This is a genomic window from Paenibacillus sp. FSL R7-0331 (assembly GCF_000758645.1).
Classification (GTDB): Bacteria; Bacillota; Bacilli; order Paenibacillales; family Paenibacillaceae; genus Paenibacillus_AQ; species Paenibacillus_AQ camerounensis.
Window position 1 is genome coordinate 3,059,703 of record NZ_CP009284.1, and the last position, 57,671, is coordinate 3,117,373.

General features: G+C 51.2%; 58 protein-coding genes (2 of these 58 cut by a window edge). 40 read left to right on the plus strand and 18 right to left on the minus strand.

The window, feature by feature from the left end; translation table 11 throughout:
* From rsmB to spoVM, 7 genes are all read left to right on the plus strand, one after another.
* On the plus strand, positions 1–862 hold the 3' portion of the coding sequence (gene rsmB, locus R70331_RS12665; RefSeq protein ID WP_081947845.1) for a 16S rRNA (cytosine(967)-C(5))-methyltransferase RsmB. 614 nt of this gene lie to the left of the window's left edge; 862 of the gene's 1,476 nt are visible here — the last part of the coding sequence; the start codon falls outside the window, past its left edge; its stop codon occupies positions 860–862.
* A gap of 250 nt (positions 863–1,112) precedes the next feature.
* On the plus strand, positions 1,113–2,153 hold the full coding sequence (gene rlmN, locus R70331_RS12670) for a dual-specificity RNA methyltransferase RlmN (protein ID WP_042175930.1): 1,041 nt from the start codon (positions 1,113–1,115) through the stop codon (positions 2,151–2,153).
* 6 nt (positions 2,154–2,159) lie between these two features.
* Positions 2,160–2,936 (plus strand): Stp1/IreP family PP2C-type Ser/Thr phosphatase, encoded by a 777-nt coding sequence (locus R70331_RS12675; protein ID WP_042175932.1) that lies wholly within the window; start codon positions 2,160–2,162, stop codon positions 2,934–2,936.
* Positions 2,933–5,188 carry a Stk1 family PASTA domain-containing Ser/Thr kinase gene (gene pknB / locus R70331_RS12680; protein ID WP_042175935.1) on the plus strand — a complete coding sequence of 752 codons (2,256 nt, stop codon included), beginning with the start codon at positions 2,933–2,935 and terminating at the stop codon, positions 5,186–5,188. The genes R70331_RS12675 and pknB overlap by 4 nt, the downstream gene beginning before the upstream one ends.
* A 122-nt stretch (positions 5,189–5,310) precedes the next feature.
* Complete coding sequence (rsgA, locus tag R70331_RS12685; protein ID WP_042175938.1) at positions 5,311–6,216, plus strand: ribosome small subunit-dependent GTPase A; 906 nt, start codon at positions 5,311–5,313, stop codon at positions 6,214–6,216.
* A 3-nt stretch (positions 6,217–6,219) separates the two neighbouring features.
* On the plus strand, positions 6,220–6,888 hold the full coding sequence (gene rpe / locus R70331_RS12690; protein ID WP_042175940.1) for a ribulose-phosphate 3-epimerase: 669 nt from the start codon (positions 6,220–6,222) through the stop codon (positions 6,886–6,888).
* A gap of 208 nt (positions 6,889–7,096) precedes the next feature.
* Positions 7,097–7,177, plus strand: coding sequence for a stage V sporulation protein SpoVM (gene spoVM, locus R70331_RS12695; RefSeq protein ID WP_020431362.1), 81 nt, complete (start codon positions 7,097–7,099; stop codon positions 7,175–7,177).
* Between the two features lie 106 nt (positions 7,178–7,283).
* On the opposite strand, the gene rpmB is transcribed toward spoVM, so the two are convergent.
* The gene (gene rpmB / locus R70331_RS12700) at positions 7,284–7,472 is read right to left on the minus strand and encodes a 50S ribosomal protein L28 (RefSeq protein WP_042175942.1); all 189 of its coding nucleotides are present in this window, start codon (positions 7,470–7,472) and stop codon (positions 7,284–7,286) included.
* Positions 7,473–7,663: 191 nt separating this feature from the next.
* On the opposite strand from rpmB, the gene R70331_RS12705 reads away from it, so the two are divergent.
* The 4 genes from R70331_RS12705 (at position 7,664) to R70331_RS12720 (ending at position 12,746) form a co-directional block, all read left to right on the plus strand.
* A complete protein-coding gene (locus R70331_RS12705) occupies positions 7,664–9,439 on the plus strand; it encodes a DAK2 domain-containing protein (RefSeq protein WP_042175945.1) in 1,776 nt (591 codons plus the stop codon).
* A gap of 28 nt (positions 9,440–9,467) precedes the next feature.
* A complete protein-coding gene (locus R70331_RS12710; protein WP_042175948.1) occupies positions 9,468–10,328 on the plus strand; it encodes a DegV family protein in 861 nt (286 codons plus the stop codon).
* A 7-nt stretch (positions 10,329–10,335) separates the two neighbouring features.
* Complete coding sequence (gene recG, locus R70331_RS12715) at positions 10,336–12,393, plus strand: ATP-dependent DNA helicase RecG (protein WP_042175950.1); 2,058 nt, start codon at positions 10,336–10,338, stop codon at positions 12,391–12,393.
* 65 nt (positions 12,394–12,458) lie between these two features.
* Positions 12,459–12,746, plus strand: a complete 288-nt coding sequence (locus R70331_RS12720; RefSeq protein WP_042175953.1) for a stage VI sporulation protein F — start codon at positions 12,459–12,461, stop codon at positions 12,744–12,746.
* Positions 12,747–12,848: 102 nt separating this feature from the next.
* Here R70331_RS12720 and R70331_RS12725 read toward each other — a convergent pair whose 3' ends face one another.
* From R70331_RS12725 to R70331_RS12735, 3 genes are all read right to left on the minus strand, one after another.
* Positions 12,849–13,721, minus strand: a complete 873-nt coding sequence (locus tag R70331_RS12725) for a YitT family protein (RefSeq protein ID WP_042175954.1) — start codon at positions 13,719–13,721, stop codon at positions 12,849–12,851.
* 71 nt (positions 13,722–13,792) lie between these two features.
* Positions 13,793–14,176, minus strand: coding sequence for a hypothetical protein (locus R70331_RS12730; protein ID WP_042175957.1), 384 nt, complete (start codon positions 14,174–14,176; stop codon positions 13,793–13,795).
* Between the two features lie 354 nt (positions 14,177–14,530).
* Positions 14,531–15,466 (minus strand): C40 family peptidase, encoded by a 936-nt coding sequence (locus R70331_RS12735; RefSeq protein WP_042175960.1) that lies wholly within the window; start codon positions 15,464–15,466, stop codon positions 14,531–14,533.
* A 336-nt stretch (positions 15,467–15,802) separates the two neighbouring features.
* Between R70331_RS12735 and R70331_RS12740 the strand changes: the two genes are divergently transcribed.
* From R70331_RS12740 to R70331_RS12780, 9 genes are all read left to right on the plus strand, one after another.
* Positions 15,803–16,876, plus strand: coding sequence for an ABC transporter substrate-binding protein (locus tag R70331_RS12740; protein WP_042175962.1), 1,074 nt, complete (start codon positions 15,803–15,805; stop codon positions 16,874–16,876).
* 68 nt (positions 16,877–16,944) lie between these two features.
* A complete protein-coding gene (locus R70331_RS12745; protein ID WP_042175965.1) occupies positions 16,945–17,871 on the plus strand; it encodes an ABC transporter permease in 927 nt (308 codons plus the stop codon).
* Positions 17,858–18,652 carry an ABC transporter ATP-binding protein gene (locus tag R70331_RS12750; protein WP_042175967.1) on the plus strand — a complete coding sequence of 265 codons (795 nt, stop codon included), beginning with the start codon at positions 17,858–17,860 and terminating at the stop codon, positions 18,650–18,652. The genes R70331_RS12745 and R70331_RS12750 overlap by 14 nt, the downstream gene beginning before the upstream one ends.
* 229 nt (positions 18,653–18,881) lie before the next feature.
* A complete protein-coding gene (locus R70331_RS12755) occupies positions 18,882–19,673 on the plus strand; it encodes an SDR family oxidoreductase (RefSeq protein WP_042175970.1) in 792 nt (263 codons plus the stop codon).
* A 234-nt stretch (positions 19,674–19,907) separates the two neighbouring features.
* Positions 19,908–20,630, plus strand: coding sequence for an MgtC/SapB family protein (locus R70331_RS12760; protein ID WP_042175972.1), 723 nt, complete (start codon positions 19,908–19,910; stop codon positions 20,628–20,630).
* An 84-nt stretch (positions 20,631–20,714) separates the two neighbouring features.
* On the plus strand, positions 20,715–21,704 hold the full coding sequence (locus R70331_RS12765) for an aldose 1-epimerase (protein WP_042175974.1): 990 nt from the start codon (positions 20,715–20,717) through the stop codon (positions 21,702–21,704).
* Positions 21,705–21,924: 220 nt separating this feature from the next.
* Positions 21,925–23,730: an LTA synthase family protein gene (locus tag R70331_RS12770; protein ID WP_042175977.1), complete on the plus strand. Its 1,806-nt coding sequence runs from the start codon at positions 21,925–21,927 to the stop codon at positions 23,728–23,730.
* Between the two features lie 105 nt (positions 23,731–23,835).
* Positions 23,836–24,504 carry a TraX family protein gene (locus tag R70331_RS12775; protein ID WP_042175979.1) on the plus strand — a complete coding sequence of 223 codons (669 nt, stop codon included), beginning with the start codon at positions 23,836–23,838 and terminating at the stop codon, positions 24,502–24,504.
* Positions 24,505–24,602: 98 nt separating this feature from the next.
* Entirely contained in the window at positions 24,603–26,120 is a 1,518-nt protein-coding gene (locus tag R70331_RS12780) for a copper amine oxidase N-terminal domain-containing protein (RefSeq protein ID WP_052419041.1), read from the plus strand.
* Positions 26,121–26,190: 70 nt separating this feature from the next.
* Here the strand turns inward: R70331_RS12780 and R70331_RS12785 are convergent, their stop codons facing one another.
* Positions 26,191–26,406, minus strand: coding sequence for a helix-hairpin-helix domain-containing protein (locus R70331_RS12785; RefSeq protein WP_042175981.1), 216 nt, complete (start codon positions 26,404–26,406; stop codon positions 26,191–26,193).
* 30 nt (positions 26,407–26,436) lie between these two features.
* Positions 26,437–27,759 (minus strand): metallophosphoesterase, encoded by a 1,323-nt coding sequence (locus R70331_RS12790; protein WP_197071427.1) that lies wholly within the window; start codon positions 27,757–27,759, stop codon positions 26,437–26,439.
* A gap of 380 nt (positions 27,760–28,139) precedes the next feature.
* Here R70331_RS12790 and R70331_RS12795 point away from each other — a divergent pair, with 380 nt between their 5' ends.
* Both R70331_RS12795 and R70331_RS12800 read left to right on the plus strand, forming a co-directional pair.
* Positions 28,140–28,739 carry a nitroreductase family protein gene (locus tag R70331_RS12795; protein ID WP_042175984.1) on the plus strand — a complete coding sequence of 200 codons (600 nt, stop codon included), beginning with the start codon at positions 28,140–28,142 and terminating at the stop codon, positions 28,737–28,739.
* 91 nt (positions 28,740–28,830) lie between these two features.
* Positions 28,831–29,028: a DUF2188 domain-containing protein gene (locus R70331_RS12800; RefSeq protein ID WP_042175986.1), complete on the plus strand. Its 198-nt coding sequence runs from the start codon at positions 28,831–28,833 to the stop codon at positions 29,026–29,028.
* A gap of 80 nt (positions 29,029–29,108) precedes the next feature.
* Here R70331_RS12800 and R70331_RS12805 read toward each other — a convergent pair whose 3' ends face one another.
* Entirely contained in the window at positions 29,109–30,305 is a 1,197-nt protein-coding gene (locus R70331_RS12805; protein WP_042175988.1) for a peptidylprolyl isomerase, read from the minus strand.
* Positions 30,306–30,549: 244 nt separating this feature from the next.
* Positions 30,550–30,885, minus strand: a complete 336-nt coding sequence (locus R70331_RS12810) for a LytTR family transcriptional regulator DNA-binding domain-containing protein (RefSeq protein WP_039872696.1) — start codon at positions 30,883–30,885, stop codon at positions 30,550–30,552.
* 223 nt (positions 30,886–31,108) lie between these two features.
* On the opposite strand from R70331_RS12810, the gene R70331_RS12815 reads away from it, so the two are divergent.
* The gene (locus R70331_RS12815; RefSeq protein ID WP_042175989.1) at positions 31,109–32,215 is read left to right on the plus strand and encodes a lactonase family protein; all 1,107 of its coding nucleotides are present in this window, start codon (positions 31,109–31,111) and stop codon (positions 32,213–32,215) included.
* A gap of 79 nt (positions 32,216–32,294) precedes the next feature.
* Here R70331_RS12815 and hfq read toward each other — a convergent pair whose 3' ends face one another.
* Complete coding sequence (hfq, locus tag R70331_RS12820; RefSeq protein WP_042175992.1) at positions 32,295–32,516, minus strand: RNA chaperone Hfq; 222 nt, start codon at positions 32,514–32,516, stop codon at positions 32,295–32,297.
* A 109-nt stretch (positions 32,517–32,625) separates the two neighbouring features.
* Here hfq and R70331_RS12825 point away from each other — a divergent pair, with 109 nt between their 5' ends.
* Positions 32,626–33,270, plus strand: coding sequence for a phosphatase PAP2 family protein (locus R70331_RS12825; RefSeq protein WP_042175994.1), 645 nt, complete (start codon positions 32,626–32,628; stop codon positions 33,268–33,270).
* 72 nt (positions 33,271–33,342) lie between these two features.
* On the opposite strand, the gene R70331_RS12830 is transcribed toward R70331_RS12825, so the two are convergent.
* Positions 33,343–33,837 carry a hypothetical protein gene (locus tag R70331_RS12830; protein ID WP_042175995.1) on the minus strand — a complete coding sequence of 165 codons (495 nt, stop codon included), beginning with the start codon at positions 33,835–33,837 and terminating at the stop codon, positions 33,343–33,345.
* Between the two features lie 266 nt (positions 33,838–34,103).
* Here R70331_RS12830 and R70331_RS12835 point away from each other — a divergent pair, with 266 nt between their 5' ends.
* From R70331_RS12835 to R70331_RS12845, 3 genes are all read left to right on the plus strand, one after another.
* Positions 34,104–35,135 carry an FUSC family protein gene (locus R70331_RS12835; protein WP_042175997.1) on the plus strand — a complete coding sequence of 344 codons (1,032 nt, stop codon included), beginning with the start codon at positions 34,104–34,106 and terminating at the stop codon, positions 35,133–35,135.
* 47 nt (positions 35,136–35,182) lie between these two features.
* Complete coding sequence (helD, locus tag R70331_RS12840; RefSeq protein WP_042175999.1) at positions 35,183–37,540, plus strand: RNA polymerase recycling motor HelD; 2,358 nt, start codon at positions 35,183–35,185, stop codon at positions 37,538–37,540.
* Positions 37,541–37,783: 243 nt separating this feature from the next.
* A complete protein-coding gene (locus tag R70331_RS12845; RefSeq protein ID WP_042176002.1) occupies positions 37,784–39,052 on the plus strand; it encodes a bacillibactin exporter BcbE in 1,269 nt (422 codons plus the stop codon).
* 12 nt (positions 39,053–39,064) lie between these two features.
* Here R70331_RS12845 and R70331_RS12850 read toward each other — a convergent pair whose 3' ends face one another.
* The 3 genes from R70331_RS12850 to fsa form a co-directional block, all read right to left on the minus strand.
* Positions 39,065–40,270 (minus strand): MFS transporter, encoded by a 1,206-nt coding sequence (locus tag R70331_RS12850; RefSeq protein ID WP_042176004.1) that lies wholly within the window; start codon positions 40,268–40,270, stop codon positions 39,065–39,067.
* 2 nt (positions 40,271–40,272) lie between these two features.
* Positions 40,273–40,725, minus strand: a complete 453-nt coding sequence (locus R70331_RS12855; RefSeq protein ID WP_042176006.1) for a MarR family winged helix-turn-helix transcriptional regulator — start codon at positions 40,723–40,725, stop codon at positions 40,273–40,275.
* 134 nt (positions 40,726–40,859) lie between these two features.
* Positions 40,860–41,513, minus strand: a complete 654-nt coding sequence (gene fsa, locus R70331_RS12860; protein ID WP_042176008.1) for a fructose-6-phosphate aldolase — start codon at positions 41,511–41,513, stop codon at positions 40,860–40,862.
* A gap of 228 nt (positions 41,514–41,741) precedes the next feature.
* Between fsa and R70331_RS12870 the strand changes: the two genes are divergently transcribed.
* Positions 41,742–42,215, plus strand: coding sequence for a hypothetical protein (locus R70331_RS12870; RefSeq protein WP_156131122.1), 474 nt, complete (start codon positions 41,742–41,744; stop codon positions 42,213–42,215).
* Positions 42,196–42,756: a macro domain-containing protein gene (locus R70331_RS12875; protein WP_042176017.1), complete on the plus strand. Its 561-nt coding sequence runs from the start codon at positions 42,196–42,198 to the stop codon at positions 42,754–42,756. The genes R70331_RS12870 and R70331_RS12875 overlap by 20 nt, the downstream gene beginning before the upstream one ends.
* A 20-nt stretch (positions 42,757–42,776) precedes the next feature.
* Here the strand turns inward: R70331_RS12875 and R70331_RS12880 are convergent, their stop codons facing one another.
* Positions 42,777–42,974, minus strand: a complete 198-nt coding sequence (locus tag R70331_RS12880) for a hypothetical protein (RefSeq protein ID WP_042176020.1) — start codon at positions 42,972–42,974, stop codon at positions 42,777–42,779.
* A gap of 72 nt (positions 42,975–43,046) precedes the next feature.
* On the opposite strand from R70331_RS12880, the gene rpiA reads away from it, so the two are divergent.
* From rpiA to R70331_RS12905, 5 genes are all read left to right on the plus strand, one after another.
* Positions 43,047–43,733: a ribose-5-phosphate isomerase RpiA gene (gene rpiA / locus R70331_RS12885; RefSeq protein ID WP_042176022.1), complete on the plus strand. Its 687-nt coding sequence runs from the start codon at positions 43,047–43,049 to the stop codon at positions 43,731–43,733.
* An 85-nt stretch (positions 43,734–43,818) separates the two neighbouring features.
* Entirely contained in the window at positions 43,819–44,205 is a 387-nt protein-coding gene (locus tag R70331_RS12890) for a VanZ family protein (RefSeq protein WP_231576462.1), read from the plus strand.
* A 16-nt stretch (positions 44,206–44,221) separates the two neighbouring features.
* Positions 44,222–44,662, plus strand: a complete 441-nt coding sequence (locus R70331_RS12895; protein WP_042176024.1) for a GNAT family N-acetyltransferase — start codon at positions 44,222–44,224, stop codon at positions 44,660–44,662.
* A 194-nt stretch (positions 44,663–44,856) separates the two neighbouring features.
* The gene (locus tag R70331_RS12900) at positions 44,857–45,309 is read left to right on the plus strand and encodes a MarR family winged helix-turn-helix transcriptional regulator (protein WP_042176026.1); all 453 of its coding nucleotides are present in this window, start codon (positions 44,857–44,859) and stop codon (positions 45,307–45,309) included.
* Positions 45,306–48,467, plus strand: a complete 3,162-nt coding sequence (locus R70331_RS12905; protein ID WP_042176028.1) for an MMPL family transporter — start codon at positions 45,306–45,308, stop codon at positions 48,465–48,467. Before R70331_RS12900 ends, R70331_RS12905 begins: the two co-directional genes overlap by 4 nt.
* Positions 48,468–48,589: 122 nt before the next feature.
* Here R70331_RS12905 and R70331_RS12910 read toward each other — a convergent pair whose 3' ends face one another.
* Positions 48,590–49,261: a tetratricopeptide repeat protein gene (locus tag R70331_RS12910; RefSeq protein ID WP_042176031.1), complete on the minus strand. Its 672-nt coding sequence runs from the start codon at positions 49,259–49,261 to the stop codon at positions 48,590–48,592.
* Between the two features lie 127 nt (positions 49,262–49,388).
* Here R70331_RS12910 and R70331_RS12915 point away from each other — a divergent pair, with 127 nt between their 5' ends.
* The gene (locus tag R70331_RS12915) at positions 49,389–50,387 is read left to right on the plus strand and encodes an aldo/keto reductase (RefSeq protein WP_042176034.1); all 999 of its coding nucleotides are present in this window, start codon (positions 49,389–49,391) and stop codon (positions 50,385–50,387) included.
* A gap of 432 nt (positions 50,388–50,819) precedes the next feature.
* On the opposite strand, the gene R70331_RS12920 is transcribed toward R70331_RS12915, so the two are convergent.
* The 3 genes from R70331_RS12920 to R70331_RS12930 form a co-directional block, all read right to left on the minus strand.
* Positions 50,820–51,719 (minus strand): manganese catalase family protein, encoded by a 900-nt coding sequence (locus R70331_RS12920; protein WP_042176036.1) that lies wholly within the window; start codon positions 51,717–51,719, stop codon positions 50,820–50,822.
* Between the two features lie 107 nt (positions 51,720–51,826).
* Positions 51,827–52,132 (minus strand): HNH endonuclease, encoded by a 306-nt coding sequence (locus R70331_RS12925; RefSeq protein ID WP_042176038.1) that lies wholly within the window; start codon positions 52,130–52,132, stop codon positions 51,827–51,829.
* A 3-nt stretch (positions 52,133–52,135) separates the two neighbouring features.
* A complete protein-coding gene (locus R70331_RS12930; RefSeq protein WP_042176039.1) occupies positions 52,136–52,348 on the minus strand; it encodes a hypothetical protein in 213 nt (70 codons plus the stop codon).
* A gap of 165 nt (positions 52,349–52,513) precedes the next feature.
* Between R70331_RS12930 and psiE the strand changes: the two genes are divergently transcribed.
* From psiE to R70331_RS12955, 5 genes are all read left to right on the plus strand, one after another.
* Positions 52,514–52,921 (plus strand): phosphate-starvation-inducible protein PsiE, encoded by a 408-nt coding sequence (psiE, locus tag R70331_RS12935; RefSeq protein WP_042176041.1) that lies wholly within the window; start codon positions 52,514–52,516, stop codon positions 52,919–52,921.
* Between the two features lie 100 nt (positions 52,922–53,021).
* Entirely contained in the window at positions 53,022–54,380 is a 1,359-nt protein-coding gene (locus tag R70331_RS12940) for an extracellular solute-binding protein (protein ID WP_042176042.1), read from the plus strand.
* Between the two features lie 115 nt (positions 54,381–54,495).
* On the plus strand, positions 54,496–55,449 hold the full coding sequence (locus R70331_RS12945; protein WP_042176045.1) for a carbohydrate ABC transporter permease: 954 nt from the start codon (positions 54,496–54,498) through the stop codon (positions 55,447–55,449).
* Positions 55,446–56,309 carry a carbohydrate ABC transporter permease gene (locus R70331_RS12950; protein WP_042176047.1) on the plus strand — a complete coding sequence of 288 codons (864 nt, stop codon included), beginning with the start codon at positions 55,446–55,448 and terminating at the stop codon, positions 56,307–56,309. The genes R70331_RS12945 and R70331_RS12950 overlap by 4 nt, the downstream gene beginning before the upstream one ends.
* Positions 56,310–56,462: 153 nt before the next feature.
* Positions 56,463–57,671, plus strand: partial view of a sensor histidine kinase gene (locus R70331_RS12955; RefSeq protein ID WP_042176050.1) — the 5' portion only. It continues 516 nt past the right edge of the window; only the first 1,209 of its 1,725 coding nucleotides appear in the window; the start codon lies at positions 56,463–56,465; the stop codon falls past the right edge of the window.

Below are 57,671 nucleotides of genomic sequence, written 5' to 3' on the forward strand. Positions count from 1 at the left end.
GATTGCTGCTGCTGAGGCGATGTGTTCTGCCAATAATGAACCCCCGGCTGTCAGCGTCCGGGTGAATACGACAATGATCAGCAGAGACAAGCTGCTGGAGCAGATGCTGGAAGCCGGACTGAATGCGTCTCCCTCCAGCCTGAGCCCCTACGGCATTGTCGTCAAGGGAGCAGGCAATCTTGCATTATCCAGCTGGTACAAGGACGGATATCTGTCAGTGCAGGATGAGAGCTCCATGCTGGTTGCCGAAGCTGTTGCTCCGGAGCCTGGCATGAGAGTGCTTGACTGCTGTGCTGCCCCGGGAGGTAAAAGCGCCCATATGGGTGAGCTGATGAAGGATGACGGCTATATCTACGCCAATGATCTGCACGCCCACAAGGCAAGGCTGATCTCGGAGCAGGCTGGCCGTCTTGGCTTGGACTGCATTACAACAGGACATGCGGATGCGCTGAAGCTTGCAGATGAACTGACTGCTGAATCCTTTGACCGCGTGCTGCTGGATGCCCCCTGCTCGGGGCTCGGCGTTATCCGCCGCAAGCCGGATCTGAAGTGGCGTAAGCAGCCTGAGGATGTGGATAGCATTGCCGGTCTGCAGAGTGAACTGCTGCAGGCCGTCTCCGCCCTGGTGAAGCCTGGCGGAGTGCTGGTTTACAGTACTTGCACAACTGAACAGGCTGAGAACAGCGCGATTGTCGCTGCTTTTCTGGAGCGTAATCCGGACTTCGTACCGGTCAGCTTCAGCTCGCCGGTCTGGGAACGGACGAAGGATACGGCACTGGCTGCAGGAGAAGGAATTCAGCTGCTGCCGCAGCATTACGGCAGCGACGGATTTTATATCGCACGGCTGCAGAGACTCTTGTAAATAGCGGATTTCCGGAAGATTGACAGAGGTCCCGCCCGCAGATTCTGGTGCGTGGCGGGCTTTTCTTTTACCGTCTCTGAATTTTGTGTTAAAATAGGAAGAATGAGAAATAATACGCATATTCTCTGGTAGACCGTTCATATCGTCCTTGTAAGGGGCGGTATTCGTTTTGCGTTAAAACCTCAGCTTGTTGACAGCCGTACATTCAAAAGTGTTTTATAATTTTATGAAAGAACAGGTGCTAATTACAATGAAACCTTTAATATATGATTTTACTCTCGAAGAGTTGCAGCAGTGGGCCAAAGACAACGGAGAGCCGGCTTTCCGCGGGGGACAGATTTTTGACTGGCTGTATGTAAAGCGGGTTAATGATTTTGAGGCGATGAGCAATCTGTCCAAGGGGCTGCGCGCCAAACTGGACGAACAGTTCAGAATGAATGCCCTGACCGAAATCACCAAGCTGGAATCCAAAGACGGCACAGTGAAATTCCTGTTTGGACTGCATGACGATCATGCAATCGAAACAGTTATTATGAAACACAACTACGGCAACAGCGTATGTGTAACAACACAGGTAGGCTGCCGGATCGGCTGTACCTTCTGCGCCTCTACACTGGGCGGGCTGAAGCGCGATCTGACTGCGGGTGAAATTGTGGCCCAGGTCGTGCGTTCCCAGCAGATTCTGGATGGCCGCGGTGAACGTGTCAGCAGTATTGTAATCATGGGTACCGGTGAGCCGTTCGAGAATTACGATGCGACCATGAGATTCCTTCGTCTGATGATTCATGAGAAGGGCCTGAACATCGGCCAGCGTCATATCACTGTCTCGACCAGCGGAATTGTGCCTAATATCTATAAGTTTGCCGATGAGGACACCCAGATTAATCTGGCGATATCGATCCATGCGCCTAATGACACACTGCGTTCCAAGCTGATGCCGGTTAACCGCCGTTACCCGTTTGACGATGTGATTGAATCCCTTCGTTACTACCAGGCTAAGACAGGCCGCCGCATCAGTTTTGAATATGCGCTTATCGGAGGGGTCAATGACCAGCCGGAGCATGCCAAGGAGCTGGCCGGTGTCCTCAAGACGATGCTCTGCCATGTGAATCTTATTCCGGTTAACCATGTTCCTGAGCGTAAGTATGTAAGAACTTCCCGCAATGATATCTTTGAATTTCAGCGTATTCTGGCTGACCAGGGCGTGAACGTAACGATCCGCCGTGAGCAGGGCCATGATATTGCGGCCGCATGCGGACAACTGCGTGCCAAACATATGGAGTTGGGGTGAGGATATTTGATCAGAACAGTTCATGCCAGTGATGTCGGACGGGTCCGCAGCGTTAATGAGGACTCGGTCTGGATCGGCGCTACGCGCCACGGTTATACTCTGGGCATCATTGCCGATGGTATGGGGGGGCATTTGGCAGGGGATACGGCAAGTAAGCTTGCGCTAGAGACTATGCGCAGCAAGCTGGACAGCCTGCCTCCTGACCGGAAGGACGGGGAGCTGTGTGAAGCTCTGTCCGACGCGATTATTGAAGCCAACCGTACGGTATTTATTGAGTCTTCCCGTGATGAGAAATACCATAACATGGGGACTACTGTCGTTGCGGCATTGCTTAACGGCCCTGAAGGCTACATCGGCCATATCGGAGACAGCAGAGCCTATTTAATCAAAGATAATGCCGCAATTCAGTTAACCGAGGATCATACACTGGTCAATGAGCTGTTCAAGAATGGTCAGATCAGCCTGGAGGAGCTAGGCAGCCATCCCCGCCGCAATGTACTGATCAGGGCGCTGGGAACCGATGCCGAGGTAAAGGCGGATATGGCTCCGGTCAGTCTTGCTCCCGGAGAGCTGCTGCTGCTGTGCAGCGACGGACTGAGCAATTTTGTCAGCCAGGAGCATCTGGGCAAGGTTGCCGGTATTCATGAGATTCCTTTAGAGGAAAGAGCGGACCGCTTACTTCAGCTGGCTTTGCTTGCCGGTGGCGGTGATAATATCAGCGTCGCTATGCTAGAACATCAAGGAGAGGCCGCTGTGCCCGAGACAAAGGAGTGGAACAGATGATCGGTCACGAATTGGGCGGCCGTTACCAAGTCATCGAACGGGTCGGGGCAGGCGGCATGGCGCTCGTATACAGAGCCCATGATATCCTGCTTAACCGGAACGTCGCCATTAAAGTATTGAGAAACCAGTTTGTGCATGATGAGGAGTTCATCCGCCGTTTCCGGCGAGAGGCGCAGTCAGCCGCTTCCCTATCGCACCCTAACGTAGTCAGCATCTATGATGTGGGCCAGGAAGAAGATGTCCATTATATCGTAATGGAGTATATAGAGGGCAAGAATCTCAACGAGATTATTAAGGAACGGGCACCGCTTCAGGTCGATGAAGCCATTCGGATTGCTTCTCAGATCTGCGATGCGCTGGATCATGCCCATCAGAGCCAGATTATTCACCGTGATATCAAGCCTCATAATATTCTGATCGGGCGTAACGGGCGGGTCAAGGTTACAGATTTCGGGATTGCCCGTGCGGTAACCTCAACTACCATTACCCAGACCGGCTCAGTAGTCGGCTCAGTGCATTATTTTTCACCGGAGCATGCCAAAGGGGTAACAACCGGAGAGAAATCTGACCTGTACTCCCTGGGCATTGTGCTCTACCAGATGTTAACCGGTGTGCTGCCTTTTTTGGGTGAAAGCCCGATCAGCGTAGCGCTTAAGCATCTGCAGGAGGAATTTGAAGAGCCGCGTGTACTGAACCCGCTGATTCCGCAAAGTGTAGAAAATGTAATTCTGCGTTCCATGCGCAAGAATCCGGATGAGCGTTATCAGTCCGCCAAGCAGATGCTCCAGGATCTGGAGACCTGCCTGCTGCCTGAACGGCGCAGCGAGACCAAAGCATCTTTCCATGACGACGATGACGAGGACAGGACACGTATTATACCTGCAATCAAGCCAATCCAGCATACCTTAAGCAGCCGCAGCAGCGGCGGAGGTGATGAACGGATGCGCCGGATCGAGGATGAGGAGGATGTTCCGCCTGTGGCCTCGGGCTCCAAGAAGCGGAAATGGGGTATGCCGGCACTGTGGATCGGCTTAACGCTGCTCCTGCTGATTGCAATGGGCAGTGTGGCCTGGTATGTGAGGTCCCAGCTCGTAGTGCCTGAAGTTACAGTACCTAATGTAACGAATCAGTCCCTTGAAATTGCTACGGCTATGCTGGATGAAATCGGCCTTGTCGTGGAGGAGCCGGTTGTGCAGCAGTACAACCCTAACTATGATGAAAATGTCGTCTGGGAACAGAGTAAGAAGGAAGGCACCGTGGTTAAAGAGGGGACGCATATCATCCTTACAGTAAGCACGGCCAAGCCAACCTCCAATATTCCCAAGCTGACCGGAGGAACCTATGATGATGCCGTAAAAGCACTGATTGCACAAGGTGTGGAGCAAAGCCGGATCAGCCAGGACCCGCGGTTCAGCGAGGAGTTTGCGGAAGGCCAGGTTATCGGCTCTGATCCGGCAGAAGGCAGTGAGTATGATCCGGAAACAGCGTCGATTGTCATATTTGTCAGCAAAGGCAAAGAAAGCAAGCCGATGCCTGATCTGACAGGCAAAACACAAAATGAAGCCAAAGCCATGCTTGAAGACATCGGACTCGTGCTGGACGAGGTCAATGAAGATACGAGCTATTCCGTTGAAGCAGGGAAAATCACCAAACAGTGGCCTTATGAACAGGGTGATCTGGTATCACCGGGAGATAAGATCTCTGTCTCGGTAAGCACCGGATACCCGCCGGAAGCATTGAATTATACGTTTAATGTACCGGTGGCACCGTCCAGTGACGGCAAGCAGACCAAGATCCGCATCGTATATTCTGATGCCCGAAATGAAGGAGAACCCCAGGAATGGGGGACTCGTACTATTGCCAAAAGCCAGGTGCTGTCTGTGAATCTGGTACTAGCCCCTAATAAGGATGGTGCAGTCTCCATCTATCAGGACGGGGAATACATTGAAGCCTTTGAGGTGCGCTATTCGGATGCGAAGAACGGAACGGTACAGCAGCCTGAACCGCCGGCTACACAGACACCGGAGCCGACACCAGTGCCTACACAGGCACCGCCGGAGCCGACTATTGAGCCGGAAATTCTGCCGCCGGATTCCGAGGGCGGAGAGAATGCGGGTGATGTTGACCAGACCGGATTTCTGACGGAAGAAGCGGTCCAGGCTAAGTCTAACGGTAACGGTAATGGTAAAGGCAACGGCAACGGCAACGGCAACGGCAACGGCAATAATAAAGACAAGAGCAAAGTCCATTAACAGAGATAAGCTGCCCCATTCCGTGTACTTATACGGGATGGCGGGTACAGCGGCGCGATGACCCGGCTCGAACCTGAGCTTGGGTCTTTTGCGCAAAATCAGGAGAGGAAGGCTCAACATGTATGCCAGAAGGAATAATTGTTAAAGCACTGAGCGGTTATTATTATGTCAAGCCGCTGCGGGACGGATTCATTGCTACAGAAGAAGAGGCAGTACAGTGCCGTGGACGGGGAATTCTCAAGAAAAAAGGAACATCGCCGCTGGTAGGCGACCGCATTATGTACATTCTGACCGAAAATGGTGAGGGCATGGTTGATGAAGTCCTCCCCCGTGAATCGGAGCTGATCCGTCCGCCGGTTGCCAATGTCAAACTGGCTGTGCTGCTGTTCTCTGTGCGTGAGCCGGATATGAACCTCAATTTACTGGATAAATTTCTGGTACATATCGAGCACTCCGGCCTGGAGCCGCTGATTGTGCTGACCAAGCAGGACCTGGCTGATGATGAAGGCGAGGCTACCGCTCAGGTCAAAGAAATGTATGAGAAGATCGGTTACGAGGTGATGGTTACCAGTTCTCTTAACGGCTCGGGCAGTGAAGAGCTGCGGGCAAGGCTGGCCGGTTCAATCAGTGTGTTCTCCGGACAGTCAGGTGTAGGCAAATCCACCCTGCTCAACCGGCTTGTGCCCAGCCTTGAACTGGAGACGGGTGAAATCAGCATGCGGCTGGGCCGCGGCCGCCATACAACCCGTCATGTTGAGCTGATCGATATCGGGGGCGGGGGCTTTGTAGCGGATACGCCGGGCTTCAGCCAGCTGGATTTTCTTCAGCTCGGGGTAGAGGAGCTGTCGGTCTGCTTCCGTGAATTCGCCTCCTATGCGGAGAACTGTAAATTCCGCGGCTGCAGCCACCTGCACGAGCCGGGCTGCAAGGTTAAGGAGGCCTGGGAGGCAGGAGAGATCGCTGACAGCCGGTATGAGCATTACAAGCTTTTCTTTAATGAGATGAAGGACAAGAAACGGAGGTACTAACTTATGATCTTACTAGCCCCATCCATCTTATCAGCTGATTTCGCTGCGCTTGGCGCTGAGGTTGCCATTGCTGAAGCAAGCGGCGGAGACTGGATACATGTAGATGTAATGGACGGACACTTTGTACCGAATATTACACTCGGCCCTCCGATTGTCAAAGCTGTAAAGGCTCATACATCATTACCGCTTGATGTTCATTTGATGATTGAGAACCCCGAACGTTACATTGCTGATTTTGCCGCTGCGGGCGCAGCTGTAATTACTGTACATGCCGAGGCGTGTGTACATCTTCACCGTGTCATTCATCAGATTAAAGAGCTGGGTCTGATGGCCGGAGTCGCCATTAATCCGGGGACTCCGGCTTCTGCAGTACGTGAGGTTCTGGAGGATGTGGATATGGTACTGGTAATGACGGTGAATCCCGGCTTTGGCGGACAGGCCTTTATTCCGAATACCCTGCGTAAAATCAGGCAGATCCGTGAATGGGCGGCTGAAATCAACCACCATAAACTTCGGATCGAGGTAGACGGCGGGATAGCAGAGAATACGGCCGGACTGGTGGCTGAGGCAGGCGCAGATGTGCTGGTTGCCGGTAACGCTGTATTTGGGCGTACTGACCGTGCAGCCGCCATACAGGCTATCAGAGAAGCTGCAGAAGCAGGTATCCGTTAAAAGGCCTTGGCGAACAGGCATTAAGGGGATTAACGGATTAAGGTTATAGGCCAAGTTGTGGCCGCATAAATATGGTTACATGAGCAGAAATCTCATGTAGCCTTTTTTTGTACTTCAAGGGAGGTCTGCAACTCGACAGGGTTATATGAGGGTTACGAAATCCGGGTAGTCTCCTACCGTACGGCAACAATTGATGGGAGGGTTAATGATGAAATTTTACACGTTTAAACTGCCAAGATTTTTGGGAGGCTTTGTTAAGGCGATCTTGAACACGTTTCAGAAGAGCTGAGTCTATAACAGAACAGAAAACATGAAAAAAAGCACCTTACAAATGTAAAGGGTGCTTTTTGCTTCATTCATATGAAATATCGCCAAATCCCGGAAAAATTCCAAGACTAAACGCGTTCAACTTTACCGGCTTTCAAAGCACGGGTGCTGACGTACACGCGTTTCGGTTTGCCGTTCACAAGAATGCGGACCTTCTGAACGTTAACTCCCCAAGAACGACGGTTGCGGTTGTTTGCGTGAGACACGTGGTTACCGCTGCCTGGCTTCTTGCCTGTTACAGTACATGTGCGGGACATAGATTACACCTCCTTGTTACTTACACCTGCATAAAACAATACTTAAATATAATATCACAGCAAAATTTGCTACGTCAACTGATTCAAAAACATTTATTTCTTTTAGCTCTTATAGTACAATATAAATTAGTGCATTATGTCCAGTTGATCATAGAATTGATTAGGCATGAAGTTAGGAAGGGGAATTCTCATTGAGTAAGCGTTCTATAAACGGAGCAGATTTTACCGCAATGGTTCTGGCCGGCGCGGAAAAGCTGCAGCAGCATGCAGAGCACGTCAATTCGTTAAATGTATTTCCGGTACCGGATGGAGATACAGGAACCAATATGAATCTGACGATGACCGCAGGTGCGAACGAATTGAAAAAGAATAATACCGCCTCAGTCGGTCAATGTGCAGGAGTACTCTCCAAAGGCCTGTTGATGGGCGCACGGGGGAACTCCGGCGTTATTTTGTCACAGCTGTTCAGAGGTCTTGGACGCTACGCCGCCCAATATGATGAGCTGAACACGCAGCAGTTCGCAGCAGCGCTGCAGACCGGTGTGGATACAGCCTACAAAGCAGTGGTCAAGCCTGTAGAAGGCACCATTCTTACCGTTGCCAAAGAAGCAGCCAGACATGCCGTATATTTTGCACGCCGTACTACTGATGTTACGGAGCTGATGACGGAAGTACTGGCCAAAGCCAAGGAAGCGCTCGCGAATACGCCTGAGCTGCTGCCGGTCCTGAAGCAGGTTGGAGTGGTAGATTCCGGCGGCCAGGGTCTCGTCTACATCTATGAAGGCTTCTATGAATATCTGACAAGCGGCAGTACCTCTGTACAGAGCGCTGTGCAGGGACAAGCTCCTGCGTCTGCTGCAGTGCAGGCGCCTGTGCTGACCAAGCCTGTCAATCCGCCTTCATCTGTGCAGTCTTCTGCCCAATCCCAGCTTCATACGGAAGATATTGAATTTTTATATGATATGGAGTTCTTCATTAACCGCCAGCTTGGCGGCACCGGAGCAAAATTTGATGAAGAAAAATTCCGGAAAGCGTTATCAGTGAACGGTGATTCAATCATTGTCATTTCTGATGATGAGACCATCAAGGTTCATGTACATTCGAAGACACCTGGTGATGTGCTTAATCTGGCACTTCTCTATGGGGAAATCACCCAGATTCACATCCTGAACATGCGTGAGCAGCACCGTGATCTGCTGACGGCGGGAATGGATATTGCGCCTATGCCTGAGCTGTTTGCCGAGATTCCGAAGGAACACAGTTCCGTGCAGGCACCGGCGGTACCTCCGGCCGATGATCTGGCGCCTTACGGCTTCATTGCAGTATCATCGGGAGACGGCATTTCCGAAATCTTCAAAAGCCTTGGCGTCGATGTCGTGCTTGCCGGCGGACAGACGATGAATCCGAGCACTGAGGATTTTGTCAACGCAATTTCTTCGATTTCTGCAAAACATGTATATCTGCTACCAAATAACTCTAACATTGTGCTTGCGGCACAGCAGGCCAAAGAGCTGCTTGAAGGTGAGCGCGAGGTTACAGTCATTCCAAGCAAGAGCATCCCGCAGGGAATTGCCGCAGCTTTTGCCTTCCAGGAAGAGGATGCGGTGGAGTCCAATACGGAAAGTATGCTGGGAGCTATCTCGCAGGTGAAGTCCGGCCAGGTGACCAATGCAGTCCGCGATACCGTTATTGAAGAGCTGGAGATCAAATCCGGACAATATATCGGGATTTCCAACTCTAAGATTGTAGCGGCATCCGACGACCTGCTGGCTGCCAGCCAGGCATTGCTGGATACGATGCTGGAGAACGGCGATGAGATTGTTACCATTTTGACCGGCTCTGAAGCTGATGCAGGCATTACTGAGTCGCTTGGCAGCTGGCTGGAGGAGACTTATCCGCAGGTGGAAGTAGAAGTGCACGAAGGCGGGCAGCCGCTATACTACTATCTCTTCTCTGTTGAGCCTTAGGTAAAATTATAGTTTGGGGAGGAAATCCATGAATCGTACGGTTATTGTCACAGACAGCACATCAGATATCCCGCCGGCACTGGCGGAGAAGTACGGCATTGAGGTCGTGCCGCTCACGCTAATGTTCGGCGAACAAGCTTTCCGGGATAATCTGGATATGACACCGGAGCAATTCTATGAGCGTCTTCCCCGCTCACAGCAGTTGCCAACAACCTCACAGCCTTCACCGGTTGAATATATGAACGTGTACCGCAGCATTCTGGAGCGTTATCCGGACAGTCCGATTCTTTCCTTCCATATTTCTTCCGGGCTGAGCGGAACCTATCAGTCTGCTGTACTGGCTAAGTCCATGCTCGAAGAAGAAGGGGAAGCTATTACTGTAGTGGACTCCTTATCCGCTTCTTACGGCTTCGGGTTCATGGTTGTAGCTGCAGGCCGGATGGCTGCTGAAGGTAAAGGGCCTGCGGAGATACTGGAAGCGGCAGAGAAGCTGCGTCAGTCCCGCAAGCTGTACTTCCTGGTCGATACGCTGGAATACCTGCAAAAGGGCGGCAGAATTGGCAAAGCGTCCGCTATTCTGGGGACGCTCCTGAATATTAAACCGATTCTTTCTATTGACGCCGAAGGGATCATCTACGCTGTAGAAAAGGTCAGAGGCCGTAAAAAAGCGGTAGCCCGCATGATCGAGCTGTTCAAAAACGATCTGCCGGGTGTGAATAAAATCAACGTGGCCGTGGGTCATACGGCAGAACCGGCTTACGGCGAAGAATTTCTGAATGAATTGGCCGGTCACTTTACTCTTGAGGAGAAGGTGTTGACCAACATCGGTCCGGTCGTAGGCAGCCATGTCGGCAACGGAACTTTAGCCGTGTTCATTTGGCCCGCGTAAATAGGGGATGAATAAGCTGCTATCACTTGATCAAATTGAAGTCAAACAAATAACTGGCGTGAGCGCTCAAAAGCAAGGCGAGCTTCACGCCTTTGGCGTCTTTACAGTTAAGGATTTATTGGAATATTATCCGTTCCGCTATGAGGATTTTCGGCCCAAGTCGCTGAGTGAGGTTAAGCATGGCGAAAAAGCAACCCTAATAGCCAAAGTAATCGGGATTCCGGTGCTGCAGCGGTTCGGGGGCAAATCCCGTATAAGCTGTAAGCTGGTAGCAGAACCCTGGATGTTCACGGCCACATGGTTTAATCAGCCTTATGTCCGTGATCAGCTGACCGCAGGCCGTGAGGTTATGATCTCCGGTAAATGGGACCAGAAGCGCAGTCAGATCACAGTGTCGAATTATGAATTTCCGGACCGTGGTGAGGGCAAGACAGGCACTCTGCAGCCGGTCTATTCGGTTGGGGGTAAGATCACCCAGACCTGGCTGCGTAAGGTCATCAATCAGGGTCTGCAGCAGTTCGGCGAGCTGATTCCGGAGATTCTGCCGCAGGTTATTATGCGGAAATATGATTTTATGCCGCGCAAAAAAGCCATCGCGACGATTCACCAGCCGGAGGACACCCGTGAAGGCCAGCAGGGAAGGCGCCGTATGGTGTATGAGGAGCTGTTTTTGTTCCAGCTTAAGGTGCAGGCGTTCCGGGTGCTTAATCAGGGAAGAATGGATGGAGTCCGGCATACTGTTGACAATGCGACTGTACGCCAGTTCGTACGGAGTCTGCCGTTTGAGCTCACAGATGCCCAGAAGCATGTGGAGCTGGAGATTCTGCAGGATATGCGTTCATCCTCCTGCATGAACCGGCTGCTGCAGGGGGATGTGGGCTCGGGCAAGACAGTGCTCGCCGCCATTGCCCTCTATGCCTCCGTTAAATCAGGATTTCAAGGTGCGCTGATGGTGCCGACCGAAATCCTTGCCGAGCAGCATATGCGCTCTCTGACCAGGATGCTTGAGCCTTTCGGCATTACCGTCGGGCTCCTGACCGGCAGTGTCAACGGCCGTAAACGCAAGGAACTGCTGGCCTCAGTGCAGATGGGAATGATTGATATTGTGGTGGGTACGCATGCCCTGATCCAGGAGGATGTATTCTTTCGTGCGCTGGGCATGGTCGTAACGGATGAGCAGCACCGCTTCGGCGTCAACCAGCGCAGCATACTGCGCCGTAAAGGCTATAATCCGGATGTGCTGACCATGACGGCTACACCGATCCCGCGTACGCTGGCCATAACAGTATTCGGGGATATGGATGTATCCACACTGTCAGAGCGCCCTAAAGGCCGTGTGCCGATTACGACTTATTGGGTTAAGCATGATCTGATGGAGCGGGTACTTAAGCTGGTGAACCGTGAGGTTGATCAGGGCAGACAGGCTTATCTGATCTGTCCGCTGATTGAGGAGTCGGAAAAGCTTGATGTACAGAATGCCATTGATCTGCATGTACAGATGTCCCAGGCATTCCCTGATTATGCAGTAGGTCTGCTGCACGGCAGGATGACACCGGCGGAGAAGGACGAAGTGATGCGCGCCTTTTACAGCAACGAAATCCAGCTGCTGATCTCAACAACCGTTGTCGAGGTTGGCGTGGACGTTCCCAATGCAACGCTCATGATTATTATGGATGCTGACCGGTTCGGCTTGTCCCAGCTGCACCAGCTGCGCGGCCGGGTTGGACGCGGCCAGCATGCCTCTTATTGTGTACTGGTGGCCGATCCAAAATCCGAAATCGGCCGGGAACGGATGACGGCAATGACGGATACCGATGACGGGTTCGAGATATCGCGCCGTGATCTAGAGCTGCGCGGGCCAGGTGATTTCTTTGGAACCAAGCAGAGCGGGCTGCCTGAATTCCGGCTGGCGGATATGACCGCTGATTTCGAGGTGCTGGAGCAGGCCCGCGATGATGCGGCTATGCTGCTGAAGGACACCACCTTCTGGACTTCAGCAGATTATGCGCCGCTGCGCAGTTATCTCCAGGCCGAACAGATATTCCAGGGGGAAGTCATCGATTAATAGGCACATGCGGCAGTCTGCCAACATATACTGTGAATGATTGGATATGACGGGAGGTGCTGCAATTGGGATATCAGCAATACGGAATCAGTCCCCAGCTGGTGGACCGCATCAAGCTGAAGATGAAGAATACGGCAGTGAAGGACCGGATCAAGAACTTGATTACCGGCGTTTCCAAGCAGGAGCTGCAGGATACCGCTGTGGTGCGCAGGCTTGTACGGAATGCCGCCGCAGTGCTGAACGAGAAGCTGACCGGTGCGCAGGAGGATCAGATCGTTAAATTCGTCATTGCCCAGAAGATTGATCCGAACAATACCTTTCACCTTATCCGCCTGTGGGGAATGTTCCGCTGAGCCGGGAGGGAGCCGGGATATCCAGGGACAACAAAAAGACGTTTCCGCAAACTACTGCGGGAACGTCTTTTTGTCAATTCAAAACCAAACCTGGCTTAGGACTTAGCTGATTTTGCGGCGCACCCAATCAGCCAGGCTGTCCGGCTGATTGCTGGCTACGGTAATCTTGCTGTCCTGGTCGCAGGAACGGACGATGGAGGTAAGCGCATCTTCCTCCAGCCTGCTGGCCAGACAGAACAGCACACCGGGCTGACCTTCCTTAGTGCCGGGCTGGATCAGCTTGACATCCCGCTTAAGGGATAGCTGCAGAGCTTTGCGGATTTCCTCATAGCGGCTGCTGGTAATCCAGACCGCCCTGGAGCGCGAAAGACCGCGAAGGGAGAAGCGGACACCCTCAAAGGCAAGCAGATAAGCAATAATACTATACATCGCCTGATCCCAGCCGAACAGCATGCCTCCGGCAAGCAGGATGCCGCAGTTGAACAGCATGATGACAACTTCGGCTGATTTGGGCGGCCCCCCGTCAGATAACAGGAAACCCTGCTCTCTAACATTTCCGGAAAGTCCGCCTGTACGGATCATGATCCCGATTCCCAGACCAAGGCAGAGTCCTCCGGCAATTGCCGCAATTAACGGATCTGTGGATACTGCCGGGAAATGATGTAATGCCAGCGATCCGGCTGTGAGGCAGAACAGGCCGAGTAAGGTATAAAGTGCAAAACGCAGGTTAATCTGCCGCCGGGAGAGCAGAATAAACGGCAGATTAAATAAGAAGAGAAACAGGCCGAGCCGCATTTCAGTAAGGTGGGCCAAGAGTGCTGACAAGCCGGCGATACCGCCAAGCACGAGCTTATGAGGCATCAGGAACAGCTCAAGTCCGACTGCTGCCAGCAAGCCGCCGCATATCACACAGAGAATACGGATAAGCTTAGTCCGACCGGAAGCAGAAATTTTGTGTTCTATAGGTTGATTCATCCAGGGGTTCCTCCTTCGGCAGGGAAACTGTATTGTATGCCGCCGGGGCGGCGGGAGCAGTAAAGTTAGTGTTAAGAGGCTGTCTGACTGTTGGATGAACTGTATTGTTTTATGAAATTAGACGTATATTTAAGCGGCCGGAGCAGCAGGCGTTTCAAACGGTTATAGAAGAGCGGATACAGCAGGACGAAGCATACAGCCGGCTCAGTCTCCTGAGTGACAGACAAAGGGTTTCCATGATGAACACTACGCAGAATCGGTACAGACTTCGGAACAGGCGCATGCATCCAGGCAGGCTGTGTCACTTTGTGCTCATAGCGTTCTATGTGCGGATACTGCTCAGGCTCGGCATTACTGAATGCGCCTATGGAGGCTGTGAGCGTCATGAGCAGCAGAAGCGGAACAAGTGCTGCACGCAACCAGAATGTAAGCGGTTTATCCGCCGGATATGCCATTATGAAAACACCTCCTTACTGTATCTTATAATGTAAGCATAGCATATGTTTCGCGGCAGAACCAATTAATGAACCCGCTGCACAGCCGAAAATATGCCGGAATAAAGAAAAACGAAGAGGAAGGAGGAGGATTTTAAAGAAATGTAGGCTTTATAATAATTTTTTTAACCCAGACGTGCTTAATTGGCGTAAGATTGAATGATTACAGGCTTGTTACCGCTGGGAAAAATATGGCTTACGGATAACGATACGGACGGCCATATTACTGTTAAGAAGGTCAAAAAGAGCGGAACAGCCGACAACCCGGCTAACCGCTCTTTCTTTTTGAGGCGATGGGTACGGTTAATCAGGTGCTTAAAGGACTCGCTGCATGTGCAATATAACATTATGCCAATAACCGGAATCTAGCTCGCTGATCTGCACACCGGGCTCTCCCCAGGTATGGATGAACTTGCCGCTGCCGATATAGATGCCCACATGTCCAGGGATAGCGTCGCTCTCAAAACGTCCGGGAACGGTAAAGAAGATCAAATCACCTGTCTTAAGGTCATCACGGTTAACTCGCCGTCCGATATTATCCTGGTCACGGGCCAGGCGGGGCAGGTCCACGCCGAATTTTTTAAATACATGGCGGGTAAAGGAGGAGCAGTCAAATTTTTTGGTCTCCTCATAGGAGCCGGCTCCGAAGTCGTAAGGGACACCAAGGAATTTTTTGGCGTATGATACAAGCTCACCTGTGTCTACATCAGATGCGCTTTGGATCCGAAGTGTATTCGGAGTACCCTGGCCGGATGCGATGCCATTCACGGCACCCTTGTCCTTATCAGTCGGAGGTGCGATATTGATCTCGCCGGATGCCGGATTCCAGCCCACCTCAGTCTGCAGCAGCTTGGATAAAGCTGTAGGTGTAATGTAGATCTGGCCGTTACGGCGGATAGGGGCATCGGGAAGAGTTACTTTGTCTCCAAGTGAAAATACCTGAGCGGAATCCGGCTTCAGCATGTACATCACATCGGTATAACCGATTTTGGCATATCCCCCGCTTGTGCTGTCATCCTTCACCCGGTAACCGAGGGCGGCTGCAGCCGGTTTGAGCGGTATCCAGAACTTGCCCTGGTTGTCGGTAACGTAGGATTTCTCATAGTAGCTGCCGGCAAAGGAGCCGGATGGGGTAATGGAGTTTGCTTTTGGCTTTTGGTCCTGCTGGTAATATCCACAGGCGCTGCTGGTTAAGGTTAGGGCAAGGATCGCTGCTGCTGCCGCTGATTTTTTGTGTAAAGTTATCTTCATATGTCACGCTCCATCTATTCGAACTGTAGCTTCATTTTGTGCAAAATGCCGCTTTTTATAAGGGTGAACTTGCTGGATGCACTTCCTGTTCCTGTATGGTACCGGACATGTGCCGCAGAGCCTGTCGACATTGTGCGTATATTGTAATATCTGGATTGCTGATTTACGATTGACGGATAAAGAACCTCCATATAATATAAGTTTAATAGAAATGCTGTATCCGATGAGAGATTTGTGTAAGGTTTCGCTTTAATGCTTTTAAAGATGAAAGCGATAATGCTGAGTCGCTCACTTTGATACACGCGCTGATACCGTAAACAGAAAAGGGGTTATCTGATGAAAAAGTCGAAACTTTGGGCCGGTCTGGGCCTGTGCCTGATGCTGGTTGCTGCAGGCTGCGGAAACAACAATGCGGTTAACACGGGGACAGCGAATTCCGGAAACACACCGGCTGCATCAACCAATGCGCCTGCAAATGCAGGAACAGATGAAGCCAAATCCTACAAAATTGCTATTTCGCAATATGTTGAGCACCCGTCGCTTGATGCGACGCGTGACGGTTTTCTGGCTGCCCTGAAGGATGCAGGGATTGTTGAAGGCGAGAATCTGACTGTTGATCTGCAGAACGCCCAGGCAGACCAGGCTAATAATCTTTCTATTGCACAGAAAATTGCCGGAGACAAAAATGACCTGGTACTCGGAATCGCAACACCGTCAGCTCAGGCGGTCGTGCAGAATGTTAAGGATACGCCTATTCTGTTCGCAGCTGTAACGGACCCGCTGGATGCGAAGATTGTCAGCGATCTTGATCATCCGGGCGGCAATGTTTCCGGCGCTTCTGATACTAACCCAGAAGCCATTACAAGGCTGATGAACTTCATTGCTACACAGTTCCCTAATGTGAAGAAGGTTGGTCTGGTCATTAACGAGGGCGAACCGAATGCGGTTGTTATGGCGGGTATCGCTAAGGAAGAGCTGGACAAGCACGGAATCGAGCTGGTGAAGGCGGCAATTACCAATACTTCCGAGGTGAAGCAAGCCGCAGAATCTCTTGTAGGCCGTGTAGATGCATTCTACATCACACTGGATAACTCGGTCGTAAGCGGTGTGGATGCGATCATCCAGACAGCCAATAACAATAAGCTGCCGTTCTTCTCCGCTGACCGCGATACTGTTGAGAAGGGTGCTTTTGCTACCGTTGGCTTCAAGTATTATGACCACGGCTACCAGGTTGGGGAAATGGCTGTTGATGTACTGAAGAACGGCACAAGCCCTGGTGATATGAAGGTTACTATGCAGGAGAAGCTGGACCTTATTATTAATCTGAAGGCTGCTGCAGCCCAAGGAATTGAAGTTACCGATGCCATCAAGGCTGAAATAACCGATCAGGAGAACAATATCATTCAATAAAAGCCAGACATCATAATGGGGCGATCCCGTAAGGGACGCCTCTTGCCGCTTGAAGGGGGAAGTCACCAATGTATAATTCAATGCTCGGAGCCGTGGAAATGGGCCTCCTGTATGCGTTTATGGCTTTAGGGGTTTACATTACGTTCCGGATTCTCGATTTTCCTGATTTGACTGTGGATGGAAGCTTCACAACCGGCGGGGCTATTGCCGCTGTAATGATTACGAACGGAGCAGCGCCTTGGCTGGCTACGCTCTGTGCGCTTGCTGGCGGAATGCTGGCAGGGATGTGTACAGGATTGCTGCACACTAAGGGTAAGATCAACGGGCTGCTGTCCGGGATTCTCATGATGATTGCGCTTTATTCAATCAATCTGCGGATTCTCGGCAAACCCAACGTTTCACTGATGGGCGAGAACACGCTGTTCAGCTCCATCAATCCGCTGCTTGTTATGCCTTTTGTTGTCATTCTGGTCAAAATCCTGATGGATCTGTTCCTGCGGACTGACCTGGGACTTGCCCTGCGGGCTACCGGTGACAATTCACGTATGATCCGCAGCTTCGGGGTCAACACGGATACTACGACTATTCTCGGCATCAGTCTGTCGAACGGCATGGTTGCACTCTCGGGTGCGCTTATCGCCCAGTACTCTACTTTTGCCGATTCATCTATGGGTATTGGTATGATCGTTATCGGTTTAGCTTCTGTTATCATCGGGGAAGCGATCTTTGGAGCAGGCAGCGTCTTCCGTGCTACACTGGCAGCAGTGCTCGGCTCGATCGTGTACCGGATCGTTGTGGCACTCGCCCTGCGTGTGCCTTGGCTCGAAGCCTCTGATCTGAAGCTGATCACAGCCATTATCGTTATTGTTGCCCTGCTGTTCCCGTCGGTTCAGCGGTATCTGAAGACGAAGAGCACCGCACGCAGACGTACAGCTGAGCTGGCGGAGCAGGCCTTGCGCAGCAAGAAAGGGGGAGCAGCCAATGCTAAAGCTTGATAATGTATCTAAGCTGTTCAATCCCGGTTCACCCGATGAGAAAATAGCCCTGCTGGGCATCGACCTGGAGCTGAAGGCCGGTGATTTCGTAACCATCATCGGCAGTAACGGCGCAGGCAAATCTACACTGATGAATGTGATCTCCGGTGTGATGAAGCCGGATTTAGGCGAAGCGCGGATTGAAGGGAATTCAATCAGCCATTTGTCTGAGTTCCAGCGGGCCCGCTGGATCGGCCGGGTCTTCCAGGACCCGATGGCCGGTACAGCACCGCATATGACGATTGAAGAGAATCTTGCGATGGCCTACAAGCGCGGACAGACCCGCGGCCTGGCCTTTGGTGTGAATGCAGCCAGACGTACCGTATTCCGTGAGCAATTGAGCCGTCTGGGCATTGGTCTTGAGAACCGGCTGCGGGCTAAAGTCGGGCTTTTGTCCGGAGGAGAGCGGCAGGCGCTGAGTCTGCTGATGGCAACCTTCACCCAGCCGCAGATTCTGCTGCTGGATGAGCATACGGCGGCGCTTGACCCTGCCCGTGCAGACCTGATTACGAAGCTGACGGAATCCATTGTCCGTGAAATGAAGCTGACCACGCTGATGGTTACACATAACATGGAGCAGGCCATCCGTCTGGGCAACCGTCTGATTATGATGGACAAAGGGTCCATAATTCTAGATATCGACGAGACCCGCAAGCAGGATCTGACCGTTGAACGCCTGCTGGGCGAATTTGAAGCGATCAGCGGCCAGAAGCTGGCAGATGACCGGATGATGCTGGGATAAGGAAGGTCCCCGGTAACCAGGTTACAGACTTGGACACAGTTAAGCAACAGACTGTGTTCAAGTCTTTTTCTGTTGTAGCTGTATTGACAGCTGCGGCGATTGAAATACGATAGGGAAGTGCCTGGAGGCACGGCCTTTTATTCCGGAAGTCAAAATTCCCCGGTCCCGGTTCACTTTCATGCACATGAGGTAAAGTAATGAAAGAACAACAACTGGAGGGGACATAATAATGGCAGAGCATAAATTAGCAGGCAAAGTAGCGGTCGTAACCGGCGGCGGTTCCGGAATCGGTAAGGCCTCGGTTCTCGAATTTGCCAGAAACGGCGCGAAGGTGGTTATGCTTGACCGGACGCCCGATAATGCCGAAAAGGTAAAACGGCAGGTAGAGCAAGCGGGCGGAGAGGCCATTGTAATCGAGTGTGATATTGAACAGCCGGAGCAGGTAAAAGAGGCTATAGATCAGGCTGCAGCCAAATGGGGCTGTCTGGATATCGTATTTGCGAATGCGGGAATTAACGGAGCGATGGCACCGATCGAAACGATGGAAATGGATGACTGGGATCAGACCCTTCATATTAATCTGCGGGGAACCTTTGCAACTGTGAAATATGCAATCCCTCACTTGAAAAATAACGGCGGCAGCATTCTGATCAACAGCTCCATTAACGGAAACCGGGTTTTCTCCAACATCGGCTTCTCGGCTTACAGCACCACTAAGGCAGGACAGGTCGCATTTATGAAAATGGCAGCGCTTGAACTGGCCCAGTACAAGATCAGAGTCAACGCTATCTGTCCCGGAGCCATCACAACTAATATTGATGACAATACTTATCCGTCTGAGGACCTGAGGGAAGTGCAGATTCCCGTGGATTTCCCTGAGGGTGATCAGCCGCTGGAGGAAGGGCCGGGTCGGCCGGATCAGGTAGCCAAGCTGGCGGTATTTCTGGCCTCTGACGATTCCGACCACATTACGGGTACAGAAATCTATTGTGACGGGGCTGAGTCACTGCTGCATGGTTAGATCATGAACATCTGCATTCTAATCAGCAAATGCCCGGCATATAATAGAAAGAATAGTTCCTCCTTCCGAAGAAACGGATTCCATCCGCGGCAGTGCTGCACGAGCCTTTAGGGGTTAATGCGGCCTGCAGCAGAGCGGCGTGCGTTTCTTCTTTATTTTTTATTTTAAATTGGGTAAAACCTGGACGCTATTTTCAGGTATACTGATTCTATCTGTTTTCTTAGAGGAGGAGCCATGAGTATTGATCTGCATACTGAATCAATTATAAAACTGCTAGTAGCCATGCTGTTCGGGCTGTTCATCGGCATTGACCGGCAATTGAAGCAGAAACCGCTGGGGATCCGGACCAGCATGGTTATCAGCATTGCAAGCTGCCTTGTGACACTTGTCTCCATCCATGCCTACGACAAGTTTGGCGGGGCGGAGCACCCTACAATGGACCCGATGCGTCTGGCGGCACAGATTGTCAGCGGGATCGGTTTCATGGGGGCCGGTGTGATTTTGCGCAGGGGCGGAGATGCCATATCGGGCTTGACCTCAGCGGCACTTATCTGGACTGCCTCGGGGATCGGAATCGCGGTAGGCGCAGGCTTTTATCTGGAGGCGGGTTACGCGGTGGTACTGCTGATGTTCGCGGTTAACGCAGTTCCACTGCTGATCAAGGCGATTGGCCCCGAGGTGCTTAACAAGCATGAAATCTCCGTCAAAATCATCATGGAGCCCAACTATGTGCTGACTGAGGTCATTCAGAAAATTGAAGGACGTCCTATGACGGAACAGCGTAAATCACGGAAACCGGGCCGGACCATCCGCCGGATGAAAATCAAGGATCTGGACGACGGCAGACAGCTGATCGATATGGTTTTGTCGGCACCTGACCATGATTATGCGACAGAAATTTATTATGATGTGAAAAAAATCGAACATGTCATGAGCGTTGAAGTGGAACAATTGTAAAAATGCCGTGTTACCGCTTCCCAAGATGTGTTAATCTATCTAAGAGAGTCATTTTGAGGATATGGAAGGGAGAACAAATTTACAATGTCGATTACAGCCTATGAAGGACAATTTGAAGGGGAAGCTGCGGTCTGGCTGAAGGCCGGACGTTATGAAGCTGCGATTCTGCCGGGAATCGGAGGCAACCTGATCTGCTACCGCGATACAGAGAACGGATACCGTTTCCTGCATGAGCCCGGTGCTGAAGAAATGGAGGCGTTCAAGGCCAGTCCGGGGATTCACGGCATTCCGGTGCTGTTCCCTCCGAACCGTTATGAGGACGGGGAGTTCCCGTTTAACGGAAAGACCTATCAGCTTCCGGTAAATGAGACGGCTACCGGTAACCATCTGCACGGTTTTTTACATACGGCAGCTTGGGAGGTTGAGGAATTCGGCAGCGGCAAAAGCGAAAGCTTCGTCACAGTAGCCATCAAGGTGGATGAGAATCATCCTTCCTATCAATATCTGCCGTTCAAATACACGGTTAAGCTGCGCTATACGCTTGGTGAGGGCGGATTGTCCCAGCAGCTGCTGGTGCACAATGACGGTGAAGAGCTGATGCCGTGTCTGCTGGCGTTCCATACCGCCATTAATGCACCGTTTGCGCCGGGCAGCACTCCGCAGGATTACAAGGTGAAGCTGACGATCGGCGAACGCTGGGAGCTTAATGAGCGCATGCTGCCTACAGGAGCTTTCCAGGAGCTGACCGCTGACGAAATTGCTCTGCGGGATGAGGGCCTGTATCCGTTTTATGCGGCAATGGACAACCACTATACCGCAGTTGCACAAAACGGCCGGAACCGGATGGAGCTTACTGACAGTAAGGCCGGAGTAACACTGGTTTATGATGTAGGCACTTCGTATAAGCAGTGGATGATCTGGAACAACGGGGCGACCGAGGGCTTCTTCTGTCCTGAACCGCAGATTAACCTGGTTAACGCGCCGAAGGTTGACTTGCCTGCTGATGAAATCGGCCTGTTCAGTCTTGCGCCGGGAGAGTTCTGGGAAGAAACCAGCCGTCTTTATGTAAGATAAACAGCTTGAACCGGACTCTGCTGTGCAGATCCATCAGAGCGGGTTGCAGCATAATGGCTGCAGCCCGCTTTTTGCTGTCTTCTAAAAGGGGGAAGTATACGCCCGTGTGGAGGCTGTGAAGAATAGGGGCAGCAGAAATTGCAGCAAAAGGCCGTTTTTTAATGGGAAATTAAGCTTGATGGCGTATACTACACGTTCAGTATAGATAGGGGTGGTTTGATTGCGTTACAAGCTGTTGCAAAAGCGTTACTGGATGCTGACGGTATTTCTGCTGTTGAGCGGTTTTTTGCTGAATTTCTATCTGCAGGCAACCTCACTTGGACTGGAGCCGGTAAAGGTGCTGAACTGGATCAGTGAATATCCGCTGCTGTATATAACCGGCAGCCTGTTTTTCTGTTTCCTGCTGCTGGCTGCAGCAGTTCTTCTGCCCAATATGTATATCGGGCCAGGACTTATCCTATTGCTGGGTGCAGCTCTGGGAGCTGCAGATTATAACAAGCTGGCGACAACCGGGGAGCCGCTGTTCCCCTGGGATCTGCTGCTGCTCAAAAATGCCGGGGAGATGGGGAAAATTACAAAAGGCATGATCTCGCCGCTGATGCTTGCGTCAGCTGTACTGATCGTTGCTGCGCTTATATGGATACTGCATAGGATGCCTGAGGTGAAGATGTGCCTGCCGCTTAGGCTGTTGCTCGGCACTGTATCTGTAATTATGCTTGCGGGTTTTATCACAATGGTCAGCAGACAGAACTCATTTGCATCTGCGCTGAAGTATCAGAACATCTTCTGGAATCAGAAGGTGAACTATACACAGAACGGTTTTCTATACGCCTTTACAGGTAATCTCCGGCAGAATCTGATGGAGCAGCCGGAAGGGTACAGCCGGCAGGCGATCGGAACGATTGCAGCCAAATACAGCCAGTTGCCGGATACTACGGCTGCTCTTCCTGCTGAAGGACAGCCTAATATTCTGTTCATGATGGACGAAGCCTTTTTCGACCCGACAAGGCTAGACGGGCTGACCTTTAGCAGGGACCCGCTCAGCTTTATCCACTCGCAGGAATCCAGGTCACCCTCAGGCTATCTGCTCTCGCCTGAATTCGGCGGAAATACGGCCAATGTCGAATTTGAAGCACTGACCGGGCTATCCATGTACTTCCTGAAGGACGGGGCCATTCCATACCAGCAGAGGCTTGTCAAAATGAACACTCTGCCGTCTATTGTCAGCATATTGAAGGAGCGGGGATACAAGGCATCTGCGGTTCATCCGTTTGATGAAACGTTCTATAACCGGAACCGGGTCTATCCGGTGCTGGGCTTTGATTCCTTTACCAGCGAAAAGGATTTCGGACCGGCAGGGCGGATTACACCGGATGGTTATATTTCGGATAAGTCTGCCGTGCTGGAGGCTGTAAGGCAGATACAATCTTCAGCAGAGCCGGTATTTCTGCATCTGGTAACAATGCAGAACCACTTTCCGTTCACCAAAGGGCTGAACGGGCCAAATACCATTACGGTCAGCGGTGTTCAGCCGGAGTATAAGGATGAAATAGAAACCTATGTCCAGAACACCCGGCTTACAGACGAGGCGCTGGCCCTCCTGCAGCAGGAGCTGCTGACAATCGGCAAGCCGACCATTGCCGTATTCTGGGGCGATCATCTGCCGGCCTTAAGCGCCGGCATCTACACAGAGAGCGGCTGGGACAATCAGCCGCGGCTTAAGCATGAAACCAAGCTGATGATACTGGCGAACTTTGATATTGGTGCAGAGCCGCTAGGGACAATAAGCCCCGCATTTCTGGGGCCGGCGGTCTTCCGGCTGTCCGGATTGTCCTTGCCTCCCTATTATAAGCTGCTCGAACAGGTTCAGGCTGAGATCCCGGGATTAAGCAAATCTGCTCTGATCGGCGCTGATGGTCCGCTCACCGCCTTGTCCTCCGGGCAGCAGCAGCTGCTGGATGATTACCGCATGGTTGAGTATGATCTGCTGGAGGGTGAAGGCTACTCATCAGACCTGTTATTCTGATGCAGGAAAACGGTTGCATTCTATGGAAATAGTATAGGAGCTTGCACTGCCTGACAAAGCATTGGATAATAACACTCATAAAGCTCGTATAACAGGAGGCCAGAGATGCAGATTATCGCAATGCTCACTATGCTGATCGACCACACCGGCTACATTTTTTTTCCTTATGAAATGGGCTGGAGAATCGTAGGAAGAATCGCCTTTCCGATCTACTGCTACGCGCTGGTTCAGGGGCATATACATACTAAATCAACACCTAAATATCTGCTGCGGCTGCTGCTGATTGCAGTCATCTCTCAGGTGCCGTACAATTTAGCGCTGGATCCGGGCGGCTGGAATGTCGTCTTTACACTGCTGCTCTCCGCAATTGTGCTTGTGATTCTGGATAAGCTGCCGTCCCTTTGGCTAAGCATCCCGGTTGTTCTGATTGCTGTCTATGTGATGGATATGCTGCCGCTGGATTACAACGCCTATGGTCTGCTTTTGGTGCTGATCTTCCGTTATGCACGTTCCTATTATCTGATTCTTGCCCATTTTCTGCTGAACGGCTTCTATCTGTTCTACAGCGGCTGGCTTGTCCAGATGTACAGTATTGTCCCGACCCTTATTATTGCCGTATTTCCGGTTGCGTGGACCTACATTGAACGAAAACGGCTGCCCCGCTGGGTGTGGTGGTCCTTTTATCCGGCCCATCTCGCCATTTTGGCTGCGATAAAGATTCTCAATAGCCAGGAATGGGTAAATATTCAATGGAAAACTCTGTTTATGCTCTGATAAGTCCCGTGATCCGGGATACATTGCGTATGGATGCGAATCCTTCCTCTTATGAGTTGATGGATAGATGTACAAATAACCGATGAAGGAGTCATGCTATGAGAAGAATGAAGAAGGGTACCAAATGGCTGCTGCCGGTATTGGCCATGCTGCTTATTCTGGCAGGATGCCAAACTGTAGGCGGGCTGGATGTAAATAAGGCGCTGCTGGGGGATTTGAATGTAAAATCAGTGGAATCAAGTACCACACTGTCCTTAAATGCTGTTCCGGCTGACGGAATCAGTGCCGAGGATCTGGAAATGATCGAACTTATTAATTCTTTTTCCGTAAATATTGCCCATGTAAAGCTGCAGGATAACGGTAATGTATCTGCTGCCGGAACCGTTACCTACAAGCAGGCGACAGTACCTTTCAATCTGTCTATGGACAAGGAAGCAGTTGTGCTCAATGCTGAAGGAGCTAAGCAGCCATTCTACTTCCCGCTTGATAGCTACGAAGCTTCACTCGGTGTAGAGGGGCTGGATGAGAGCAAGCTGATGGATATTTCCAAGCTTGTCAGTGAATTTGTGGTTAAGAATTTGCCGAATCCGGCAGCAATCAGCGCTACATCGGTAAGTGAATCTGTGTATGGACAGCAGCTGAACCTGACAAAGCTACATACCGAAATTACAGGTGATGAGCTGCCAGCGCTGGTGAAGAGTTTCCTGAAATCTGTGTCTAAGGATACAGAAGGCTTTACGGCGCTGATTGGCGGTTTATATGATTATCTGTACCCGATTTTGATTGCTTCAGGAGCAGATGACGAGCTGGATTACCTTGGATTCGGTGAGATTCCGCTGGAGGACAAGGAAGGCGTAGTAACTGTGGCACATGATGCAGCCAAGCTTGCTGTGGATGCGCTGCTGCTTGTCTATGATAAACAGCTCGAAAATCTTTATGAGACAACACCTGAACTGGCTACTGTGCTGAGCAAGGATACAAAGCTCCAGGTGGATCTGTTTGTTGATAGCGGGTTCCATGTACGCAAGCAGAATATTGACCTTACAGTAGCCCTGCCGGCCAGTGAGGATCTGCCGTTGAAGAGCATCTCCGTGAAATCGGAGAGCCAGACCTGGAATGTAAACGGGCCAGTTACAGCGGATCTGATCAGCAAGGAGGGTGCGGTGGATCTGTCCGGCACTGAGCTTACACCGGGGGAAACGCTGCGTAACTTTGAGCAGGGCTCGACCGTGTACAACGTGCTGAAAGATGATCTCAAGATTACAGCCAGGACCCTAATCATTGAACCGGATGATGATTACTACTATTATCCTGTAAACATTGGAGGTACGACCTGGGTTCCGCTGCGTTATGTAGCAGAGGATCTGGATGCCGGGATTACCTGGAACGGTGCAGATAAGTCGATTACGGTAACCGATGACGTATACGGTGATACAATCGTTTTCAAAATCGGTTCGGATCGGGCGCTCGTTAACGGGGCCTCTGTGAAGCTGCAGCAGCCTGTATTCGTAGACGAATACGGTGATGCTAATGTTCCTTTACGGGTGCTTGCCGAAGCACTGCATGCAACAGTCGAGAAGGACGAGGATGGCTATATCTGGATTGAGCGGCCATAATTCACAGCCTTAATAAGAAAAGCCGGAGTTCCCTACTAGCGGGGCTCCGGCTTTTTGCTGATGACTGCTGTTATTTGGAAAAATCAAGCCCCCTGGCGTCAAGTGCCTCTTTCAGCATGGCAATTCCGCTGGGACCCATGCCGTGCAGCTTGGCCAGCTCACTTTTCTTGACCTGAGTAAGCTGCTCCAGCCTGTCGTAGCCGGCATTCTCCAGCGCCCTCAGCGCCGGCTGGGACAGCTTGAGCGGAAAGCCGCTCTCAGGCAGCGGTACGATTCGTGATGTCATCCATAGCCCCCTTTCTGCAGTGACAGCAGCCTACTGCGTGGTAAGAGTCAATTCCAGTTCTGTATTGCTGAGCTCCTTAGGCTTCAGCATACTGCTGATGTAGCCTGACATGAAGCCTTCCTTCTGGTTCTGCCAGAGCTGATACCCCGGCATTGCCTTAATAGCTTCTGCGTTACTACCGGCTGTTCCGGCAAAATAGTTGACATTTAAAGCAGACATCATCTCTGCCATCGACTGCTTTTCTGCTTCACTTAAGCCGCTTTCTGCCAGATTCTTCATCGCTTTATTATAGGAGCCCTCTGCGAACGACTTTTCGGCATATGCTGTAAAGTTTACCAGGTTGGGGTCCTTTATTCCATTGTCAGCAGCCCAGCCCCCGACGTCTACGGAGGCTGTTGTATAAGTGACTTTCCGGGACGACGGGTCAAAGGTCATTGCACCATATTGATGCGGGTTGACTGCAAAGGCGCTGGTGGCGATATCAAAGACCGGCGTAACCTCTGAGCCGTCTGCTGCAGTCTGACCGGCCAAAGGGTCCTGCTGGATATCCTGCATGTGAATATGACCGGACAATACGAGATTAAGGTTGTCCTTACGTAATGCGGTCATCGTTTCCTGGCTGTTATTAAGCTTGAAGCCGGAGACAGGCATGGAGGTGTGGCTGAGCAGATTGTGATGCATGACGGTTATGATGGAGGCGTGCTGTTCAGCAGCGAGCTTCACACAGTCGTTCATCCAGGCTAAGGTTGCCGGGAGTACCCGGCCGTCGGTCTGCGGAAAGCCATACTTAAGATTATTCATGTACTGGCTGCTGTCAATCATCAGCAGCCATAAGCCAGGTGCGGCATTAACCGCATAGCTAAGGCTGTTCTTATCCCTTGAAATGGCTTCATTGTACCCGAAATCGGCATACAGCTCTGTGAAATCTGCATCCGTAATATGCTCAGCTATAATTTGCTTATCATCCTTGAAGGATCTGGACCACGGGTTGAACAGATCATGATTGCCCGGGATAACATAGACAGAGGTGCCTTGTTCTTCGATGCGCTTCAGCTTTGCCGCAAGCTCTGTATGACTGCTTGCTTCACCGTTATTGGTCAGATCGCCGCTCAGGATCAGAAACTGCGGCTTAGCCTTTTCTGCGTCATGGATTAGTGCCTCCATCAGCTCATCACTGTAAGGCAGCATTTTACCGTCTCCGCCGCTTACATAGCTCTGAAAAGCCGGACCGCCGTCCTGCAGTGCTTTGTCCAGATAATGTGTATCCGTTGCTACCCAGAAGGATACAGGCTGTACCCCGGTCCGGAAACTTTCGGAGTTCCTGGAAGCAGCTTCAGAAGCATTAGATGACAATTTTGTGTCCTTGCAGCCGGAAAGAAGAGAAGCAGCTGCAAGCAATAAGGTAAGGGCTATTATGGGTGTATTTTTGAACAAAAACCGGTTTCTAAGAGCGGGAAATATCATTGTTAGGACCTTCCTTCAGCAAATTTGCTGAATAATTGTAGCTCATCCGGGGCTGATTTGTATACCTGAATGCGGCAGATGTTTCGAAACAGCCTGAAGTGATTATAGAAAATAGTGGAAGGCGTATAAATAGCATGAATCTAGCGAGAATAAGAGTTGCCGCAGAGCTCCGGTTCTGGATTTTTTATGAAATAGGTGTTGTTTTATCGGAATAGAAGTGTTAAGATATACAAAAGTTAGTTACTAAAATAAATGGAGGTAGTTATTTTATGTCTAAGACTTTTCTGGAAGCGGTAGAAGCAAGACGGTCGGTGTATGCAATCAGCAAGGAATCCCCGATTTCTGATGATAAAATTAAAGAAATTGTTGAAGCAGCTGTATTGCACAGCCCGACTTCATTCAACTCCCAGAGCTCCAGAGCAGTAGTTCTGCTTGGCGAACAGCATGATAAGCTGTGGGATATCACGGCTGAAACACTCCGTAAAATTGTGCCGACTGAGCAATTCGAGGGCACTGCCCAAAAGCTGGCTTCGTTTAAAGCCGGTTACGGCTCGGTATTGTTTTTCGAGGATCAGACAGTTGTGAAAAATCTGCAGGAGAACTTTGCCCTGTACGCCGAGAATTTCCCGGTCTGGTCCAATCAGTCTTCCGGTATTCTGCAGTTTGTAGTGTGGACTGCCTTCTCAGAAGCCGGTCTGGGCGCTTCGCTTCAGCACTATAACCCGCTGATCGATGATGAAGTGAAGGAAACCTTCGGCATTCCGGCAGAATGGAAGCTGATTGCACAGCTGCCGTTCGGTAAGACTGTAACGGCTCCGGGACCTAAAGAATTCCAGCCGATCGAAGACCGTGTAAAGGTGCATAAATAAGCTTACCCCTATTGTTTAGACCCTCCTTAATCAGGATAAGTAGTACTATGACAAGTTCATGGACTATAGCCTGGTTAAGGAGGTTTTTGTTATGCCTTGGCACAAAGAGAATTACCCGGATTCCCTGAAAAATTTCATGGCGCCGGTGCGCAATAAGGCGATTGAAATTGCCAATGCATTGCTGGAGGACGGATACGGGGAGGGGCGGGCTATTGCTATAGCCACAGCGCAGGCTAAAGAGTGGGGAGAGAACCGCGACAAGCAGATCCGCAAGAAAACTGCTGAGTAGAAGTCACCATTCAGTTCGGCCAATAGCATAGCAAAAGGACCAGACGGTTAAACCGCCGGTCCTTTTGCTGTAAAGCGCGTTTATTCAGCTGCTGGTGCTTCTGTAGCTTCTGCGCTTGCAGCCGGGGAAGCAGAGGCTTCAGGCTCATCTGTAAGCGTGTTAGTAATAGTAGCGTTTGTAGTCAGATCCTGCAGCCAGGTGGAGGACATCTCGGACACCTTCTGGGAAGTCAGCGTTTTCTTGATTTCTTCCTTCTTTTCTTCCAGCGTGTATTCCTTAGCTTCCTTACGGTCTGTTACCTTAATAATATGGTAGCCGTAATCGCTCTTCACAGCACCGCTGGTTTCGCCTACCTTAAGGGCAAAGGCAGCGTCGGAAAATTCAGTAACCATGTCGCCTTTTTTGAAGAATCCAAGATCGCCGCCGTTCTCTTTCGAGCCTGTATCAGAAGATTTCTCTTTAGCCAGGGTTGCGAAATCAGCACCGTCTTTAAGCTGCTTCACAATGGCATCAGCTTCTTCCTTGGTAGCAACCAGGATGTGGGAAGCCTGAACTTCTTCTTCCTGATTAAAGGAGGCTTTATTCTCATCGAAATAGGCCGAAATATCTTCATCGGTTACAGTTATCTTAGGCTCAAGCAGCTTGCGGATCTCTACCTGCAGCGGCATCTGAGCTTTCAGGTCATCAAGCGTCATTGAGCTCTGGGCCAGAGCGGCATTTAACGCTTCTTCTCCGCCAAACTGGGTTTTCAGATCTTCAATCTCTGCATTGATATCCTCATCGGTAACCGTAATGTTGGCTTTTTTGGCTTCCTGCTCCACAAGTGTAGTGGTGATCAGATTCTGCAGGGTTGTCTCACCGCCGGCCTCAACCAGCTTGTCATACAGCTGCGCTTTAGTAATATCTGCCCCGTTAACGGTAGCGACTGCAGTGCTGTTGTCACTCTTTTGGAAAGGCGGTTTAATTAATACTATAATCAGTGCTGCTGCAAGTACGATCGAAGCGATCATCCAGCCCTTGCCGCCTTTTGGGGAGGAAGGAGGTATGTTGCCGCCGCCAACCTTGCTCATCACAGGAACAGTCTCAGGTGCTGCATCTGCTGCAGCTTTATTAGCAGGTGTAACCGTTTCTTGCGCCGCAGGAACCGTTGCTTCTGCAGCTGCAGGAACCTGTTCTGCTTCAACTGAAGCTTCATTGTTGTTTACGGAAGCAGATGCTTCTTCCGGTGTACCGTTGTTGTTCAATTGCTCATTACCTTCAAATTCTTTTTTGTCCATTAGAATTAATGACTCCCTTCAATATAGGTGATGCCTGTCTTTCTACAACTTTACCAGAAATCAGGATTCCAAACCTTAAGAAAGTATAAAAAAGCATAAAAGCTTTTTAAGATTTCATTAAGATAAAGGAAAAAGCCGGAAGCACATGGGATTCCCGTGCGCTTCCGGCTTATAAGCAGGGAGTAAAAGAACGCATAAGGCCAGCTTTTTTCTGCATTCTTATACTCTCAGAGTATTCACGCTCTCAAGAAGTAAGCCCTTTCAGCAGATGGCGGATGCTTTCCTGTTTCCGTCTGGGAACACGGACGTTTTTGGCGTAGAGGCCCTTTTCTCCGAAATAGATGCAGTCGTCTTCGATGGCGCTGATCTTATTCAGATTTACATAGCAGCTTCCGTAAACATGATAATAGCTGGAGTTCGATAACAAACGGTTCAATTGCTCGGCAGACATTCTCTTTTTAATATTATAGTTTCTGCCGTGAAAAATGACCAGATCATGGTCCCCGACCTTAAAGAACAGAATGTCTGTTTCCACCTCGAAGTCCTCATATACATTTCTGGCTTCCAGCAGGCTGCTCATTCGTGTTCCCCCTTTATACAATTTTAACGACGCGTGTTAGCGCTTTCATTATAACATAATCTTTTTTCTTTGAGAAGTCTTATTTTTGAAATGTTTTTTGTCATTTTTTCCGTTGCATTTGTCATAGACGCTGAAAAATTGTAAATTATAAAGATGGCTGTTGTTTGAACGAGAGCCAGGCTGTATATAAAACCGGATGGACTAATGGAGGGGGAAAACCGAGATGAAAGAAAATTCCAGATTATTGCTGTTTACCGGCTCCTATGCTAGTACAACGGATAACGGGGTACAGGTGTATGAATTTGACGGAGGGGCTGGCGGTAAGCTGAAGCTGCTGGACAGTGTTCAGGGAATTGCCAATCCTACCTTTGTAAATGTGGATACTGCCAAGAACCGGCTGTATGCCATTAGTGAGAAGCTTAACGGTGAAGGGGTAAAAGAGGGAGAGGTTGTTACCCTGTCTATCGACCCGCAGACCGGCAAGCTTACCGAACTGAGCCGGATCTCAACGATGCCTGCTTCTGATGCAGGACAGACGACTACCTGCCATATCAACAGGGATTCAGACGGTGCCTATCTGGTTGTATGCAGCTATCACGGCGGCCTTGTAGGCCTGCTAAGTGTAGATGCTGACGGAAATCCGGTGCGGCTGACAGATACTGCTGTACATACCGGCAAAGGAACGGTACCCGGCCAGGAGAAGCCGCATCCCCATTCGGCTGTTTTCAGCCCGGACGAGCGCTTCCTGTTTGTCTCTGACCTTGGCCTTGACCTGATCCGTACTTACCATATTAACAGGGATGCCGGTACGCTTGAGGTTCAGGGCGAGATCAAGGTGGCTGAAGGTGCAGGACCGCGTCATTTTGTATTTCATCCGGACGGAAAGTCCGCTTATGTGATTAATGAATTGAACAGTACGGTTACTTCTTTCCTGTATGACAGTGAGTCCGGTGTCTTAAAGACATCTGTTACGGTGCCGACACTGCCTGATGATTATTCCTATACTAATAACGGCTGCGCGGAGATCGCCTTCTCCAAAGACGGGCGTTACCTCTACGGTTCCAACCGCGGTCATGACAGCATCGTTGTCTATGCCGTGAATGCTGAGACAGCAGAGCTTACACTGGCCCAGCATGTGTCTACACGGGGAGGCCATCCGCGGCACTTCACAGTGACACCGGATGGTGGGTATCTGATTGTGGCGAACCGGGACGGCAATAACCTGGTTGTGTTCTCTCTTGATACAGCAACCGGACGGCTGAGCTTTACCGGGAATGAAGCAGAGACATCTAAGCCGGTCTGCGTGAAGCCGGCAGTATTTCCGGTCTGAGCCAGGAACGGCCGTATAGCTGACTGACAGCAAGAAAAAAGGAACACCGGAAGGGAAAGCTCCGGTGTTCCTTTTGATCTTACTTGAGTGAGACAGGCTTTAGCGGTACAACAGTGGAGACTGCGGATTTGAATAGTACATTCTGTCTGCCGTCGCCCTGTCCTGTCAGGGTAATGGTATAGGCGTCGTAAGAAGTAACGAGTCCCTGCATTTTAACTCCGTTCGTCGTAAAAATGGTAACGGGCACCTTTGTTGAGATGCACTGATTCAACAAACGTTCCTGCAGCTTTAGGCTTTCCACTTTGGCAGCACTCCATCTTTATATAAATTGTTTTCCGGTTCATTATATCACGGGAGGGCGGTTCTCAGGCAACGGGTTCACAGAATACCTATCAGATAAGGGGTAAGTTATGCTTCACTACCGGCAGTGGTCCAGGGGATTTCGTTCCTCTTTATGGTTTGCATTAATGTTTATCGTCATTGCCCTGCTTGTGGCAATGAACAAAACAGCTTATTTTGACAATTCAATTATCCATGCCGTACAATCAGCGGAGTCACCCGGATTAACCTCTTTGGCCAAAAGCCTGTCCCTGGTCGGCTCATCCAAGCTTGCTGTTATCATTTCGCTCGTTACAATAGCGCTGCTGTTCTTCCTGCTCAAGCACCGGATGGAGCTGGTGCTGTTCCTCTGGGTTGGAATTGGCTCGCAGCTCATTAATATTCTGCTCAAGCAATGGTTTCACCGGGAACGCCCTGATATTCACCGGCTGATCCAGCAGGCAGGCTACAGCTTTCCAAGCGGTCATTCCATGGCAGCCTTTTCTCTGTACGGGGCGGTGGCGTATTTGCTGTGGCGGCATATGCGTAAGAAAAGAGAACGGTTAATACTGATTCTATTCACCGTCTTTATGACAATCGGCATAGGCTGGAGCCGCATCTATCTGGGGGTTCATTACCCCAGTGATGTCATCGGCGGATATGCGGCAAGCGGAGCCTGGCTGATGCTGTCTATAGCCTGCTTTGAGGCTTACCGTAATTCCCGGCGCGGAATGTAGAGCCAATCATTCTTAATGACAAAAAAACGGACATCTGCAGCCTGCCAAGGCTGAGATGCCCGTATCCCGGGTTTACCGGTTAGGGGTAGGCGCCCTTCCGGGCGCTCCTGCATGGTTACCGGCTGAAGCGGAGATGCTCAGCTTCAGCAGCGCCGGCAGGCCGGCTTTCAGCTTCTTGACCTCATCCTTGGTGAGCTGTCCGTCCTTTAAGGACTCGTCCAGCTTAAGGCTGGCTGCCTCGCTCAGCTTACGGATATATTCCTCTTCGCTCCAGCCCTTTTGTTCCTTGGCCAGACTGTAGAGGGTTTTGCCGCTCCGCAGGCTGTCCATCAGCTCTTTGCGGTCCATATCCAGGAGCTTTGCCGTTTCACTCAGAATAAAATGCCCGCCGGCCCGGAACCCTTTATTGTGATGCTGGCGGGCCGGCTGTTTTGTTCCGGAAACGTTGCTGCCAGCTGACGAAACAGGAGCATTTTCTGTAACGTTCAGGGCATAAGCGGCTGCCGGAGTCAGACACAGCATGGCGGCTGCGGCAAATACAGTTATTTTTTTAATCTTGTTACTCATGCGTTCACCTCTACATATGGAATGGTTACTGCCGTATACAGTATTACCGTTAAGCTGCTTGCCCGCTAAAGCGCTAAAATTCGCCGGGCTGCATCATGGGTAATTAGATCTGTACCCTTATAGAGATTGACGTAACACAAAAAGGATATACATAAGAGGCATTATTTAACTTCAGTATTCACATCAAAACGGATGCTTACGATACGAGTTTTGCCGTAGAAAATACAAAGCAGCCTATGCTATACAAAACTTTAGGAGGGATGGATTTGGCTTTTGGCGCCCGCATTTTAAAAACAGGCATGGCAGTTACATTGTCCCTTTATTTGTCCGCACTGCTGCAGTTTTCTTCTCCTGTCGGTGCGGCGATTGCAGCAATTTTTGCCATGCAGCCGTCCATATACCGTTCGTGGCGGTATTTTCTGGACCAGATCCAGACGAGTACTATGGGAGCTGTTCTTGCGCTGCTTGGCGGGATGCTCCTATCCAATGAGCCGATTGCAGTCGGGCTTGTATGTATTCTGGTCATTATGATCAGTATGAAAATGAACCGGGCCGACACGATCGGCCTGACTCTGGTTACCGTTATCTCCGTGATGGAGGCTTCCGGACAGTGGGAGTTTGCGCTGACCCGCTTCCTGCTCACACTGACCGGGATTGTCTCTGCTTTTATTATTAATATCAGCGTCTTTCCGCCCAAGCCCCGCAAGCAGTACATTCAGCAGATTGAGAGTGTGTTTACCAGCCTTTCGCTGCTGCTGCGGACCGCGGTATCTCACGAAATGAAGGAAAGCGTGTTCCGCGATGAAAAAAATGCGCTCGGAGGCTCAATCAAGGCGCTTGCTGATAAATACGCCCTGTTCGAGGAGGAGCAGAAACAGCTGCGCAGGGCAAAATACAGTCAGACCCGTCAGATGGTGGTTTACAAAAACCTGCTGCAGACGCTGCAAAAGGGGTTTGAGGTGCTGGAGGCGATTGACAGGCACTATTTCCAGGCAGAGCGGACGGAGCGGACCGACGAGCTGTTTGACCGTCACCTGGAGCAGCTGATTAAATATCATGAATATATTCTGCTTAAATTCGAAGACAAGCTGAAGCGGGGGGCCAACGATTCGGAGCCGCTCAATGAAGACAATGACAGATTCCTGGAAGCGGCGATCCAAGGCTATAATCCGGAAAAAGCAGGACAGCTGCGCTTGTCAGTGGTGGCGGCGGCAATCTATGATTATGGTTACCAGCTTGACCGGCTTGACCGGCTGGCCGATCAGATAAACCGGGCAAACCATGATGAGAAGGAATAAGACAGAAATATACTCGAAGCACAGCCTTTTAAAGGGGATGAAATACATTGGAAAAGCAAGATCATGAATGGAAAGAGGAACAGGCACGGGTAACGGGGATTACGAGACTGCTGTCAGCCCATATCCGGCGGCTGTCTGAGGAGCTGGGATTGCACCGTTCCGATGTTGTTGATATGCGCAAGGACTTCTGGGAAGAGGTTACGGTTAACTTCAGCAGCCCGGATGATCTGGGGGAAACCTCAACCAGCCTCCGGCAGCAGGCGCAAATTCTGAATGAACGCGAGCGTCATCATCTGCAATCAAGCAAAGCGCTTAAGAAATACAGGAAGCTGGTGAATTCACCTTATTTCGGCCGGATTGATTTCTCAGAGCAGCCGGACGGGGAAGCAGAGCAGATCTACCTCGGCATCGGCTCATTAATGGAGGACGACGGCACGTTCCTGATATACGACTGGCGGGCGCCAATATCAAGCCTGTACTACGATGGAGCACCCGGTCCGGCCGCCTATGAAACTCCGGGGGGGCTGGTAAGCGGAACGATGAAGCTTAAGCGCCAGTTCGTAATTGATAGCGGACTAATCGAAGTAATGTTTGATACCGGAATGACAATCGGCGATGAGCTGCTGCAGCAGGTGCTCAGCCATAGTGCGGATGACCGCATGAAAAGCATAGTAGCAACAATCCAGAAGGAGCAGAATGCCGTAATCCGCAATGACCGCAGCCGTATGCTGGTGGTCCAGGGGGCGGCTGGCAGCGGCAAAACCTCAGCGGCGCTTCAGCGCGTAGCTTACCTGCTCTATAAATACCGCCAGGTGCTGCAGGCTGACCAGATGCTGCTATTCTCGCCGAATCCGTTGTTTAACAGTTATGTTTCGACCGTTCTGCCCGAGCTGGGTGAAGAAAACATGCAGCAGACCACCTTTCAGATGTACCTGGAACACAGGCTCGGCCAGGAATTTCAGCTGGAGGATGTGTTCAGCCAGACAGAAAGCCTGCTGGCAGCGCCGGATGACCCTGCGGCATCTATACGCCGTGAAGGAATCGGTTATAAATCCTCCGTTGCATTTCTGGATGCTATCCGGCGCTATGTCAATCTGCTGGAGCATGAAGGCATGCTGTTTAAGCCGCTTACGTTCCAGGGAAAAGCCATCGTCAGCAAGGAAGAGATGCAGCGGCAGTTCTATTCCTATGACCCGGCGATCAAGCTTGCTAACCGGATTGATCTGATGACCGGCTGGCTGCTAAAAAAAATCGCTGCCTTCAGTGTGGAAGAACGCGGGGCGTCGTGGGTGGAAGAGCAGATGGAGCTGCTGGATACCAGCGATTATCAGCGGGCGTATCATATGACCCGCCGCAAGGGCGGCGGGCACAAAGAAAGCTTTGATGATTTTGATACGGAGAAAAGCATGCTGGCACGCTATATTGTCAGCCAGAAGCTGAAGCCGCTGCGCGGCTGGACCAAACGCGGCCGGTTCGTAGATGTCAAAGGACTGTACAGCCGGCTGTTTACGGACCTCAGGCTGATGGAGGACCTGAATGCCGGCGCCGGTTTGCCGGCCAGCTGGGTCCAGATCTGTGAGCATACACTTGATGCCGTTAGCTCAGGGGAGCTGGCTTATGAAGATGCTACACCGTTCCTGTATCTGAAGGAGCTGAGCCAGGGCTTCCGGACGAATACGCTGATCCGCCATGTCATTGTCGATGAGGTTCAGGATTACTCGCCGTTCCAGCTGGAATTCATGCGCCGCCTGTTCCCGCGGGCCAAAATGACTGTGCTGGGTGATCTGAATCAGGCTATATATGCCCAAGGTGAGGTGCTCGGTGACCTGTCCAGCCTCGTCAGTGTATACGGCGAGGAGAATACAGAGGTGATTTCCCTGACCAGAAGCTACCGCTCCACATATGAAATTGTGGAGTTCACCCGGGCAATGATTCCAGGCGGAGAGCGGATTGTTCCCTTTAACCGCCGGGGCGAAGCCCCGTCAGTAACGGTAGCCCGTACGGAATCAGAGCTGCTTGCCGCGGTTCAGCAGGATGTGCTGAGTCTGCATGCGGCAGGCTATCATTATGTGGCAGTCATCTGCAAAACTGCCGGAGAAAGCGCCGAGGTGCATGCCAAGCTGCAGAGCAGTCTGCCGGTGCGGCTGGTGACCAAGGAGACTCCGAATTTCCAGAAGGGGACACTGGTGCTGCCCGCTTATCTGGCCAAAGGCGTAGAGTTTGATGCGGTTATCATCTATGACGGCTCTGATGAAAAATACGGCAGGGAAAATGAACGCAAGCTGTTCTATACAGCCTGCACCAGAGCGATGCATCTGCTGCATATTTACAGCCTGGGCAAACCCAGCTCTTTTCTGCCTGATGGGGCAGAACAGTCAGAAGAAGGAGATTCGATTTTAGGTTAGTACTTACGATGTTTCTTTCCAGCAATACAGCCCAAGCCCTTCATCATTTAGAGAAGGGCTTGGGTCTTTTTTAAAATATAAGAATTTATATGTTTTACGCTATCAATAATCCTTATATTTCTCGCAGGAACGGTTACCGCCTTCTCTGAAGGACGGCATACCCGTTTCTACTTGTATGAATACATCAGTACGCAACCAAGCACACTAATCTGGATTGTCAACGACAGCAAAGGTGGTCAATCCATGAAGGACAAAAAATGGGATCTTGCGGCACTGGCATCCATCCCCCTAATTATGACATTAGGCAACTCTATGCTGATTCCGGTGCTTCCGCAGATCTCCCGTGAGCTGCACATCAGTTCCTTTCAGGTCAGTCTGCTGATCACGCTTTACGGCCTGATGGCGATTCTGATGATACCGGTTGCGGGCTATCTTTCTGACCGGTTCGGGCGCAAAAAAATTATTATGCCCAGCCTGATTATTGCCGCTGCAGGCGGAGCCGTATGTATCGCTGCTGCCTGGTTCACAAAGGGGATTACCGCTTACTGGATTATAATGGGCGGGCGTGTGCTGCAGGGTATCGGTGCGGCAGGGGCTTTTCCCATTGTACTGCCATTTGTAGGGGATTTGTTCAAGGATGAAAAGCAGGTAAGCAAAGGTCTCGGCCTGATTGAAACCTCTAATACCTTCGGGAAGGTGCTCAGTCCGATACTCGGTGCTTATTTGGGGCTGCTACTGTGGTATGCACCGTTTATTTCCATTCCGGTATTATGTATTATTTCTTTTTTGCTTGTGCTGTTTCTGGTTAAAGAGCCGAAGCGGGATAGGGAAAAGCAGGGCCTAAAAGATTTTATGTCAGGCATTGTTGCAATTCTGCGGGAACACGGCCGTTGGCTGTATGCTATTTTTGCCATCGGCGGAATTTGTATGTTCGTAACTTTTGGTGTGCTTTTTTATTTATCGGAAACACTCGAAGGCAAATATAACATCCACGGGGTCATGAAAGGTCTTGTACTGGCCATTCCTCTAGCCCTCTTGTGTCTTGCCTCTTACGGAAGCGGTAAAATAATCGGCCAGAATAAGCCGCGGATGAAGTGGATCGGCTGCGGAGGAATGTTCCTGGTGACTGCGGCTATGGTTATTACAGTCTTCGGCTCGGGACTTTACTGGCTGGTGGGGCTGCTGAGTGCAGGGGGGATCGGTATCGGCATAGCACTGCCTTGTATGGATGCGCTGATTACGGAAGGAATTGACCAGAAGAACCGCGGTACCATCACCTCCTTGTACAGCAGCATGCGGTTCATCGGTGTGGCTCTGGGGCCGCCGGTTGTTTCGCTGCTGATGTCAAGGGGGCCTTGGCTGCTGTTTGGCACAATGGCCGCAGTCAGTGCGGCAGGCGGAGTGCTTATACTGCTCGCAGTAAAGCCGGGCAAAAAGAATCAGGGCGGCAGCGGGCAGAGTGAGAAAAAGCAATTCAAGCTGCCGCTCAGCATGCCGCAGAGGGCACGTTAGCCTGTATACGGATTACTTGCCAGTCTGCAGCGGACCGGAAGCAGAGCGTCTGCGACGCTGTACAAGGAACACGCCGGTGTAAAGGAGCAGCAGGAGCAAAGGCGCCAGTGCGGAATAACGGTACATTACTGCATACGAGTTATATAAGGCTACGGAGCCGAGAATCATGGTGCCGATGGCGACTCCTAAATCCAGCGAATTAAAAAACATCCCGTTAGCCATCCCGCGTTGTCTAGGGTCAACAGACTGGATCATCCAGGTCTGGAGCGCAGGCTGCATGGAGCCGAAGCCGATGCCGTAGCAGATGGCTGCCGGAAATAGTGCAGCGGTTGAGGAAGCAAAGGATAGCAGCAGCAGTCCGCCGATAATGAACAGGCTGCCGGGTATCAGCAGAGCTGCGGGACCAAAGCGGTCATAGATTTTACCTGATAACGGACGAATGATGACGATAGCCACAGCATTGAACAGGAAAAAGTAAGCGATATGTTCCAGCTGCGCCTCCTGTCCGTATAGAGCGAGGAAACCAAGCAGTCCGCCATAAGATATGGACAGCAGAAGATTGAGCAGGCAGGGAATGAGCAGCTTGCGGAAAAGGTTGCTTTTAGGCCCTGGCAGAGCTTCCGGTGCCGGCTCCTTGTGATTAGCCGGCAGCCCCTTGGTCAGGCGGTAGCCCAGCGGCAAAAGAATGATGAAGGATAAGCCGGTTCCCAGGAGCAGTGAGCCGAATCCGGGGCCTTGCAGCAGGCTGAGTCCGATCAGCGGGCCTGCGGACATAGCGAGGCTGGTGGACAAGCCGAAATAACCCATGCCCTCACCCATACGGCGGATGGGAATAATATCAGATGCCATTGTGGGAAAAGCCGTGCTGGCCATGCCGAAGCCGATGCCAAACAGCACGCGCATCAGCAGCAGGACGGTTATAGTACCGGACCAGTAATAGCCTGTAACAGCTGCAAGGCAAAGGGAGACACCGAGGAAGATCAGCAGATTCCGTCCACCCTTTTCCATTGCTTTGGCGGCAAACAGCCGGGATGCGATCGCGCTTAAAGCAAACAGGCTGGTAACCAGGCTGATCTGCACAGAGGTAGCTGCAAGGCTGCTTTTTGCATAGACCGGCAGGGTAGATAACGTCATCTGCAGGCCGGTGAACAGCAGCAGATTGCATAGGGTAAGCGTTACGAAGGATTGGGTCCATAAGCGTTCAAGAGGTTTATTCAAGTTCAAGACTCCTGTTCCTGTTGTGTAATTGCAGTGTTGTGATAGATATGCTCCAGCATCCCGCGGAGCACTTCAAGCTCAGCGTCCGATAGTCCGGTTACAGCTGTACTGATGACCTGCCGTTCAAGGGCAACGGTATCTTCAATGAGCTGCTTGCCCAGGTCAGTCGGATACAGCAGGAAAGCACGGCGGTCACTCTGGTTCAGCGATTTCGTAATAAAGCCCTTCTTTAGCAGCAGTTCTACAATCCTGGCGGTTGTCGGCTGGTCTTTGGCTGCTGCCGCCGCAACCTCCTTCTGGTTAATCCCGCTGCGGTCAACAATCATGAGCAGAACAGACCATTGCTCAGGAGTGATATCATACGGCTTGAGCGCACGGGCAAAAGCAGTTGAAATTCTCCGGTAGGTGGAACCGAGCAGAAATCCGAGGAATTGGCGGGGGGAGGAACCGGACATATGGAATCTTCCTTTCTTAATTAGTTGTTATGACAATTATAATTATGACAAGTAATGATGTCAATAACGGAAAAACAGAACAAAAAAGCACCTCCCTTCAACAGGTGAGGTGCTCCATTTATAATCGGAATCCGTTATTTTGCTTCCTGAGGCACGGTCTCCCAGTCCTTCAGGAAACGCTCAATTCCGTTGTCTGTCAACGGATGCTTCCACAGGGACGGCAGGAGGGAGCCGGGAATGGTCGCAATGTGCGCACCGGCAATCGCCGCTTCTTCCACATGGGCAATATTGCGGATGCTGGCTGCAATAATCTCCGAGGTCAGCCCGTAATTGGTAAGAATCGTCTTAAGATCCTTAATCAGCTTCATGCCGTCTACTCCGATATCATCGAGGCGGCCTACAAAAGGACTGATATAAGTAGCTCCGGCTTTGGCGGCCATCAGGCCTTGTGCAGCAGAGAAGATCAGGGTGACATTGGTTTTGATGCCGCGCTTGGTCAGCTCGTAGCAGGCAGCTAGACCGTCTTCGGTCATAGGAAGCTTAATTACAACATTCGGTGCCCATTCAGCGATTTCCAGTGCCTCGCTCAGCATTTCATCCGTCGTCAGGCCGATTACTTCGGCGCTTACAGGTCCGGGTACAATCTCGACGATTTCCTTAATGACTTCCTTAAACAATCTGCCTTCCTTGGCAATGAGCGACGGGTTGGTCGTCACGCCGTCCACTAATCCGAGCCGGGTAATCCGTTTGATTTCTTCAATATTTCCGGTATCCAAGAAAAATTTCATTGAAGCTATTCCTCCTTGATATCTCTTATGAATTGACAAACAGCATGTACAACCTCATTATGGATCATGCTGCCGGAAGATTCAACTGTTAATATGAATATTTCAAAGTAACTTTTAAGAAAGACGTACTTTTTTGAGCATTCTGCTCTTAAGAACCATTCCCCGGCATCCTCCTCCGTGATAATATAGTAACGTTGTTGGTAAAAAGAATGCGAATGGCAGGTGAGCATGATGATCTCGGCAATTGCCGGCGCCGCCCTGTTCCTGCTGCTTGCCGCAGCGCTGATAGCCTTTCAGAACAGCAGGCTGATCAGGCAGCAGGAGGCTGAAGATGCTGCGGCCCCGGCCGGAAAACTAATGTATTCTGTATTTCATGAGCAGTTCCGTGAGGACGAGGAGAGGCCGGAGGCTGTGCCTTTATTTCAGTATACGGTGCTTTCAACACCCGGGGAGCGGCTTGATAAAGGAGAAACCGGGACAGCCTATGCTCTATGCCGTGTGCCGGCAGGCACCGGAGAAATGACTATGGATGCTGCCATGCACTGGATGGTGACACGTATCCGAGGCGCCTCTATTCAAGGTGTGCTGTCCGGATATGCTTCTTTCCCCGGAAAGGCCGGCCGCAAAGGTGAAAAAGAGCTGGTTATGAGTCTGGAAGCTGCGGCGAAGGAGGAGGCCGGATATGCAAGTCCGTATAAATGATGTAGTGATCTCGGTAAATACGGGAGATATTACTGCCTGGGCAGGCGATTTTATCGTAAACGCCTCCAACTCCGGTCTTTACGGTGGCGGAGGGGTGGACGGGGCGATTCACCGTGCGGGCGGACCTCAGATATCAGCGGAGTGTGCAGTTATCCGCCAGAAGCAAGGCGGCGTTATGCCGGGGCAAGCTGCACTTACCACTGCAGGCAGGCTGCCTAATCTGGGAATAATACATACAGTCGGGCCGATATGGAAGGGCGGAGGTGCAGGGGAGGCGGCAACGCTGGCCAAATGCTACATCAGCAGCCTTGAACTGGCCTGCGCCCGCGGAGCACGCAGCATTGCTTATCCGAATATCAGCACCGGAGTTTACGGCTTTCCCAGAAGGCTGGCCTGTGAGACTGCTCTTGCTGCCGTGGTTGATTATGTGCAGAGCACTGATCCCGGCAAGCTGCCGCTGAACTTAATAGCTTTTGTCTGCTTCGAGCAGGATAATACTCAGCTCTATGAGGAAATGCTCAGAACTTATGTTACAGTCTGATGCTGCCTGAACTGCAGTATTCATGCATGGTATTTGCCGGTTGGCGCGTCCAGTACCCATTCAAGCATCAGAATCATATCCTCAAGCCTGGTCAGCTGGGCGTTCAAGCCCGCACGCTGGGGGCTGTCCTGGGGCAGCGGAGCCAGCCGGGTCTCGAGGGACCTGCGCTGGATCGTCAGCTCATTGATTTTGGATTGGATCTGATTTGCGGTTCTCATCGTGAGTCCTCCCGGAAAGTATATAGTTTTAAGTTGTTAGACCATTATAACGGATAACATGGGGGTATAAAAATGAGTGTCAATGTTAAGCAGCTGGCTGCGGAGAAAGCCGTAGAATACGTACAGGACGGGATGAAGGTGGGCCTGGGCACAGGCTCAACCGCCTATTGGGCAATACGCAAGCTTGGTGAGCGGGTCCGGGAAGGCTTGAGCATCATTGCTGTAGCCACTTCGCAGGCTTCCGAGGATCAGGCGCGTGAGCTCGGTATTCCTCTGGCAGCCTTCGGCGATATTGACAGCCTGGATCTGACTATTGACGGTGCTGACGAACTGGACGGAAGCCTGCAGCTGATCAAAGGCGGCGGCGGGGCCCTGCTGCGTGAGAAGATTGTGGCAACGGGCAGCACGCGGATGATCGTTGTTGCTGATGAGAGCAAAGCTGTAACGACGCTCGGCAAATTCCCTTTGCCGGTTGAAATTGTGCCCTTTGCCTGGGAATGGACAGTAGCTAAGCTTGGTAAGCTGGGCTGCAAGCCGGAGCTGCGCCGCAGCGGAGATGGGCTCTACCGGACGGACAACGGAAATTACATCGCTGACTGCCATTTCGGAGCCATAACTTCAGCGCCAGAGCTGGCAGAACAGCTTCAGGGTATTTCAGGTGTGGTAGATCACGGTCTGTTCATAGGTATTGCAAGTATGGCGATTATCGGCAAGCAGGATGGCAGCATTGAGATTATCGAAGGTGAGAGCCATAGCTGATAAGCGAAGCAGGGGCCGGGCCGGCCGGCGACCCTCCCGCAGGGCGCAGCTCCGTCCGGGATTGCGGATTTTAGCGGGGGTACTGTTGTTTTTTTATAGCGCTGCTGTGTTATACTGGATGTTTCTCGGATTCGGCCGGACCGTGCGTACAGAAGGGGCAATGCAATATAACCTGGAGCCGCTGCGAACAGTTAAGCTGTACTTCGACATGGACAACGGTGTGCCTTTCACGGGCAGGCTGATCAATCTGGCGGGGAATATTATCGTATTCATTCCATTTGGCGTATTGATTCCGCTAGTGCAGGCCAGGCTCCGGAATGTATTTACGCTTACGCTGTGGGCGGTTCCCTCTATTCTTTTGCTCGAAACCCTGCAGATGCTGCTGCGCGTGGGCAGCTTTGATGTAGATGATCTGCTGCTGAACCTCACCGGTGTGTGGGCCGGTTTGATTATTCTTTACAGATTTACATGAAAACGGAGGAAGTGTTATGTTTACAGATCTGAAGCAGCATTTAGGAACACCTGAAGTAGATGAACTGCTGAGTTATGCGGTTATTGATGAACCAGATGCCCTGTGGCGTGCTTCTGTTGAATACAAGAAGTTGCCGGGACTTAAGCTGTACGGCTGGGAAGAGGAGGGTCTGCTCCTTGGGCTTACCGGCTTTGAGGTAACGGAGGACGGTTCGCTTGAGATCCGCCACATTGCCGTGCTGCCTGAGAACAGAGGCAAGGGGTATGCCCGGGGGATGATTCTGGAGCTGCTGGCTGAGCTGCAGCCCCGGTATGTGCTTGCAGAAACCGAGGACGAGGTTGCTGCAGACTTTTATCGTGCCCTGGGCTTCATGGTGTATAGCCTTGGCGAGAACCCGGCAGGCATCGAAATGTACCGCTGTGTGTACGAAGTTGAAGAAACAGAGGAGGACGAGTAACGGGTTCGTTGCTGCTTCCCCTATTATAATTCTGAAGCTATCCGCTTTAAGCGGGTAGCTTTTTTTGCTTCTTAACGGACGCTCCTTAGCCATTGGGAATATACCGTTGACTTTTTTTAAAGCGGGTAATATAGTTTCATTATAAAACAGTTCGACACATGAACTATTATCCCGAAATGAAGGAGGCCTGAACGTTGAATGAAGAGGCGCAGCATTGGATTAACCGCTATATAGATGCCTATCTTGTAGTGACAAGACAGATAAGTGTACGGATCAAGGAGCGGATTCCTGAAGGAGTCACGAATGACCAGTTTCTGATTCTGCGGCTGATCAAGTCGCAGAAGCTGTGTACGGCCACTTACCTGGCTGAAGCTGTATGTGTTGGCAAAAGCTCGATCACCGCCATTATTAACCGGCTTGACGAGGCAGGGATGATTGAACGGACCCGTGACGGGAATGACCGGCGTCTGGTGTATTTATCACTTACGAAGCAAGGGGAAGAAATATTTCAGCTGGCGGAGAAGCAGGTGCAGGATGTAATCTCCCCATATCTATTCCACTTTGAGGAAGCGGATATCGAGAAGTTTGTAACAATGTTTGAAAAGCTGGCGTTTATTATGCAGGAAACAGGAGGGAACAGCGAGTGAAGACCATTCTTAAAGCCAGATGGGCTATCATTGCCCTTTGGCTGGCTGCTGCGGTTGTTTTATTTATGACAGCACCTTCAATGTCTGATCTTGTCCGGGAAAAGGGGCAGATTTCGGTCCCTGGCGGTTACACCTCATCACGGGCGGCAGAGATTATGAAGGAGGCTGCTGCTGCCAAGGGAGGAGAGGCGCTCCATCAGGTGGCGCTGGTGTTCAACAAGCCGGGCGGGCTAAGTGCCGCGGATACGGAGAGCATCAAGCACGGTGTAGAGAAGCTGATTGCGGCAAAGGAGGTACTGAAGCTTGATTCAGTAACCGAACCGTTCTCACAGGCAGAGCTCGCAGACACCCTGATTGCCAAGGATGGTAAGACGGTTATGGTCGCCCTGTCGGTCAAAGGCGGGGATGAGGCGGTCAAGGAACTGCCGGATAAAGTGGATGGGCTGCTCGTGAATGTGACGGCGGATCATTATCTGACCAGCGAAGGATTAATTACCGAGGATACGATTGCAAGCTCGGAAGCGGGACTCAAAAAGTCAGAGTACATCACTGTAGTTTTTATCCTGCTTATTCTGTTCGTCGTGTTCCGTTCGTTTGTAGCGCCGCTTGTGCCGCTGCTGACCGTGGGCCTAAGCTATGTTGTTTCCCAGTCGGTGGTGTCTTTTCTGGTGGACCGGTTTGATTTCCCCCTATCGACCTTTACGCAAATCTTTATGGTGGCGGTTATGTTCGGAATCGGTACGGATTATTGTATTCTGCTGATCAGCCGTTTCAAGGAAGAGCTGGCATCTGCTGAAGATACGAAAAGTGCCATTATTTCTACATACCGCAAGGCTGGAGGAACGGTGTTTTATTCCGGGCTTGCCGTGTTCGTAGGATTCGTAGCGATCGGCCTGTCGAAATTTATGCTGTACCGCTCGGCGGTGGCTGTAGCTGTGGGAATTGCGGTGATGCTGCTTGCGCTGGTTACAGTAGTTCCGTTCTTTATGGCGCTATTGGGGCAAAAGCTGTTCTGGCCGTCACGCGGCAGACTGGAGCACAGTGAGAGCCGGATCTGGGGGGCGGCAGGCTCGTTTTCGCTGAAAAGGCCATGGGCAGCGTTGTTAATTGTGGCTGCTATCGTTGTGCCGTTTCTGGTTACCTATGACGGGAAGCTATCCTTCAACAGCATGGATGAGATAGGTGCCGATTATGCCTCGGTTAAAGGCTTCAACATCATATCCGAAAGCTTTGGTCCGGGCGAATCCATGCCGGGTAAAATTGTAATTAAAAATGATGACCGGATGGACAGCTCAGAATATATGGGGCTGGCTGAAAAAATCAGCCGGGAGCTGGAAAAGGTGGACGGCGTCAAAGCGGTACGCAGCATGTCCCGGCCGACCGGCGAGCGAATCAATGATTTTCTGATTCCTGTACAGGTGGCAACACTATCAGATGGACTTAATCAGAGCAATAACGGTCTGAGCCAAATCCAGTCCGGACTTGCTGAAGCGAGCAAGCAACTCAGCGCGAACGAGCCTAAGCTTCAGGAAGCGGCGGCAGGCAGCGCGAAGCTCATAGAAGGAACAACAACGCTTAAAGAGGGTATTGCCGCACTAGGAGAGGGTCTTGCTCAGGTTGAGGACGGAATCAGGAGCGGTGCTGCCGGAGCCGGTGAGATCAAAGCCGGACTGTCTAAGGCGGCAGCCAGTGCACAGCAGCTTGCTGATGCCAATATGGCGCTGCTTGCAGGCTACAAGCAGGTCGGTGCCGGGCTGACGGCACTCGGCGGCGGGCTAGACGGGCTGCAGGCGCAGCTGGATGGCGTAGCGGCTGCACTTACCGGACTGGATGCTTCCTTTAGCCAGCTCGAGAGCAGCCATCCTGAACTGTTACAGGATCAGGATTACCAGACTGTTAAAGTCACTGTAAGCCAGACCGGCTCTGGAGCTGTTCAGCTTGCAGCAGGCCTTGGCCAGATCTCGGGCCAGCTTGGAGAGGCTGCAGCAGGGCTGAATGAAGCCAACAACGGCTATGCCAAAGCCGCAGCAGGTCAGACTGCCCTGGCTCAAGGCCTGGAGCGGCTGGTTGCCGGTATCGGACAGCTGCAGAACGGGCTGAATCAGGCGGCTGACGGCCAGGGACAAATCAGCGGTAAGCTTCCGGATATCACCGGCGGACTTGATCAGCTGCAGGGCGGACAGCAACAGCTTGCCGACGGCTTCGGGCAGCTGACCGGGCAGATTGGTGAACTGACCGGGGGACTTAGCGACAGTGCGGAAGGACTGCAGCAGATCACCAGCGGACTAAGCTCTGCGCAGGGTTACTTGCAGCAGATCCGGGATGCCGGTGACGATGAGCTGAGCGGCTTCTTTGTTCCAGAGGAAGCGCTTGAAGCGGATGACATGCAGCAGGTATTCAATACTTACCTGTCAGATGACCGCAAGGTGATGACACTGGATGTCGTATTCGCCGGAAATCCGTACAGCGCGGAAGCGATTGACAGCATCCCTGATATTCAGGCAGCCGTTGAACGGGCTGTGAAGGGGACGAAGCTTGAAAATGCCGAAACGGCGATCAGCGGCGTCACCAGTACCTACAGCGATCTGCAGACTATTTCCAATGAAGACTATACACGGACGGTTGTGCTGATGCTGGCCGGCATATTCATCATACTGGTTCTGCTGCTTCGCTCGGTAATTATGCCGCTGTATCTGATAGGATCTTTGCTGGTTACTTATATTACAGCACTCGGTATTACGGAAACGATTTTCGTTAACCTGCTGGATTATTCCGGCATCACCTGGACAACACCATTCTTCAGCTTTGTGATGCTGATTGCCCTTGGTGTCGATTACAGCATCTTCCTCATGGCCCGCTTCAATGAGAACAAAACCTGGGATGTGCGTGAAGCGATATTGCATGCCATGCGCAACATGGGGACTGTCATCCTGTCAGCGGTGGTGATCCTGGGCGGAACCTTTGCCTCGATGTATCCTTCAGGAGTCCTGTCGATGATGCAGATTGCGACGGTAGTGTTGTCAGGGCTCGCTCTCTATGCACTAGTGTTCCTGCCGTTCTTTGTGCCGGTTATGGTACGCATGTTCGGCCGGGCGAACTGGTGGCCGTTCGGCGTCAAGGAGAGCGGAGAGCCTGCGAAGCATGATCTGCATATGTAACATATCAGCAGGTATGCTGCAGTCAGGGTAGGCAAAAGAACCTCTGTGCATTACTGGCAGCCCAGTCATACACAGAGGTTCTTTAATACTCACATTTGCATACCGTTATGTACAGGCGCAGATTAGCGCATCTTTGCAAAATAGCTGCGCAGCGCCCAGCCGCGTTCCTGCCGCTTCTTATATTTTGGCAGGGAGCGGTAAATCGCGATGGATTCTTCAAAAGCCCGTTTGGCCTCATCATTTCTGCTGAGCACCTTGTACATGGAACCGGCCAGGTAATAGGCTTCGCTGGAGGAGGTCTGGATCTCCTGGAACTCCGTAACGTAATGCAGCGCCTTATCCTGATCTACATTGCGGAACATCTCTGCCAGACGGAGAAACGGCTGGCCGTACTTGGCCCTGCGGTTAATCTCCAGCCCTTGAAGCATCTGGGCTTCACCTTCCGGCAGCATTCCCAGCTTGAGGTTCGCATATCCGAGCTCGACCCAATATTCGGCAGATTGCTCATAACGGTCTGAAATCTGCAGCAGAAGGTCCTTGGCATCACTATAACGCTTGCGTTCAATCAGCAGGCGGGCCAGCTCGAACTTGGCAGACACATCGTTAGGATTCAGGCTGATGGTCGTCCGCAGCCTGGACATCTGGCGGCTCCTGCGGAAAGGCTTGCCGATGCTGGGCAAGATGCCGACATAACGGCGGTCCAGGAAATACAGGATGAGGAACAGTACAATCAGGGCAAGAAACGGATTGCCCAGTAATTGTGCCAGAAATAAAAAGCCCACGAATTTTAACATGAAGTCCCTCCGATAAAGTTGTAACTCCGGTCAGCGTTCACTGTAACTTGGAACATGCAGAGCAGGGTAATTATACCATATTATTCAGTTATACTAACTCTAATTTTCACTGAAAGAAGGATGAGAGATGAATACAGGTACAACCGCAGCCGGACGCCGTCCGCTGGGACAATCAGAGCTGTCTGTATCACCGCTGGGCCTGGGCTGCTGGCAGTTCAGCCGGGGCAGCGGAGTAGTGGGGAAATACTGGAGCAACCTTGAGGATTCCGATATCCTGGGCATCGTAAAGATTAGCCTGGAAGGCGGCATGAACTGGGTGGATACGGCAGAAATCTACGGAGGAGGCAAGTCCGAGCAGGCGCTTGCCGCCGTCCTGGATCAGCTCAGGCTTGAAGGAAGCTCTCATGCGAACCCGCTGATTGCGACTAAATGGTGGCCGATGCTCCGTACGGCAGGCTCTATCACCTCCACCATTGATGAGCGTATCCGCTGTCTGGGCGGGCGGCAGATTGATTTATATCAAATTCACCAGCCCTTCTCTTTGTCGTCAATCGAAAGTGAAATGAAAGCTATGGCCGGACTGGTCAAAGCCGGAAAAATCCGCTATGCCGGGGTCAGCAATTATTCGGCTGCCCAGATGGTAAAGGCACACCGTCTGCTGCAGCAGCACGGACTGAAGCTTGTTTCCAACCAGGTAAAGTATAATCTGCTGCACCGCACTATCGACCGTAACGGCACTATGGCTGCCGCGAAGGAGCTGGGCATCTCCATCATAGCCTACTCACCGCTGCAGCAGGGCGTTCTGACCGGGCGTTTTCACAGTGATCCGGCGCAGATCAGCGGGCTGTCCACGATCCGACGGATGCAGTCAGGGCTGAATGAGAAGGGATTGGCCCGCAGCAGACCGCTGATTGAGCTTTTGTCGGCTCTTGCCGGGAAGTACGGGGTTACACCGGGGCAGGTTGCCCTGAACTGGCTGATTCATTTTCACGGAGAGACAGTTGTTGCCATTCCCGGAGCCTCTAAGGTCCGGCATGCGCGGGAGAATATCGGGGCAATGGGGTTCAGGCTCGACAGCCATGAGCTGGAGCAGCTGGACGGGGCTTCCTGGGCTGCGCTGAAATAGCATTCATGAATAGCTTTAGGCTGATTCAGGGCTTAAAGCTATTTCATTTAATAGAAATGCAAAATTGTGCAAAATAATTGTTTAGGATTGGAAGCGGAAGGTTATATAAGGGATAAGTACATTCGCATCCGCGCAAAAGGGTGTAGATTTCGGAAGGAGGCTGAATCGTTATGAACATGGCAGTACATAAACTTATGGCTTTCAATCATCAATATTTTAGACCTCAACCGGTCAACGACCCCAAGCCATCCAGAACAAATGAACAGACGCAGAGCTTTCAGGATATACTTAACGAGAAGCTGAGTAACAGCAGCAGGATCAAACGGTAGCCTGAAGAACGATGAAGCAGCAATTACATCACAAATGATAAACTTAAATAGAAGCCGGATGCTGACCCGTAGGTGCAGCATCCGGCTTCTTTGTGTTATCTGGTTAATGTATTCCGGCAGCCTTCTGCAGCCGGGCAGCAATGGCCAGAAAGTCCTCCTCGGAAATGCCGGGTGCAAATTCTTCCGGAACCTCAGGAGCTTCAGCAATCGGATGTCCTTTAGGAGAGCCCTCCACCACCTCAAGCGGCTGTCCGTCTTCCGGGTGGGGCCCCTTCCAGATTTGCTTAATCGCCGTGAAATCACCTTCGCTGTTGGTGTACAGCTTGGTATGAAGCCCTTTTGACTCATATTTATGCGTTTCCGAGAATGCCTTGTTGTTAAGGGAAGGAATAGGTATGAGCTTGCTTACATCCACACCGGTCGCCATTTCCAGTGCCTTCGCATAAGCCACCACGTGAACGCCTCCGCGTACTAACAGATAACCGACAACCTCGCGGGCAGCCGGATGATCGGTCAGTTCATACACCTTCATCTTATGGGCTCTCGCACCGCATTCGAGAAAGAAGTTATGCAGCAGATCCAGAATCAGGTTGCCGCTGTTAAACACATATTCGCCGCTCCAGGGCCGGCCCATCGAATCAACCGGCAGGGCTGACTGGGCGCCGGCGAGCGCAAAATAAGTATTACGCATATCCTTAAACGGATTAAGCGGCGTCTGGTCGGGCTCTTTATATGAAGTGGAGCCGCAGAGGCACTTATTTACTGCATGTGCAACCAGCTCCACATGCCCAAGCTCTTCTGCCGTGATACTGGTAACCAGATCATAGAACGGCTTCAGCTTTTTTTTGCCGCGAAAATTAAAGGATTGGAACAGGTAGTTGTTAAGGGTGGACATTTCACCAAATTTTCCGCCCATAAGCTCCTGTACCGCAGCCGCAGCATTAGGGTCCGGACGCTCAACCTGAGGGATTTCGATCAGAATTTCATCAAAACGCTTGAACATTAGAGCACCTCACTATAGATTGGTATCGGCTGTCAGCCGTTATTCGCTCTATAGTGTCTCCCTGCTGCATAAAACCTACTCCTGATGATACAAGTTTTCAATTCGGGTTAACGTTTTCCCCGGACACGCTGTGATTTGCGGAGCTTGGGCTCTGAACCCGGAGCCTGCTTGCTTATCCACTTCAGATAGGAAGCAATCTGCGGGTCATGCTGCAGGGCTTCCACCGTTGTAAGCTCCAGGATCACGAGATCATCATTGGTATACAGGGCATGAATCTGCCGGTGGCAGGCCTTGCACAGCAGAGCGGTCGGCTGGAGGGTGCCGCCTTTTTCCTTGGGAACCAGATGGTGGACCGTTGTAACGAGTGGAGAGCGTCCGCATAATTCACAGGTATCTGAGGCGTGTCCCTTCATAATCTAGCCTCTGACCTCAAAAAACTGGCAGGTCCGGCGGGAATAATAGGTTAAATCGCTAACCCGCGACTGGATGATTACATCTGAATCGGTGAATCGGACAATGGTTGCCCCCGAGTTCACGAGATGATCATTTTCAAAGACCCGTACCGGCAGCTTGCGGTCAATGGCTTCCTGCAGGTCGCTGTCGGTAAATAGCGGGCGGTTGATAGGCATGGGAACATTCTCCTTTTTGTGCTGTGAATATAAAGATGAAATACAACCAGTATAACTTTGAAGGGGACAGAAATCCAATCCCCGGAACGGGCGCAGGAGCGGGCTTGCAGTGGAAACGCAATCACTTTTATACTAGGGCAAATATATGGAGAGGACTGAAGCAGAATGAAACTGGATAACAAATTTGTGTATGTACCGCTGGTTCTGCAGTGGGTCCTGAATTGCTCTCTGATTGTGCTGGCGCTGATCCTGACTGTTTTTTTGGGTAAGGAAACGCTGGAAATTTTTCATTTTATTAATGATGACGGGGCTTTATCGAAGCTGGAGCTGCTGGAGGGCATTCTGGTCTACTTCATGTACTTTGAGTTTATAGCGCTGATTATTAAATATTTTGAGGCGAAATATCATTTTCCGCTTCGTTATTTCATCTATATAGGCATTACCGCAATTACCCGCCTGATTATTATTGATCATGAGAGTCCTATGGATACACTGCTCTATTCAGGGGCCATTCTTGTCCTTGTAATCACCCTGTTTATTGCCAACTCCAATCAAATGAAACGGGAATCGTAAATATTTCCACCTTAAATCGGAAGTTTGCCTCCTCACCAAAAGGTTTCTCCTACGGTACACTAAGTCTTGTAAGAGAAACCTTTGAGAGGGGTACAGAGGAATGAAAAAAGCAAAGCACCTGGCGTTGACACTTGCGTCCATTATGCTCGTAGGATCACTGGCAGCATGCGGAGGCAATAACAATGCCGGAAACAACGGCGGCAAAGAAAATGCGGGTAACAACGCATCAAGCACAAATACGCCTGCTGCAGAAGAAACCTCGAAACCGGCAGAAAAAGTTGAACTATCCTTTTGGACACTGGGTAACGTCAACTATGAAGAGCTGGCGAATGAGTATACCAAGGAGCATCCGAACGTAACGATTAAAATTCAGAACACCGGTGACCAGACAGCGCACCATAATAACCTGACTACTGCACTGTCGGCAGGCTCCGGCGCTCCGGACATTTTCCAACTTGAAATCGGTTTCATGGAGCGCTTCATCAGTGCCCAGGACAAATTCTATAACCTGAACGATCTCGGTGCCAAAGATATTCAGGCTAATTATCTGGATTGGAAATGGAAGCAGGCTTCTTCAATCGACGGCAGCTTCCAGCTGGGACTTCCGACGGATATCGGGCCGACTGTAGTCTACTACCGCACAGACCTGGCTGAAGCAGCCGGACTGCCAAGCGATCCGGAAGGCTTCAGTGCAGCAATCGATACATGGGACAAATTTGCAGCTGTAGCCAAGGCCTACAAGGACAAGACGGGCAAATACTTCTCCGACTTGACAGACCTGACCTACAACGCACTGCGCGACCAGTCTGCGGATGAAATCTACTTCAGCAAGGCTGACGGCAAATTCATCGGCGATACCAACCCGCAGGTGAAGAAGGCCTATGATTTCACCGTAAAAGGTATCCAGGAGGGCTGGATCAGCAACTATCTGCTGTGGTCTCCTGAGTGGGGTCAAGGCATGAGCGACGGTTCGTTCGCCGTTGTAATGGGTCCTGCATGGATGGCTGGTAATATCAAGAGCAATGCGCCGGATTCAGCCGGTAAATGGAAAATTGCACAGCTTCCTGAAGGCGCCGGCAACTGGGGCGGTTCCTTTATCTCCCTGCCTAAGGAAGGCAAGCATCCGCAAGAAGCCTATGATTTCATCCAATGGATGGTTAACAAAGATAATCAGCTTGAATCGTTCAAGACAAAAGGTCTGATGCCTTCGATTCCTGCACTGTATGAAGATCCTGCATTCGTAGATTTCAAGGATGATTTCTTCGCCGGACAGCAGACAGCTGTAGAATTCGGTAAAGCGGCTAACCGCGTTAAACCGGTGTACTACGGACCGCTGCATGACCAGACTGACACCTTCTTCAAGAATGCGCTCAAGAACGTAATCGAGAAGAAAGCGGACCCTGCAAAAGAGTGGGATGACGCCGTTAAACAGGCAAAGACACTGGCAGACCGCAGCTAGGCGAAAACGCCAAGCGTGATATGAACCGGACATCCGGATTCCTGGAGGGCAGGCAGCCCCCGGGAATCCGGATTCTTCGGAAATGGAGCTTTCTTAATTATCCTGGAGGTGTGACATGGCAGAACCCGTAATTACGAGTCCGCATGCCGAGAGCAAACGCCCTTTTTTAACTGAACAAAGACGGAGCCGGATTACGGCCTATACCTTTATCTCACCGTTCTTTATTCTGTTCTCGATATTCGGACTATACCCGATCTTTTTTACCTTCTATTTATCCTTCTTTAAATGGGACGCACTCAATCCGATGAAATTTGTCGGCTTCAAAAACTATGATCTGGTCACCAGTGACCCGACCTTCTGGATTTCCTTCAGCAATACGCTCATTATGGGCCTCATGGGAACTGTCCCGCAGGTGATGCTGGCATTGCTGCTGGCTGTACTGCTGCATTCGGGGATGACCAAATTCAAAAAAACGTTCCGTATTCTTTACTTCATGCCGAATATTACGTCCATAGTGGCCGTTACGCTTGTATTCAGTACCTTGTTCGGTAATAACGGAATGATCAACTGGATGCTGAACGGTCTGGGGCTTGAGAATGTCGCCTTCAACTCCGGCTGGTGGGGAGTCAAAATTGCTATCTCAACAATGGTAATGTGGCGCTGGACAGGGTATAACGCGATCATCTTCCTGTCCGGTCTGCAAAGTATTCCGATGGATCTGTATGAATCAGCGCGTATTGACGGTGCCAACCGCAGACAGCAGCTGTTCTCCATTACACTGCCGCTGCTCAAGCCGTTCATTATCTTTGTATCCCTGCAGTCGACGATTGGTGCCCTGCAGCTGTTTACAGAACCATATGTATTCCTGGGTCAGGCCGGAACCGGCTCTACTCGCCAGGAAGGAATCACAATGGTTACCTATCTGTACAGTGAAGCCTTCCGCAACGGATTCTTCGGTACAGCAGCGGCAACGGCGGTTATGCTGTTCCTCGTAACCATTCTGTTCTCCATCCTTAATATGCTGATTTCAAGAGGTTCAGGCGGAGCGACTGGAGGCAAAAAAGCATGAGTACACTGCGTATATTCAGAAAAAAACCGGATGATCTCGGATTTTTCGGCAAGCTTGGTTTCTATTTCCTGCTTATTCTCGGGGCACTGGTCTCGGTCTTCCCGTTCTACTGGATGTTTGTAGTTGGAACCAACGATAAAGGCGCAGTATTCCATGTACCTCCACTGCTGACCGTAGGTGACCAATTCTTCATCAATTTCAAGCGGGTTTTGGAAAAATCAGACTTTTTCCAGGCGCTCGGCAACTCATTGTTCGTCTCTTCCATGGTAACGGTGTCGGTCGTATTCTTCTGTACATTGGCCGGGTATGCGTTTGCCAAGTACGAATTTCCGTTTAAAAACGCACTGTTTGTGTTCGTTATCGCTACCCTTATTGTTCCTCAGCAGCTGGGTGTACTGCCAACCTATGTCATTATGGCCAAGCTGCACTGGATCGACAGCTACAAGGCGCTGATTGTACCGGCGATGGTCAACGCATTCGGCATCTTCTGGATGCGCCAATACATTTCCTCGGCAGTGCCGACCGAGCTGATCGAAGCCGGACGGATTGACGGCGGCGGACATTTCCGGATTTTCTGGAATATTGCCGTGCCGGTCATTACACCGGCAATGGCAACTCTGGGTATTCTTAACTTCATGACGGTATGGAATGACTTCTTCTGGCCGCTCGTCGTGCTGAAGAACAAAGAGCATTACACGATTCAGATTGCGCTGCAGCAGCTCTTTACAACCCGTGATGGTCTTGACTACGGCATGATCATGTCCGCGACCTTTACTGCGACGCTGCCGCTGCTGATTGTATTCCTGCTGTTCAGCCGCTGGGTTATTGCCGGCTTGACCTCAGGCGCAATCAAGAGCTAATCCTGTTTTACAAAAACTGCAAACAGGAAACAGGAACCAGGAACCTGCGTGAAGAATAGTAGATGAGGCAGGAACGGCAGCCCCCTTACCTTGAAAGGAAGGCATCCGTTTCTGCCGAGTTCTGCCAAGACAACAGGGGGAAGGTAGACGGCAATGAAGCTTAGACGCAAAATCCTGTTCGCTATTATTCTTCTCGTATTCATTCCCGTAATCGTAATGGGGATCGTTACGTATGTTAACTTTTCAAAAACAATGGAGAAGAAATCGAGCAGCTTCTACTGGATTTCATTACTTGAGACTGACCGCAAGCTAAAATTCGCGCTCAGTGAAATATCGTCCATCACCAATTCGGCCATTACGCAGCCTGCTATCCAGCAGTCGCTGAAGCAGCCGAATTTTGTGCTGACCTATGACCGGAAGCAGGAGATTAACAACCTGCTGATCAATCATCCGATGATTACCTCTTTCAGCCTGTACGGCAAGGACCGGCTGCTGTACCAGTACAATGCACCGATGTCTTTTGCCGATATGCGGAGGCAGGTATGGTACGGGGCGATGGAGAATGCCGAAGGCCGTCCTGTCTGGTCGGGGCCTGGTGAGAATGGCTCAGAGACTTCCGGAAATCCTGTACTGGTCCAGGCCAGGGTCGTCAAGGACTACTACTCGCTTGAGGATATCGGCTATCTGGTTGTTTATGTCAAGCCGGATCTGCTGGACCAGATTTTCTGGGAGGCGGCAACGCTGAAGAAGGGCGACATTCTGCTGGTCAACAAGCAGGGGAATATAGTCTTTAACAAATCCGGGGAGCATATCGGACAGCGGACAGAGTTTCCTTTTTTGGAGGCGGACTATACCCAGAGCCAGGATTATTATATTGACAACTATCAGGGGGAGAAATCACTTATTACTTTCCTGCCTTCACATAATACAGACTGGTATCTGGCGGCGATCACCCCGATGAATCTGATCTCCTCCGAGTCGGATTCCATTCGTAATCTGGCCATTATTCTGGGAACGGTTTCACTCATGTCTGCTTTTTTATTTGACCGCTATTTCATCAGGCGGCTGGTGCGCAGCATCAACAGTGCGGTCAACGGAATGAAGAGGGTCAAGCAGGGGATTTTTATGCCGATTACGACGCCGCTGCGTTCAGACGATGAAAGCGACCTGTTGATTGACGGCTTTAACCGGATGAGTGCACAGATCAGTGAACTGATCCAGCAGGTACAAACCGAGCAGGGACGCAAGAAGGAAGCGGAAATGCAGGCACTGATGGCTCAGATTAACCCGCATTTTATCTATAACTCGCTCGAATCAATCAACTCAATGGCTGTGCTGGCCGGCAACCGTGATATCAGCAAA

Bases quoted from the DNA above. Each gene is read 5' to 3' on its own strand.
- rpmB (WP_042175942.1), bottom strand. From the start codon at position 7,472: ATGTCCCGCACATGTACTGTAACAGGCAAGAAGCCAGGCAGCGGTAAC.
- R70331_RS12930 (WP_042176039.1), bottom strand. From the start codon at position 52,348: ATGCCTATCAACCGCCCGCTATTTACCGACAGCGACCTGCAGGAAGCC.
- R70331_RS12920 (WP_042176036.1), bottom strand. From the start codon at position 51,719: ATGTTCAAGCGTTTTGATGAAATTCTGATCGAAATCCCTCAGGTTGAG.
- R70331_RS12735 (WP_042175960.1), bottom strand. From the start codon at position 15,466: ATGAAGATAACTTTACACAAAAAATCAGCGGCAGCAGCAGCGATCCTT.
- R70331_RS12880 (WP_042176020.1), bottom strand. From the start codon at position 42,974: ATGAGAACCGCAAATCAGATCCAATCCAAAATCAATGAGCTGACGATC.
- R70331_RS12730 (WP_042175957.1), bottom strand. From the start codon at position 14,176: ATGGCATATCCGGCGGATAAACCGCTTACATTCTGGTTGCGTGCAGCA.
- R70331_RS12895 (WP_042176024.1), top strand. From the start codon at position 44,222: ATGTTTACAGATCTGAAGCAGCATTTAGGAACACCTGAAGTAGATGAA.
- recG (WP_042175950.1), top strand. From the start codon at position 10,336: ATGAATAAGCTGCTATCACTTGATCAAATTGAAGTCAAACAAATAACT.
- R70331_RS12925 (WP_042176038.1), bottom strand. From the start codon at position 52,132: ATGAAGGGACACGCCTCAGATACCTGTGAATTATGCGGACGCTCTCCA.
- R70331_RS12945 (WP_042176045.1), top strand. From the start codon at position 54,496: ATGGCAGAACCCGTAATTACGAGTCCGCATGCCGAGAGCAAACGCCCT.
- pknB (WP_042175935.1), top strand. From the start codon at position 2,933: ATGATCGGTCACGAATTGGGCGGCCGTTACCAAGTCATCGAACGGGTC.
- R70331_RS12815 (WP_042175989.1), top strand. From the start codon at position 31,109: ATGAAAGAAAATTCCAGATTATTGCTGTTTACCGGCTCCTATGCTAGT.
- R70331_RS12845 (WP_042176002.1), top strand. From the start codon at position 37,784: ATGAAGGACAAAAAATGGGATCTTGCGGCACTGGCATCCATCCCCCTA.
- R70331_RS12745 (WP_042175965.1), top strand. From the start codon at position 16,945: ATGTATAATTCAATGCTCGGAGCCGTGGAAATGGGCCTCCTGTATGCG.
- R70331_RS12825 (WP_042175994.1), top strand. From the start codon at position 32,626: ATGCTTCACTACCGGCAGTGGTCCAGGGGATTTCGTTCCTCTTTATGG.
- R70331_RS12785 (WP_042175981.1), bottom strand. From the start codon at position 26,406: ATGACATCACGAATCGTACCGCTGCCTGAGAGCGGCTTTCCGCTCAAG.
- R70331_RS12805 (WP_042175988.1), bottom strand. From the start codon at position 30,305: ATGGACAAAAAAGAATTTGAAGGTAATGAGCAATTGAACAACAACGGT.
- R70331_RS12755 (WP_042175970.1), top strand. From the start codon at position 18,882: ATGGCAGAGCATAAATTAGCAGGCAAAGTAGCGGTCGTAACCGGCGGC.
- R70331_RS12780 (WP_052419041.1), top strand. From the start codon at position 24,603: ATGAGAAGAATGAAGAAGGGTACCAAATGGCTGCTGCCGGTATTGGCC.
- R70331_RS12800 (WP_042175986.1), top strand. From the start codon at position 28,831: ATGCCTTGGCACAAAGAGAATTACCCGGATTCCCTGAAAAATTTCATG.
- rpe (WP_042175940.1), top strand. From the start codon at position 6,220: ATGATCTTACTAGCCCCATCCATCTTATCAGCTGATTTCGCTGCGCTT.
- rsgA (WP_042175938.1), top strand. From the start codon at position 5,311: ATGCCAGAAGGAATAATTGTTAAAGCACTGAGCGGTTATTATTATGTC.
- R70331_RS12855 (WP_042176006.1), bottom strand. From the start codon at position 40,725: ATGTCCGGTTCCTCCCCCCGCCAATTCCTCGGATTTCTGCTCGGTTCC.
- R70331_RS12795 (WP_042175984.1), top strand. From the start codon at position 28,140: ATGTCTAAGACTTTTCTGGAAGCGGTAGAAGCAAGACGGTCGGTGTAT.
- R70331_RS12810 (WP_039872696.1), bottom strand. From the start codon at position 30,885: ATGAGCAGCCTGCTGGAAGCCAGAAATGTATATGAGGACTTCGAGGTG.
- R70331_RS12940 (WP_042176042.1), top strand. From the start codon at position 53,022: ATGAAAAAAGCAAAGCACCTGGCGTTGACACTTGCGTCCATTATGCTC.
- R70331_RS12725 (WP_042175954.1), bottom strand. From the start codon at position 13,721: ATGAATCAACCTATAGAACACAAAATTTCTGCTTCCGGTCGGACTAAG.
- R70331_RS12915 (WP_042176034.1), top strand. From the start codon at position 49,389: ATGAATACAGGTACAACCGCAGCCGGACGCCGTCCGCTGGGACAATCA.
- R70331_RS12760 (WP_042175972.1), top strand. From the start codon at position 19,908: ATGAGTATTGATCTGCATACTGAATCAATTATAAAACTGCTAGTAGCC.
- R70331_RS12710 (WP_042175948.1), top strand. From the start codon at position 9,468: ATGAATCGTACGGTTATTGTCACAGACAGCACATCAGATATCCCGCCG.
- psiE (WP_042176041.1), top strand. From the start codon at position 52,514: ATGAAACTGGATAACAAATTTGTGTATGTACCGCTGGTTCTGCAGTGG.
- R70331_RS12775 (WP_042175979.1), top strand. From the start codon at position 23,836: ATGCAGATTATCGCAATGCTCACTATGCTGATCGACCACACCGGCTAC.
- rlmN (WP_042175930.1), top strand. From the start codon at position 1,113: ATGAAACCTTTAATATATGATTTTACTCTCGAAGAGTTGCAGCAGTGG.
- rpiA (WP_042176022.1), top strand. From the start codon at position 43,047: ATGAGTGTCAATGTTAAGCAGCTGGCTGCGGAGAAAGCCGTAGAATAC.
- R70331_RS12830 (WP_042175995.1), bottom strand. From the start codon at position 33,837: ATGAGTAACAAGATTAAAAAAATAACTGTATTTGCCGCAGCCGCCATG.
- R70331_RS12910 (WP_042176031.1), bottom strand. From the start codon at position 49,261: ATGTTAAAATTCGTGGGCTTTTTATTTCTGGCACAATTACTGGGCAAT.
- R70331_RS12740 (WP_042175962.1), top strand. From the start codon at position 15,803: ATGAAAAAGTCGAAACTTTGGGCCGGTCTGGGCCTGTGCCTGATGCTG.
- R70331_RS12765 (WP_042175974.1), top strand. From the start codon at position 20,715: ATGTCGATTACAGCCTATGAAGGACAATTTGAAGGGGAAGCTGCGGTC.
- R70331_RS12875 (WP_042176017.1), top strand. From the start codon at position 42,196: ATGCAAGTCCGTATAAATGATGTAGTGATCTCGGTAAATACGGGAGAT.
- R70331_RS12950 (WP_042176047.1), top strand. From the start codon at position 55,446: ATGAGTACACTGCGTATATTCAGAAAAAAACCGGATGATCTCGGATTT.
- fsa (WP_042176008.1), bottom strand. From the start codon at position 41,513: ATGAAATTTTTCTTGGATACCGGAAATATTGAAGAAATCAAACGGATT.
- R70331_RS12750 (WP_042175967.1), top strand. From the start codon at position 17,858: ATGCTAAAGCTTGATAATGTATCTAAGCTGTTCAATCCCGGTTCACCC.
- R70331_RS12870 (WP_156131122.1), top strand. From the start codon at position 41,742: ATGATGATCTCGGCAATTGCCGGCGCCGCCCTGTTCCTGCTGCTTGCC.
- spoVM (WP_020431362.1), top strand. From the start codon at position 7,097: ATGAAATTTTACACGTTTAAACTGCCAAGATTTTTGGGAGGCTTTGTT.